We start from the raw sequence: 57,671 nt of genomic DNA on the forward strand, positions 1-57,671 counted from the left end.
ATTTGCTGTCTGCTTGGTGGCGTACTTTGCCCAGGAATAAGTGGCGTACTTTGGGAGGAATCGTGGCGTACTTTGGAGAGGAATATCCAAGCAACAATCACTAGTGCCTTTAAATCTTTACTAAGTTAGTAAAAATTAAGGCAATACACCTTACTATTTTATATAACGAATGCTGTAAAAACGGCTCCATTTTACAATTGACAACCATGAACATATTTTTAGCTAAGCTTGGACTATTGATTGCCCTTCCCGTCTTTCTGATTTTTCAAACAGATCTGCCCAAGCCCGGCCCGGCGGATGCTGAATATAATTTAGGTACGGGTAGCCAACCTGAAATCGCTATTGATCAGAAAGGAACAGTCCGGATTGTATATGGGGTCAAAAATGGCGATCGGAGGGACTTGTATTTTGTATCCTCAAATGATGGGGGGAAATCCTTTTCCAAGCCTTACCTGTTAGGCAACTTTTCAAAAATGGGCCTTGGTATGGGCCGCGGACCCCAAATTGTAACAACAGTAGCGTATACAGTTGTCACAGTTGGTGACCACAATGGCGATTTGTTTTCAATGCGGCTTACCAATGCAACTAATCAATGGTCTGCCCCTGTGAAGGTCACTGATATGGATTCCACTGCCAAAGAAGCGCTCTCTGGCCTGAGTGCAGGTAAGGGTGACGATGTATATACTGTTTGGCTAGACACGCGGCTGGGAAACAATAACCTGTATGGGTCACTTTCTAAGGATGGCGGATTGAGCTGGGAAAAAAATCAATTGATTTATAAAGGCGAGCAAAAAGGGATTTGTGACTGCTGTAAGCCTTCCGTTTCTTTTGATCAAAGCGGCAGTATGTATGTCATGTTCCGCAACAAGCTTGATGGGGCTCGCAACATGTACCTGATCAGCTCCAAGGACAATGGCAAGCATTTTGGCAAAGCCCAAAAACTTGGGACAGGGGATTTTATGATTGATGGCTGTCCTATGGATGGCGGCGACCTGGCAGCTGATGAAAATGGGAAAGTTACCACGGTCTGGCGGCGCCAACTGGAAGTTTATGTAGCCGAGCCCGAAAAGCCGGAAATAAAACTGGGTGTTGGCCGTACCCCTGTCATTTTGCAAACCGGCAAGGGGCCTGCAATTGCCTGGCAACAGGATGGGGCTATTCAATTTCGCCGCCCTAACGGGCAAAAGACCGTTTCGATAGGGAATGGCCAATATCCCAAGCTTGCCATGATGGCTGATAAAAAAACCTCAATTTGTGTTTTCGAACGTGATGGACAGATTTTGGTAAAACCTCTTGTATTGTAAATTTCGATTGCAAAGAATACAGTGGCATACTTATTGAACAGTATTTCATTACAAATTTTAACCACCGAGAACAATGAAAAAATTACTTGCCTTTGCGGTAGCAATTCTTTTATCCTTTAGTGTGTATGCACAGGATAAAGAAAAGAAAATGGACAAGATGCATGCATCTATGAAAGATTGTGTGATGATGCACGATGGAAAGATGATGGTCATGAAAGGCGGTAAGATGACTGCTATGACCGAGGATATGACGCTGAAAAACGGTACGATGATTATGAAAGATGGCACGGTAATGATGAAAGACGGTACTAATAAACCGCTTAAAGAAGGGGAAGGGGTCTATATGGATGGAACAATGGGTAAGATGGACATGGACATGAAAAAACACAAGGCAAAAAAATCGGGTACCAGGTAAAAACTAGTTTTTTTCCATACGTCTCCCCGTTATATACTTAGTCAACCGTATGTAACGGGGCTTTTTTTGCAATTTTGCCCATGATCTGGTGGCTATCACCGAATTTACAAATAGAGTCGCAGTGTTTTCTTAGATCGGAAAACAAAATGTATTTAAGTAAAACATTATTACTCTTAACAGAAGGGCGTGACAATTGAAGGCATACATCTTTTTCACGGTGGTCTGGTACAATTAAATAGAATGTTTCATCACCATTTGCTATGCTATAAGACAAATCTGTTAACCTTAGAATACCCGAATATATAGACGTACTTTTTTCAACTTCAAATGCTGCTAATACATTACTGGTCCCCTTTTCAAACCAGAGCACATCAATTAATTTAATAGTATTTCGCGCTTCTGCATCACATTTTATTTGAGGAAAGGTGGCCTGACATAAAAATGAGAATTTGTGGCCATCAAAACTTCTGGATTGATCATTAGTAGCCGGAAAAGCGTCGTAACCTAATGCTTGCCCAATTTTAAGGAGATGGTACTGCATTTCCGTATGCAAATTTTCATCCTGACGTTCTGCTTGAAGTTGAGATTGCCGTTTTTCTATCAGTTTTTCAAGTCTTTGACGTTCTTCGACTGATAAATATCCATCCATACCCAAGATCATTTTCTGGGTACCAATCTCAAATAATAATCCTGAAAATGCTCCTAAGTCCGTTGACAATTCATGACAGTGCTCCTTATTTGCTTTAAGTATAACCTCCCGGATTTTTAAATATTCAGACCAGGACCCGAGCTTCTTTTTGTCTTTATACAAATAATTAAACCCATTCAGGATGGCAGTATTAAAAGGAGGTATAAGTGTGGGGTGTAGAAAATACAAAATATTAGCAACAGAAGGACCCAATCCCTTGATTTTCAATTCATCTAACCGGATGATTTCTCTGATTAATTGTTCTTCTTTGCTTGCATTCAGGCAGTTTTCAAGAAACTGGCCAAAAGCCTTTTTATTGGATTGGTTTTCGTAAATGTCAGGTATCCTAAGTTTGGGCTTCCAATAAAAAGGATGCGCAGCACCTTCAAAGACTTGTTTTTGCTCGGTGATACAGTTTAATACAAATTCAAGAGAAGACCCCCGGAAATCATTTGGAAATTTGCCTTGTTTTATATCTGCCACAATTTGCTGTACGCCCCGTCGAATAGAGCGGAATGCCTTTAAACGTTCTTCATTATTAATAAACCAGGTTTGATACACTGATTCTGGATCAGACTTATACTGATTAATAATGTTGATCATATTTATTCCTGATACAGTTGGAGTGTTCACTCAAATTAAGAAAATATTCGTATAGCGATCAAGTTTCTCCGTAATGATCCAATTCCTTTGTGATATTTTAGGATCAGATAACCTAGTCTGTACAGAGCCTGTTTGAAAAATCGGATTGGGGGGATGGATGATAATTTATTTGACCCGCTCTCAAAGGATGGGAGCCTAAGCAGAAAAAAACTAATTTACTACAAGTTGAACAAAAGAATGTATGACTATTACAAACCTTTCGGTGCAATTGGTAAATGGTGTCCTGAATATTTTGTTCCGTATCAAGCTTAACAACGGTGCACGGAACATGTATGTGATCAAGCTCGAAGAACATTGGTGAGCATTTTGACGAGCGGAGAAAATGGGAAGTGGGGAATTTCTTGATTGATGGATACCACTTGATCGAATTTAGCTGATGTAAGTGGAAAGTTAATTACTGTTTGTTGACAACAGATGGACGTGTATGGCTGAACTCTCAAAAACTAGAAGTAAAAAGCAGGAATGGCCATACCCTGTAATTTTGCAAACCATCGAAGGTCCGGTGATAGGATGGAATCGGAAAATGGGTAATACAATTTTAAAGTCCGGATGGCGGGAAAAGAATCGCCAATTGTATTACTTGGTGCCTTTGCCAGCCTACCGAAAACAAAAAAGGTAGTAGGTAAGCTGGGCAAAGGGCTTAATTTTCTAACTAATCAATAGAAACAAAGTGTAGGAGGATAAGATTAAAAACGTTGAGAATCAGCGAAGATATCGTCTTACAGTTGCTTTCACAAGCTTACGATATTAAAGTTTTGTGAATAATAATAATGGGATTACGCATTGTTTGGTAGCTCAGATAAATGGCTTCTCGAAACAGTAGGCGATCGTCAGTCATCGCCCACTAGATAGATCAAGTACTGCACGTGCAATTGGGATCTTGATGGTTTTTGTAACCGCTTGTGAATGTCTAAATATTCGGTGGTTTTTCTGTACCGCAATCGTCTCGGAAGAGCATTTATAGGTTAGGGCGCCTAGTTATGTTAAGATATCGCTCGAAAACCTCTATAACTCACTTAAGAAATGCCTCCCTTTGTCGTTTAGCGAAATTGACCATCAGGATCAATACCGGCACTTCGATCAGCGGCCCGATCACCGCCGCAAATGCAGCTCCGGAATCAATGCCGAATACGGCAATAGCAACCGCAATGCCCAATTCAAAATTATTTCCGGCGGCCGTGAATGCCAGTGAGGTGGATTTTGAATAATCCGCGCCTGCCCGTTTCGAGAGATAAAAGGCAGAAAAGAACATGATGACAAAATAGATCGATAGGGGAATGGCGATGCGCAGAACGTCCAGCGGGATGCTTACAATCAGATTTCCTTTTAGGCTGAACATTACTACTATTGTAAACTGCAATGCGATCAGGGTAATGGGGCTGACGGCCGGTAAAAATTTCTTCTGATACCAGTCTTTACTAAACAACCTGGTCAGCACTTCCCGCGAAATAATCCCGGCCAGGAATGGGATGCCAAGATATATAAAGACACTCTGCGCTACTTCTCCAATGGTAATATTTACCTGGAACCCTTTTAGCCCAAACAATGGCGGTAGCAGCGTCACGAACACATAGGCATATACTGAATAAAACAACACCTGAAATATGCTGTTGAATGCAACCAGCCCGGCAGCATACACGCGGTCGCCGCCCGCAAGGTCATTCCAGACGATCACCATTGCAATACAACGTGCAATGCCGATCATAATCAATCCAGTCATGTACTCCGGTTTATCAGGCAGGAATAACACCGCGAGGCCGAACATGAGCAGCGGCCCCGCGATCCAATTTTGCAGCAGTGACAGGCCAAGAATGCGGGTGTTCCGGAATATCTGCGGAAGTTCAAAATAGCGCACCTTCGCTAGCGGCGGGTACATCATCAGGATCAGCCCAATGGCCAATGGCACATTGGTCGATCCGGAATTAAATTGATTGATAAAATCGGGTGTGCCTGGGAAAAAACATCCGATGGACACACCCAAAATCATGGCAAGGAAGATCCAAACCGTCAAATAACGGTCAAGAAATGAAAGCCGCTTTTCCTTCATAGAATGTTTGTGATTAATCATTGCCAACTGCGGAGCTGCGTCGTTCCAGCAGTATCACATCGCGCCAGATCCCATTGCGTTTTCCAAGCTTTTCACGGTAGCCGACTTTCCGGAAACCCTGCCGCTCGTGAAGTGCAATGCTCGCTTTATTTTCCGGGAATATCTGCGCTTGCAATGTCCAGAACCCCAGCTTTTCGCTTAATGGCACCAGTTCTGATAAAAGCGCCCGGCCGACACCGTGTCCGTGATATTCCGGGTGAATATAAATGCTTGTTTCAGCCACGCCGCCATACACGCACCGGCTGGAAACAGCAGATAGGAATGCCCATCCAATAACCTGACCGTTTTCATCGGCCACAAGCTGCGGTTCAGCAAGGAACTTCGCTTTCAGCCCATCAACTTCCGGCGCCCCGGTTTCGTAGGTCGCATCACCGGTATCAATGCCCAGCTGGTAAATCTGTTTTACCTGTGGCCAGTCCAATGCAATAAGTGGGCGAATGGTGAGAGCCATTATGCACGTAGTTTTTGATTGATAAATTCGCGGCTGTACTCTTTGATTTCATCCCGAACCCTACGGAATGAAGTTACCCGGTCTTCACCCGGCGTATGGCCTGGATCAGAAAAGCTATGGTGGATCAGCTCACCGGCAGAAGGGAAATAAGGGCACTGCTCGCGTGCATTATCGCAGACAGTGATCACATAGTCGAAGGCGATGCCGGTATATTCGTCGGCATGATTTGACGTGTGATGTGAAATATCAAGACCATCTTCTGCCATGACCTGAATGGCCACCGGGTTTACACCTTTGGGATCTACACCGGCGCTAAACACTTCCGCGCGGTCGCCTGCAAAATGCTGTAAATACCCTTGCGCCAATTGGCTGCGGGCTGAATTGCCCGTGCATAATACTAAAATTCGCTTCATAGTGGTAATTGATTTATAATTAGCAGCAGCCAGAACCTGGTTTGCAAGCGGCTGCATCGGCTGCAACAAGTTCCAATTCTTCTTTTTCAGGAGCCGGACCACAACATGATGCAGCCGCAGGACCTGTCCCGCATGCCTGATCACGCGTTAGTGCTTTGCACTGCGTAAAGTCTGGAACTAGATTGACAATGAAGCTATCACCTTCCGGCAAAAGCTCTCCGGGATACATTTGGCGCGTATCGAATTTTGAATTGCCAAACTCGATCTTCACAACCGCATTCGGATTAAGCGGTAACGACTTTTCGACCAGGTTCACGATTTTAAGTGCTTTGCCGACTAACATCGAGCGCTCGGTGTCAGTTATCGGGGGCTCCCAGAGCTGCAAGATTACCTCCGTCCAGCTATTCATTACGCCACCACAATCTACCGAAACTATCGGTGCCTGTTTGATCTCGGTGATGTGAAATGATCGGTCAACAAACTTGCCTGCTTCGTATTGGAATTGCAGGTGCAGATCCGGATTTTGTTCAAGCGTGCTTTTAAAAGCCTGCCAGGTCATTGGATTTAATTCATTCATCATAGCCTGTATTGTTATAATGTAATATTACGATTGATTTGATCAAAAAAACACCCGCTTAGTTACAGCAGGTCACTCCCTCAAAAGATTCCAGGATAGAGCCGAATGCTTGCCGCGCTTCTTCCCACACCGGGGGATTGATGCAGTAGCAGACACGGGGCGGGTTGATCTCTCCCTGAATAAGGCCGATCCGTTTCAACTCCTTCAAATGCTGAGAAACCGTCGCCTGGGCAAGTTCGAGTTCATCGACCAGGTCGCCGCAAACGCAGGCTTTACGTGCAATTAGCAGCTGCAAAATTGCTACCCTTGCCGGGTGCGCAAATGCTTTGGCCAAATCCGCAATGCGGTTCTGTTGCTCAGTGAATATCTCTGTTTTCGTAACTCCCATAATGCAAACATAATCGAAAAACATTACATCGCAATATTACGATTAAAAAATCACCAGATTAATTGATGTATAACCTGAGGTTATAGCCAGCAAACCCAAATTTATCCGGTCGTTTTTCTGTACACTGACACCTGACTGTGGCAGGACGATTTTTACATGTTAATTTCGAATATCTTTTGCAGTAATTGTTCACAGTTATTTTGCGGCCTTAGACCTCGCTGCACGCGTTAAAGATTTGATTGCCATCAAATTGCGCTGACAAAGCTAGGGTCATTTTTCAATAGTTTCCTAAGCCCCTCGTAGTCACAATGTTTGGGTGAATATGGAGCTAGGGGATCCTACTCAGTCCGGTTGTAGGTGTTGAACGCTTTATGTAAATTAAGGCATCAAAACTAGTAAGGATGCCCTGCCTCTCAAAGTTATCGGAAGCTTCTGCTCCCGTCTGACGCAGGTAGTTACGTTCAAATAACCACTTATTTTGCTTTTGAAGAGTGATGTTCTCTAAGTCGAGATATAAATTTTGCAGGCCCGAAGATTCAATCAAATACTCGTAGCTTCCTGGAACTGGTTTTTTGGCTGCGACATTGTTAATGGATTTTCCATACAGTGCTCGGTATGTGCCTGAACCTAATGCCATACCTACTGCCTTGTAAGTACTGCCATACGTTTGTTTAAGCCACCTTCCCATGGGCTTCGCCGGTTTGTTCTCTTTGCTAATATGGGTATTATGAGCCCAGAGAATGGTTTTCAACTTTGGACGCCCGCTTAAATTACGATGGATATTCTCGGCAAGACAGACATCCCTGTATGCGTTTGCATTTGCCGCATAACGTAATATAAAGTTTTGTTTTAGTAGTGACAGATACGTTTGGATAGACGAGTTCAGTTCAAGCGAGCCGACATCCTTCCAACCAATTTTCATGTCTTCGACATTATTCTCTAGTTTCATGACCAGGCCAAGTAAAGTATCTTTTTGAGATTGTTGTTTTGAGTGCTGGGCCGGTCTATTGATGGCAATGTTCCTGATCTTAGAAAGAATATTCAAAGCAGCCGAATCTGAAATCGACCTTCCAAGTGCATCTATAATAGTGTTTGCGTTTTGCATGTCAATGCCAGCAAAAACTACTTTGTCCTGGGGATTATTGGCATTAAACATCCGAATCCATTCTAGCAGGTCTTGCAGTTCCCTTGTTTGCCACGTCCAGTACGAAAGTTGGCGTAACACATCGCGGGAATCCCCCTTTCCGGATGTAAGGTAAGTGTTGACATTTTCTGCTGCTACTTGGTCTGCTTCCAGGATCAGTTGGCGAAACCCTAACTGCCCAATGCAGTAACGGATTATTTTGGCTTTCGTCTCAAATAATTCGTGAGAGCCATGTGTGACTTCTCCAAGACCCAATATACGGACATGTCGGAAGGCATTGGCAAGAGAATGTAGATCCTGATCAGTAGCACTTTCAATATTTATATCGAAGCTGTTTTCTTTGAGCCAAAGGGTCTCTTCCTCCGACAAGACGGTATCAAGCGTAGCGTTGAAAGGGGTTAAGACTTTGCCATCCGCAAGCAGCTCAATATCAGATATACATACGGCGGTGGATTCGCCACTCAGTATACCAAAAGATGCGGACTTCACGTAGCCAGTTATTGGAATATCTGTGTCCAGCATAAATGCTCCGCTTTGACTATTTTCTGGGTTTATTAAAAACTCCTGATATCGGTATCTTTCGCTATATACAGAAACGTCTTCGTAGGCTAGAAATGCAATGTAAAATTTCAATGGCTTTACAAAACCGTCTTGCCTGGTATATTTACCTTTAATCTTCAGCTTCTTACCCCATAAAGTGTCGATTGAAAAATGACTAAGAGTTATATCTCGGACGGATGACGAAACTTGGTTTTTAGCACCGAGTGCAATTGGGCTGTTAGCGACATATGTGGCGCTATCCAAGCAAATAGTTTGGCCAATGATATTGGGTTGATCCCCATCTGCTAGTGGAGCAGTTCCTGCAAGTGGAAGATCTTCATAAGCTTTATCATTGATCAATATCTTCATATCATCAATAAAAACATCCCCCGTCCCCTGCACGTACACCCCAACAGCAAATTTGTCAGCTAAACGGTTGACAGGGATTTTAGTCTCAACTTTTTTCCAGTCATTTTCGCGTTGGCTTGAATCAGTTTTTATTGAATAGCCCAGCCTTTCTCCCGTATCAGACAGCACAGACCCGTATAAACCCAGCTTTCCCTTAAATCCTTTGGTTTTTGTCCAGACACTCAACGTGATAATCTGGTCGCGAAAAAGCTCTATTGGAAAGGAACGTGTGTAGAAAAAGACCGACTCCTGGACGTTATTGTTTTTCATGTCAATCCGAACAGCGCTTTTCCCATTATGTCCCTCGGTGGAGTCTAGAAGGATCTTGAAATTGGGACTTTTCTTTATATTCCAAAAAAGGAAGGGATCTATGCCCTTTTCCGATTTTTCAAAAGAGAGATTTAACTTATTTTGACCTTCTGCCTCTATCAGGTTGAGTGTCATTATTAGCAGTGCTAAACAAAATCCATGGTTTATTCGCATGCGACAGGCTATTTATGAGCTGTTTGTAAGAATCCTTGCTAATAAAACAGGAACGTGATATTGCCAAAAAGAGTATTTGGCATATGAGCGTAAGTGTGGTTCCAGGATTTCAAGATTGAAAGGCAAAAATTACTTATGCCACTTTGCCGTATCTTCTAACACTGTTCTTTTTAATCCAGTTAGATAAAGTGGCCTCCGTCACGCGGTAACGGTTAGCAATGTACTTCTGACTCGAACCGCTGAGTAGCAGAGCTTCGATCTCGGGCCTGAACTGATCAAGTTTACTTTTACCTGGCCCTGTTGGTCGACCAAGCTTTATCCCTGAGAGCTTCTTCGCAGCTAGTGACTCCTTTGTCCGCTTACTGATCAGGTCTCTTTCGATCTCAGAGGCCATCGCAAAAACCATAGCCATCACTTTGCTCTGGATAGAGTCGTCCAGTTGCCACCCACCTTTGACTGTATAAATTCGAATACCCTTCTGCATAGCAATCGAGATAATCTCCATCACCTCAAGCATGGATCTGCCAAGTCGGGAAAATTCACTGAGTAAAATCACATCCCCTTTTTTAAGCTCGTCCAGGATCGGACCGATTTTACGGTTGCGCCAGGACACTTTCCCGGAAACCTTTTCCTGAACAAACTCGACCCGGCCTAAATTTTTCTCATTAGCCAGGTGCAGTATGTCGGCCTTGTTCTTTTCGAGGTCCTGATCTAGGGTAGAGACACGCAAATAGGCAATATTTCGGGGCATTTTTGACCAATTAGATAAAAACGTGATTGGATGATTTATTTTATAATTATAACGATATAATATTGAAACATTATTGCTAAATTATCCTTACCGTTTATATGAACGTTTATTTTATAACAAATAAACACTTTTTTGGGTCTAGGTATGGGAAAATTTTCCGCTCTCGAAAAATTTAGAATTCTCGACCTGAATCTTCACGATGGCGTTCCTCTTACCCGTGTCGCTGTCGAATGCGGAGTACCAATACGGACACTGCACCAATGGAAGAGAGAATTTATAAATGGTGGTCTGGATGATCTTGGATCCAAGAAGAGACGAGACAAAGGGCACCACCGCGTACTTCCCGACGAACTTAAAAATATTTGCAGGGCATATGCGCTTCGAAAGCCGGCACTGACCATTAGAGCGATATTTCGAAAAATGTGTGAGCATGCGATCGAACAAAGCCTTAAACCACCCTCGTATACCACATTATATAACTTCATTAAAGAAATCAATCCGGGCCTCATGACCCTGGCACACTTTGGTGTAAAGGCCTATCAGCAAAAATATGAACTGATATACCGGAGGGAATGCCAGGCTCCAAACCAGATATGGCAAGTGGATCATTCATTACTGGATATAAACTTGCTTGACGACAATGGTAGCGTTCGCAAGCCTTGGCTCACTATCGTGATCGACGATTATAGTAGGGCTGTCTGCGGTTATTTTCTGTCCTTCGATGCACCTTCTTCAATTAACACCGCTTTATGCCTCAGGCAGGCAATATGGAAAAAGAACAAATCTTCCTGGCCAATGTGTGGGATACCTCGAATCCTGTATACAGATCATGGGACCGATTTCATGTCTCTACATATAGAGCAGGTTTGTATTCGGTTAAAAATCCGAATGATCAATTCAATGGTGGGGAGACCACAAGGAAGGGGGAAAATCGAGCGCTTCTTTGAAACCGTTCAAGAATGCCTGTTACCTGATGTGCCCGGCTACGTTCATCATGGAAAGCAAATGTCCAATCCCAAACTAACTATTAGAGAACTTGATGAAGTCATCCAAGAGTTTATCGTGACAGACTATCATCAGCAACGGCATAGTGAGATAGATGAGGCTCCGTTACAAAAATGGAGTGCTAACTGCTTTCTACCACAGTTGCCAGAATCAATCGAAGATCTGGATCTGTTACTAATGACAGTGGACAAGACCAGGTGCGTTCAGCGAGATGGTGTCAGGTTCCAAGGCTTCCGGTATGTTTCAACTGTTTTAGCCGGGTTTGTCGGAGAGACAGTAATAGTTCGTTATGATCCGAGGGACCTGGCCGAGATCAAGATATATTTTAACGATAAATATCTATGCACCGGAATCTGCCAGGATATTGCGGAGAGAGTTATCAGCCTGAAAGATATTCAAAAAGCGCGAAAGGAGATAAAAAGTCAACTTTTTGATGAGATCCGGCAAGCCAAGCATATTCTGAAACACATTCAGAAGGGCAACAGCGAGCCTTTGGTAACCGAGAGCAAAAGAGTGCGACGGGAGCCAGCTACCACGAAGCTTAAACTTTACGAGAATGAATAGTGAGCCTCATTCCGCCAGCTACCACGGCATTGATTTTGTTGATACAAAAGAGTACAAGCGCTTCGTAGAATTTACCGAAGCATGTATGGAATACCGTTACATCGGTATCTGCTATGGAGAACCAGGAGTCGGAAAGTCTTTTGCCGCCGAGCATTATTTAAACTGGGATGACCAGATTGTTGTTAGCAGTTTTGTCGAACATTTGCCGTCGACAATTATCGAGAAAGTCGAGAACTGTCGTGGTGTTTTAATGATAGCGCCCGTAGTGAATTCACCCAAAATTGTACAGGACAGAATAAAAAGAGGTATTGAAGGATTTGGTGTTGCCCGTGACCGGATGCGCGGAGAGACGAATATTGTTACGCTTATTTATGATGCTCCAAAATTATGTCCCCTAGTTGTTGTCGATGAAGCAGATAGGCTGGATATCAAATCCTTAGAGCAGTTGCGCGGTATCCAACCTATTAAGTGCATATTTCTTAGCAGCGGCCACCTGATTACTTTTGGCAAAAACATAACCCATTATGGATCAGTCGGAAGAAATGTTCAATCTAGTAAGGCAATGGCGTAAAAGCGGCCTGAGCCAAAGTGAATTCTGCAAGCCGCACGGCATCACGGTAGCTAAATTCGGCTATTGGGTCGGAAAGGAAAAGTTGGTTGAAAAAGGTGCAGGATTCGTTCGTATATCCGCCCAGCGCTCAGCCACCGACAATGCTTATGAAGTCATTTATCCAAATGGCGTGAAGGTAAATTATCAGGGCTGTGATCTGACGGTGCTCTCTGAGTTGATCCGGCTTTACTGATGTTTAGCCTGGGTTCATCCCACCAATATTATCTGTACCGCGCAGATTGTGATATGCGCAAAGGTTTTGATGGACTCTGCGGCCTGGTAGATTCCGAGTTAGGTAGAGTAGCCACCAGTGGCGAAGTATTTGTCTTTCTTAACCGAAGACGGACCCATCTGAAAATGCTGCATTGGCAGCCGGGAGGCTTTGTGCTTTATCATAAAAGACTGGAAAGTGGCACCTTTCCCTCCCCTAAAAAGCACACAACCGGAAGTATCTCTTGGAGCGAGCTAGTACTGATGATCGAAGGAATCCAGGTACTGAAAAGCAGTCGTAGAAAGCGTTTTGTTTTACCGTAATAAGTGCGCTTCATTAGCTCAAAAGGCGGTTTTTTTGTACATTTAGGTATGCAAACGGCCCCGTTGGAAACGCTGGATAAAGACCAACTGCTCGCTCTTTTAGAAGAACGGGATCAGCAGATATCTGGTTTAACCCAGCAGAACGCATACCTGGAGTCCCAAGTAGAGATGTACAAACGGATGCAGTTTGGTCAGAAGCGGGAACGCTTCGAAGGCGACCCTGCCCAGATTGCGCTTCCCTTTGAAGCGACTACCGAACAGGCCGCTGCGCAAGAAGAAGTCTTGCAGGAAAAAATCAGCTATGTCCGTAAAAGGCCCAACCATAAAGGCCGTGCGGCACTGCCCTCGCATTTACCCGTCGAAGAAATCCATATCTACCCTACAGGTGATCTTTCTGAAATGATATGCATCGGCAAAGAGGTTACCGAGGAGCTCGATTATGAGCCTGCCCGCTTTTTGATCAAAAGATACATTCGCTATAAATACGCTGCCAAAAACGGAGAGGGTGTAAAGATTGGCCCGCTCCCGGAACGGGTTATCGATAAAGGAATACCTTCTGCCGGACTGCTGGCCAGCATTTTAACCGATAAATACCAAGACCACCTTCCACTTTACCGGCAAAAACAGCGGTTTGCCAGGGAAGATATCCAGATCGCATCTTCAACCCTTGAAGGATGGACCAAAGAAGCGCTGATCAAGCTGGAACCGCTTTATGAGCAACTGGTCTTTGATATGAAATCGAAGGGCTATTGGCAGGTGGATGAAAGTCCTATTAAAGTACTGGAAAGTGACAAGAAAGGCGCTTGCCATCAGGGATACTATTGGGTCTACCACAGTCCTTTGGATGGTGTCGTTCTCTTTGATTACCAACCGACAAGAGGCTCAGCAGGAGCGAAATCGATGTTGGAAAGCTTTAAGGGCTATCTACAGACGGACGGCTATGCAGTTTACGAAAAGCACGGAAAACGGAAAGATGTTATCCATCTTGCTTGCTGGGCGCATGCGCGTCGGGAATTTGAACGGGCCCTGGACAACGACAAAACCAGGGCGCAAAAAGCACTATTGATGATCCAGCAACTGTACGCTGTGGAGCGGAAAGCCCGCCAACTGATGCTGGATGCTGTTGAAATCAAAGAGCTGCGGCTAACAGAATCCCTTCCAGTTATCAACGAGCTGGGTAAATGGATCTTCGAACAAATTAAAAGTACGCTCCCAAAAAGCCAGATCGGAAAGGCGATGCAGTACAGTTACGGCCGTTGGGATGCACTCAGTGCCTACTTATACGACGGAAATCTGTTGATCGATAATAATCAAATCGAAAATTCTATACGCCCGTTGGCCCTGGGCCGGAAAAACTATTTATTCGCTGGCTCACACGAAGCAGCACAGCGGGCTGCTATGATCTACTCCTTCTTTGCTATCTGCAAAAAACACAACGTCAATCCCTACAATTGGCTAAAAAACACTCTACTAAGCATCTCCACAATCAATCATAAAAACATAACTGACCTGTATCCGCAACACTTTAACAAGGTTCACCAATTAACAAATATGTAGTTGATAGGCCGGATACGTTGCGCGACATGTATGATGAATACAAATTTGGGTTGGTTCTAATCGGTATGCCGGGAATTGAACGAAGGTTATCAAGATATCCGCAACTGTATTCACGAATCGGGTTTAGGCATGAATTCAAGCACCTAAGCCAAGATGAGATGAAATTCATTTTGGCCAAACTCTGGACAAAAATAGGGCTGACATGCTCTGAAGACAATTTCAATGATGTTGAAGCTGTTAACACCTTTATAAGGATCACCAACGGAAATTTCCGTTTGATTGACAGAATGTTCAGTCAAATCAGCCGGATTTTGAAAATCAACAACCTTAATTCCATTTCAAAAGAGGTAGTTGATGCTGCAAGAGAGTGCCTTGTAATAGGGTGAGATGGTAGGCAATGATGCTCGTTAAAACACTGCAAAACAATTCTAAAACTCACAATTTTTACATCTGATTGCGACCAAAAAGAGTTCATTTTAGTGGTACATGGAATCAAATTACAGTATATTTCGAGAATAGAGGTTAAACTGTAATTTTAAGATGATTTTTGGTTACGTACGAGTTTCAAAGAGTGAGCAGAACCAGGACCTGCAATTTGATGCACTCCGGAAGGCGGGTTGCGAAAAGATTTTTCATGAGAAGGTGTCCGGCGCATCCAAAGAGAGGCCGGAGTATGAAAGGATGGTTTCAGAATTACGGAGGGGGGATGTCATTGTGGTCTGGAGAATCGACCGTTTGGGACGAGCCACTTATGAGCTTATCAAACTGATGGTCGAGTGGAAGGAGATGGGCGTAGACTTTCGAAGCATTTCTGAGGGCATAGACACTTCGACTAAAATGGGAAGGCTTTGGTATATGCTCAGTTCCGTATTTGCCGAAAACGAAAGAGAAATCTTGATGGAGCGAACTTTAGCAGGAATGGAAGCCGCGCGTGCTAGGGGTAGGGTAGGAGGCAGACCCAAGGGCCTAACTAAGAAGTCTAAGAACCTTGCTAGTTTAGCAGCGACCTTGTATCAAAGCAAAAAATACACCACGAAACAGATTTGTGAACAGTTAAGCATCGGCAGTAAAGCAACTCTTTATAATTATTTGCGGCATGAAGGGATTGAAATTGAAGGTTGGCGGAGAGTGCGACATCTTCCTTCCACTGAAAGCTTACATTTCTCTATTGCTGATGTAAATTAATCTATCAATCGTGTAAATATTCATTTAGGCAAGACTATGACACATTCCACATGTCCCAGTTTTTCTATTGGGTTAGATTTTTATGAAATCATGGCTTTATCACAAGCTGACCTATCTCAGGTGCTCGCGCGGTCATCAAGGGAGGAGATCATTGATTGGCTGCAATGGAACGATCCTAACGGAGTTTATAGTGACGAGCAATCAAGAAAGGAATTTGGCGAGGTTTTATCTAAAGCCGCTGCGACCGAAATAATATTGAGGGTAATCAAAGACGTTTGACTACCCTCACTGAAACAAACCGCATAATAATTATCCTTGCCCTGGGAGTTGCCATTAACATTTGGCAGTTTTCTTATAAAGTTACGATACTCTTGAGTGTTACCAGATAGTTTGAACACGCTCTATGTTCCAACAAATATTTAGTCATGTGCTTCACTGGGTGATCCGGCCAACTTACGCTACTGCGGGAACCAAGTACTCTTTATTTGAAATGTACTCGTCAACATTGATTAAGAATGAACTCATGTATCGTTTCAGATCTCTCAGCATGAGATTCAATTGCGCACTGCTGTATTCCCGACCTACTTCATCAAACGATTTATTTCCATGGGCGAGGTCGTTTCGGTTGGTTTTAATTGGGAGAAGTTGAGAGCCATCGCCTCGGGGATTTTTGATACCGTAGTCTCTTGTTACTTCGCGTATTTTTTTCGCGTCGAGATTTCCAGAGAATAGTTCATTTTTGTCGAATGTTTTGACTACAATGTCAACAGAGATGCGAGAAAGAGCTGGTACTGCTTTATCAATGCTTGCCCGCTTCAAGTTTGTTAAGACTATTTTCCTGACCTCGCGTCTGCAAAGATCGAATTCTACTGTATTGGAACCAAGGTCGTCGAATATTGCCTGAATTGCATTTTTAGTAGTAGACTCAACAACATTGTACATCAAAAGAAAGCAGCTCGCTTTCAACGTTTTAATCCAAACATCTTTATCGATCGCAGGTAGATGCCCCGCGGCTGGCGCTGGAGATAATTCTATCGCTCCATCGTCTAACCGAGTGACATGTGCAAAATAATTTTCCACTTCTCTTATGCGGGTGTCGAAGTCGTTCAAGACATCAAGCATTGCGGCAGTTGGCATTCTTGGAATCGTTTTTATGTTTAATCTTACTGCCTAACCGGCAATTAATTTATCTCTTACAAACTCAATGCGACGAATTACTTTAGGACGTGAGTTACTCGCGTCAGATGTGACTAATTCTTTGAATTCTCTACTTGCAAGCCAATTTACAGATGCTGGATTAAGATTGGGATTCTCTCGAAGTGCAAGAGCTACTCCCACTGCTATTGCCTCAAATCGGATTCTAGGAGTTCTTGAATGCTTTGAACTTTTTACAAATCCATGAGGGAAGTAATTGCTGACAAATGTTAGCATTCGATTGAACTCATCTAGCATATTCTGTTTGAGAGTGTCATCAAATATTTTTTCAGTGTTTTTGATCCATTCGTTGAGAAAGTCTCGAACGGATCTTTCAAAAGTTTGATATCCATCCAAATAAGCGAAAAAACGAAGCACGAACTCCTCTCGTTCTCTTCTCTTTTCTGATGTTTCTGATAAAGGTGCAAGTCTCTTAAATAATGGAATTGAGGCACATTCTTCAAGGAGGTCGATTAACGGGCCGTCATTAACTCCGCGCCTTACCTCCATGTCTTTAAGTATATCGCTTCCTGTATTGATTCTTTCAAATATATCTCGTCGTACTTCTTCATCGGCCTTGTTTGTAAGCTCAATCATTCGCATTGTCCGTCGACCAAAGCGCCGCTGACGTGATAATAATAAATCGGAAAATGTGAAATCGTTCAGAGCTTGTAGCTTTTCTAAACCTACCAGTCTTAATTCGTCTTGTAAAAATGCGGCCAATGTTCGAATCCTTTGTGACCCATCAACTATTTCCAATCGACCATCACTTTTTTCGGTATCGGCGACAAAAATGTATGGAACCGGCAGACCAATCATAACAGACTCAATGAATTTGGATTGACGTTTCGAGTCCCATGAGAAATCGCGCTGATAGTCAGGTATATACAGTTCGTTTTCGTCAGTTTCAATGCCTGTCAAGTACTTTTGCACGACAATCTCAACTGGATATTCCTTTGTATTGTAGTCGACTACTCGCTCTTTCTCGATAATTTCTCGTTCGGCGAGTTCTTTTAATGCTATATCCTTGTCATTTGCCATTGTTTTCTACCTTTCTAGAAGATTTCAGTGTCTTTAAATGCATTATTATACTTTGACCGATTACTTCACCTAACTTTGGCGGAACAGCGTTTCCTATTATTCGGCCAATTGTCGAAAACCTGGCCTTTTCTGCGTCACGAGCAAGTTTGTATGATGGTGGGAACGATTGGAGAATGGCCCCTTCCCGTAGAGAGATTGCTCGATCCTGGTCGGGATGACCGAACCTCCCATTTCCAAAACCAAAATACTGTGTTGTAATGGTTGGTGATGGTTTGTCCCATTCCATACGCCCATACACGCTAACGTATGTTTGTCCACTTTTTTGGCGGTGGCAATCAGAAACCAAATCATCATCCCAGTCACGCCAAGTCCCTCCCGCTTTTGACGCCCTTATTCGTTTAAGATTTATATCTGATAGTTTCGAGCTTATATGAAATGGATCAATGCTTGATTTTTCACCAGCTTCAATGGGTGACAAAGAGCCGATCGCAGATCTGACAGTTGGGTATTCTTCTGGTTTAAACTGAGGCGGCATTAACTGAATGTCGCCAAAGCGGGACGCAAGCAAGACAAGTCTTTCTCTTTGCTGGGGGATTCCGTAAGCAGGGCAATAAACTTTTCTAAAACTAACATGATAGCCGACTCCGGTCAACTTCGCGACAAATTCGTTGAACACGGGGTGTGATGCAAGTTCTGGAACATTTTCCATGCTTACGATGTCTGGCCAAGTTTGCTCAATGATTTTCCCGAATGATCGTACGAGAGTCCATTTTTCATCACTTTTTTCACGGGCTGACCTTGCATACTTTGAAAAGTATTGGCACGGGGCGCAGCCGACGAGAATTTTGTAGCTGTTTGGCTCAAATAGTTTTTCTATATCTTCGATCGCTAAGTCGTTGATATCTTGTTCGAAAAACTGGGTGCCGGGATTATTTTCCTCATACACATATTTGCAATGAGGATCAATGTCAAAACCGGCAACAACTTTTAAGCCTGAAGACCTTAGACCGAAGGTTAGCCCTCCGGCACCGCAAAATAGGTCTATCGTGCTCGTATTCAAATCTTTATATTTCACTTAGTTGTAATCGTGTTACTAGACAATGTGTAAATTTAGTAAAACTTGAAGCGACAATATAGGGTGAGCGAATGATTGAAGATCAGATTTAATTTAATCATTCGGTTGACAACGCTGCTGAGACATCAGACTTGGCAGTATGATAAGACTCTTTTGTGTCGTAGTCCCTTTCTACGAATTTGTATTTGGTAGTGTAAGAGTTTAGTCGATAAGGTGATATGGACTTAGTTTATTTGAAAAAATAGGAGGACGTCATGTGGTTTCTCGACGACGCGAAAAAATATGCGTGAGGACATGGGGTGACGTCGATAATTGGGAGCCGCCGATATCCTTGTGACATCATGCCGTATGATAAGTAAACATTAGGTTGTGTACCCGTTAGTTAATCAGATTCACTTCCTGCGAGGACTTGCTGAATTAACTTTTCCCGCTGAACTATTGCCCAAATCAGGATACCATTTTTGATCATTATGACACGAACTTGATCGTCACTATACTTCGTGCGTGCTGAGGGGCTATGCAAACCACTCAGTACTGCATAATACTGGCAGAAGGAACTTACATGCAGCCCGCCAATTTCTTCCACGATGTCAAATTCAGTCTTCGTAAAAAATGCCTTCAATTTAAGCTTGATACCTGGCTCCTTGCTTATATCAAATTTGTTATCAGCATGTTGCTGAACGTCAAGCGCCGATATGTTCATAACTTTATTTGCTAGATATTCTATAATTGTGCGGATTGATATGAAGCAGTGCCTAACACGATCAGGATTGTTGGATGCTAGTGAGATGACTGCCCCTTCCCATAGAGGATACAGGTCGGAATCAAGGTGTATTCTCAAAGCATTTGAAACAACTTCAAGGTAGTTGGCAGAAAATTCTTCCTGGGGGCTAAAAAGCAGATTCCCATCAATTGGTAACTGCATGTTGGCTGTTTCCAGCTCACACAGCAACGACAAGTGAAAATGGTAGTTCTCTCGGTACCCTCGATCCACTTCTACCCAGTCAATATTTTTGAACGGTGCGACAGCGGCAGCAATTGACTCCTCCATTCTGCGCTGTATATCCTTGATTTGAGTGCGAAATGGCGTTGAGTCACCCATTGTTGACGATATAGCGTCTTGCACTCGTTGATAGGAATCCGCCACCTGCTTAGTAAACAAATTAGCATCACGCATAGAAATTTTAAATGCGGCAACCGCCTCATACATGGCCCTTTGGCCTGCGGTAATGCTATCGACGTCAAGCCGGTATTGACCAACTTTTGAACTTAGCTCTCTCGCTACCTGTGAATTAAGATTTAGCTGTCTAAATTTTTCCTGTAAAGCGAGCATTTGTTGGTACGGGTTCATTGCGACATTACTTTTGATGGACGTTAACGATGAAGCACAATTATTTGCTACTAGTGAGACCCTAGATTCCAGAGTCTTCCAAATTATCCATCGTCAGGGAGAAATTTTCCCTTAAAGTAGATCCAGCCCGCAGCCGACATTCGAGTTCTATAACTTTTCTTGAAGGAATTCAATTTATGGACTTTTTGCCTTCACCAGCTTTGCGATTTGAGTGGAAAGTTCTGAAAGGTCATGGGTCAGCCACCTTACTTCTTTGTTTGCGAGAGAAACCCGAATCCATACCCATCATTGCAAGCTGCCAACTTTGAAAAGTCACCAACGCTCCGTAGTATAGTGTTTCAGTATAAAAAACCTCCTTTATGGATTATTTATTTGATTTTCTAGGTGAGAACTGGTGGCAGGGTATCGGGGCAATACTGGCTGTCGCTGCTTTAATCGTAGCGATCCGGCAAAACAAAAAGAAAAGGCTTTCCTATCAGGTCCTATACTCGGAACCGTTGGTTGATATCGCCAATCAGGTGAAAAATGATTTAAAAATCACATACAAGGATCATGTGGTGGATCAACTCAATATTTTAACGATCAAGATAATCAACAATGGAGGTGTTTCAATTCGTCAAACTGATTTCGAAAATATGATAGAATTGAAAATCGAAAATGCTAAAACAATAATAAGTTATGGATTTTCAGACACTTATCCTTCAAATTTAAATACTTTGATAAATCACAACAACGGCCGGCTATTCATAGCGCCTTTGCTATTAAACGCGGGGGAATACTTTACGATTCAGACAATATTCGACGGGCTTGATAGAAAATTCACCTTAACTGCCAGGATTGAAGGAATAAGTGAGATCAAGGCATTGGTTAACCGGCCATTTCCCAAGTATACGGTCGGAATTATGGCGATCATGATGTTTCTTGTTATACTCACGCAAGCAATACTGGAAGCATTAAATGCCGCTATCAAACTGAATTGGTATCTTGATTATGTTTTTACGTTTTTGATCACAATTGCAGGCCTGCATCTGGCTCAGGAGTTTTTCTTCAGATGGAAAAATAAACTGAGGTAAGAACGCAACATGAAGACCTATAAATCTCGGAATCCAATTCCTAATGTTACAAATTCTATTTAACATAAGAAAAGTTATGTAACAATTTATAAATATGAATATATATAGTAAAATGGCTATTAACTATGGGTAATATTGTATTATTACTGGTTTGTATTAATACGATAACTATCGTATCTATGGGTGCTTAACTGATGCTATTCCGCGAAAGACGCAATTCTTGTTATCGACCGAACAATGTCAAATGCGAGCAGCATTGCCAACTGAATTTTCGGATGCATAACTACGATTTAGCCCGTAAACACCGAAATGGAATTCGATCGCAAGACCATGGACTTCACAAACCGGAATATTCAGGCGACTAGAATGTTGTGAGAGATAGTTCGAAGGTGTTTCACTCCCGGAGTAACGAAGTTGCGATTTAGAATTTAGTATCTTTAGACCAAAGTAGATATAAAGTATGCGATATCAGGATTTTATAACGTCCGATCACAACGTATTGCTGGGTAAGCCGATCATCAAAGGCACCAGGTTGACGGTTGAGCTAATACTCAGGAAACTTGGAGAAGGTGCGACGTATTCTGATCTGGCTGACATGTATCCTGGTCTGAGCACTGAGGCCATACTTGCCGTCTTACAGTATGCGGCAGATTTGGTTGCCAACGAAAAGGATTTAAGAGTAGCTCGATGATTTCGGCACCTAGTGGCTCGATTCAATTTATACCACTTACCGAGATAATCTTATTGAATGTAGTGTTCGGTCTAGCAACGGCAGAATAAACGTTGCTCATCTCACACTCTTCACCTCAGAAATCTTAACTTGTGCAAATCGAATTTAGCTCTTCGGAGCAGCCATAAGCTTTTTAAGGATCGAAATGAACTGTTCGCACACCTTTTTATCATCCAAGTCGATTGCCCAATAAGCCCTTCGAAAAGTCGAATCACCTGTCTTGGTTACGGCAGTTCCGTTTTGGAGGAAAAATTTCACCTGATATTTTCCCTGTTCTTTCTCACACCTTACAAGTGTGGTCTTCGCCAACGGGATTTGATAACCATTGATTTCGATCGCTTGGTTTTCCGCTGTCAGCCGAACAGATACCTGCTTATTGGTGCCGGCATACTCTAAAATGGTTTTAAGATCTTTGATTTCATCAGAATTCGTATGTTGCTGGGCGCATACGGTTTTGCATAATAAGGTGAAAATGAAGATGGCAAGCGTAATTGGCCTCATAAGATTCGATTAACTAAGTTTCAGATAAGATGTCAAATGTTGAAGTCAGGTTGCATCCAGTTCAGTTTAAGCATAATTAATTAGCGTATTGCAACGTGATGAACCGACCGTCATGCTTGTAAGGTTCGGTCAGGCCCACATTGCTAAGGCTAGGTACTTTAAATTTTAGCCGATGGTTTTTATTTAATATAATGTCATATCATCCTGGATGATTAATTCGGTTGGATGCTAAGCCTTTGTTGCGAATCGCTGGTCGGTGAACAGCTCGTTGCTGTGGCAACTGTCGCTTTTTTGCTTATGAAGTGCCATGCCCCCTATCTACTGGAAAACCTTGCCTGATTGATTTATTACGGACAGCCTTTCTTCTGGCCGGCTACAATGTTCATAACTTCGCATTATTTTTAAAAAGGTTTCGTTACTCTAACGAGTTTTACAATTCCGTCGGCTTGTTGTCCACCGGCAGCGCCGGGGTCGCCAGGAAATCCGTGTGGGTTACTATCATCGCCTCGATGACCGCCATCACCGCCAACCCCACCATTCCCACTTTTGCCTCTCTTAGCGTCGGCTGCGATGGCCTGCATTTTATTCAAGTCGACGGATGAGTTTACCGGCCAGTATTTGATGTCTAAATATCCGCCTGCACCACCAGTACCACCAGTGCCACCAGTGCCACCTTTGCCACCTCCAGCATGATGGCCGCCAATTTGGCCGTTTCCGCCACGGCCCCCATCTCCGCCGTTTCCGCCTTTTGAAGTTATAGATAAGGTACCAAACGAGAGAATACCTAGTTGAATTTTAACATTGGTTCCGTTAGTACCGTTATGTCCAGGCAGGCCCGTTATTCCTTGTGCTCCCGTTACTCGTGAGGGTGCCTGCCACCAGCCACCACTTTTTATCCAATTATCCTCCATATTTTGACCACCATTAGCACCATCTTTTCCCCCAGCAATTATTTCGCAATTTTTTCCGAATTTAAAATTATCAATAATCACTGTGCACGAATCCTGCCCATTATCGATTATGATTTTAGAATAATTGCCAATTTCGAGATGATTGAAGCCAATAGATCTGCTGGTAATATAAATTATAGAGCTGTCCGGGTATGTTGACGCATTTACCACATCAATATTGTTTTCTTTCAAATATGTTTCCAGCTTCGTTAGATTATTGGTAGAGTCGGGCGCTTCTTCTGATCCATCAATGCTTGTTACTACATCGTCATTATCTTGGTCCGGTTGATCAGCTGGTTTCTTTGAGCATCCGCAAAGCAAGGCCCCAAATAGAATTAGCGATAAAGAGAGGTTTTTTTTCCTTTTCATCTTGTTGCAAGATTATCGTTCAAATCAAAGTGATCAATGTAAACAATTGAATGGTAATGCCTTATGTCACACTTGATAAATTTAGTTTACGGTGTAATTCGGCTTGGCTCGCCGTTTTATCTACTATTAAAATGACTATGAAGGTCGCTGTGAGGCCTATGATGGGTTAAGACAAGTCGAATAAGATGCCATGAGGTATTTATGAAGGAATTCTTACTTTGGATGCACAGATATTATCTTTTAATAGATATGTAGAAATGACGGATTTTGATAGACCATGTGCAGCCAACTTCGTAAAGCAACGCATCCATGGTGGATTTTTATTGAACACGCTTCCATCAAATTCGGTATACCGTGGTTGATTTAAAGCATGTTGATCGGAAAGAATTGGGTGTTTGTAGCCGGAGTAGTTTCAAAAATTGGGTTCAATATGGATATGAGTATTGCCCAGATTTGGCAAGTTTCGGAGTAGTCGGTCTTGTAGTCGGTGCACCAAATTGCGGCCATAACGTACTGGAATATATCATTCACGATAGCATGAAGGTCAACATGATAAGTTAGACCGATCCTTCGAATCGAGCATTTTTCTGTGCCCACAATCCCCGGCTCTTGCAAAGACACGGCGCGGATCTCAAATTCTAATCCTGGTACAGATTCTGATTCAATATTTCTACCAACGCCAGCCAGAATATTCCATAGCATTTATAGAGAATAAGACCGGCTGCAAATATGAAACGCAATCATCAGCAGATTCATACTCTTACCTAAAATACACGCAATGCTTATACCAATGAATGCTGCGATTTAACTGATAGCCTACTTCCGATCGTGTATCGTATAGTGATTAGATGTTACATTATAGCATGCTATCGGTCATTTTACGAGATTTTTTCAGATAACGGACGTAGCCGTAGACACACCCAAGCGCTATGACTGTGATCCCGAATATGTAGATTTTAATGTAGCGATTTGACTCGAATACAGGATATTTAAACAGCAGTACGGTAGTAATGCCCACCAGCCATATGAACAGCGTGTTATACTCCTTCAAAATCCATCGCTTGTAGTTGAATTGCATCCCCCTTATTGTGTCTGATATTCCCGTGAAATCAATCATCCAGCGGTTAACCTGGCTGCAATACTCATCAAAATCAGCCCCAAATTTGTTCCGAAGAAAATTTTCTTCGGCCAGAACGATTGCTTGATAAATAAATAAGAAGAACGGGATTACTATGCCAACATAAATGGCCGAATTAGCCAATATGCCAACTCCAAGCAGCATGAGAATGTTGCCCACGTAAAGGGGGTTTCGGCAATGCCGGAAAATCCCTTCGGTTACCAGCTTTTCCGCATAAACTTTTTTGTCCTTGCCACCGCGGATAATGTAGGCAAGCCCGATGGTGATACCGCGTATAATTTCACCAGAAAACGTCACTAGCATGCCTGTGAGTATCGGATACAAGTAGTAGTTTGATCCAAATTGACCTTGCGAAAATATCGGCGGTGAAGGGAGCAGTATCAACAGGTATAACACGATAAAGAGGGTGTTCCTGTGTTTGAAGAAGAAGTTACCGAAATCTATCATGCTCTTTTATAGGCGATCAAGCCTGCAAAATTGTACCACTTGAAGAAGACCTCACAGTCTGCAAAGCCAGCTTCTTTGAGTAGGAGTATGTTTTCTGACAGTTTATACGGAATCAAGACATTTTCGAGCGCTTCCCGTTTTTGAGAAATTTCAAGTTCACTGTACTGGTTGCGACGTTTGTAATTGTAATAGTATTTTATGAAGTCACGGTTGAAAATGCTGCTTTCGGCCAACACCTTTTCTACCAACAGCAGCACTCCACCAGGGTTAAGTCCCTGATAAATATTCCGAAGTAGTCGCTCGCGATATAGTGGTCGCACGAACTGTAGAGTGAGGCAAAGAATTACAACAGAACCGTTAGAGATTGGAACTTGCTGATGCAAATCGCACGAGATGAGCTCATATGGTCTTTTAAAACCAACTTCTTTTAACTTTTTATCACATTTTTCTAGCATTTCGTTCGATTCATCGATACCAATGAATCGAACATCGGAATCGAGAAGTTTATCCACTTCAATCAGGGTCGTTCCCGTAGAACACCCCAGATCGTATATCAGCTGATCTTTTGTAGCATGATCGGCCGTAATTTCGGCCAGCATGCGTTGCATTTCCAAATAATATGGTACTGATCTTTCTACCATGTCATCGAAGACATTGACTACGGTGGGGCCAAATTTAAAGTCCGAGGCTTTGGTAAGCTGTCCCTTGAATACTTGGTCGGCATTGGTTTTTTCAGATATCTCCACTATTCTTTTTATGGGTTAAATTGATGTCAGAATCACATTGTTGATTCTCGGAGCGAAGTCGACAAATTGTTATACCTCAAAAGGCCTTTCCACTTCCCAGCCAGCGTGTACTGCTGCCGAGTATCTAAATTTTCTATGATGGCCTTGAATGAACAGATCACCTCATAGCCTTCAATCTGATGGCTAATCAAGATGAGGGATTTTGGAGGGATTTTTACCGAAATTGATTGGTTTTCGTAAGAACCGTAAGGTTTTACTTGGAGAGAGGGAGTAAGTGGAAATGTTTGAGGAAAGTAGTCAAATAACTTCCCTTTGATGAATCCCTGAGGTACCCGAACCTCGAGCTTAGCAAGATCTGGTTTGCCGGGTAAAAATGGGGTTGAATCGAAAGTAAATTGCGAGGTTTTTGTTAACTGATCCAAGACGATATCAACCTGTTGAGTTTTGAGCATACTAGTTGAATTTTGCAGACTAGCGCCGGTTAGTTGCAGAACAGCGGTGTCTACTCTATCATTTGGCCCTAAAAAGTACGATATATCGTTCACTCGATACTGAACTGGACTTTCAGGTTCAGGTGCGGTGGTTGAGCTATTCGAACAGGATGTTAACAGTGCTAAGAAAACTACACAAAAAGCGACTGCGCAATTATGCATGGATTTAAATGCTGTGGTTTGCATTGGTTCGATTAAATTGAATAGCATTGGATTAACGTACGGAAGTTAAGTACTTACCTCGAAAGTTGCTGCTCGACGTAGCGAAACGATACTTTGAGTATGTGATGATTCGTTTGTCCCCTGCGATATTGTTAAAGTAAGAATGCCATCTTATTTACAGGTTTCAATCACCGGTTATAAGCAAATTATGGCGATGACGTTCCACTTCCCAAACCAGCTACGAACAAAGTCCGTTTTGGGTGGGGTGGGTTCGTAAAAATAATTGATAACATTTCTGAGTTGAAGGGTCGAGTAGTGTAGAATGACATTTAGGGGCTGGAATGATTGCTCAATAAAGCTAAATCCGGTTTGAGATGGAGTTTGTTGCCCGTGCAGCCCATAGCACAAGAATGAATGATCTGATTCTCTTTCGCAAGTCGAAATACTTTTAAAAGGTAACTCATTCTGAGGTCGATAATATTAACTATCATACTTGAAGCGGATCACGTCCAGCCGTTTTACGAAGGTATTTTGCTTTTGCCTACCTGTTGCATCTTCCTATGTTGTAAATTTGCAGTATGAAGTTATCGCTGATCATATTTGCATTATATGTTACCGCACTGTCCTGCTTTCCCTGCCAGGACGTTCCGGTTCGTTTGGCATCTGAGATCAGTTCTTTGGCCGCTGTTTCGCACGAAGAGTCAAATCATAAGGACGTTCCTGGTGATTTTTGCTCGCCTTTTTGCATCTGTACTTGTTGTGCAACGGTAAATATGCCTCCGATCGTATTGGGGTTTGCTCTATCGACACCGCTACCAGTATCTGCGGAGAAAACCTTTGAATACAAATTTTCATTTAGCCAAATCAACGCAAATCTTATTTGGCAGCCGCCACGTTTGGTATAACCTGTCACGTTTTCAGTTTGGTCTTGACTCGTCCCTAAACGGGGAGTGTAGACTATTTCTGCACACTTTTCATGTTATTTTCAAATGCTGGATAGAATCATTCATTTTTCGATCCGCAATAAGCTTATCGTAGGTATTTTTACCCTCGGACTTATTGCGTGGGGCCTATGGAGCGCGTCACAGATCCCTGTGGACGCGGTGCCCGACATTACCAATAATCAAGTTCAAGTTATTACCCTCACCCCTACCCTAGCTGCACAGGAAACTGAGCAGTTGGTTACTTACCCCATTGAGCAAAGCCTGGCAAATCTGCCTGATCTTGTAGAAATGCGGTCAATATCTAGGTTTGGGTTATCGGTAATTACAGTCGTTTTTGAAGACGACATCGATATATATTTTGCCCGTCAGCTTATCACCGAAAAGCTGAAAGAGGCAGAGCAGAAAATCCCTAAAGGCCTCGGAACACCGGAACTTGCCCCGGTTAGTACAGGCCTTGGGGAGATTTATCAATATGTTATCCACCCCAAGAAAGGTTCCGAAAATAAATACACGGCCATGGACTTGCGAACGATGCAAGATTGGATCGTTGCACGTCAACTTTATGGAACCAAAGGGGTGGCAGAAGTAAACAGTTTCGGTGGTTTGCTTAAACAATATGAGGTCGCGGTCAACCCCCAGAAGCTAAAAGGGATGAACGTAACGATTGCGGATATCTTTAATGCGCTCGCTAAAAATAATGAAAATACAGGAGGAGCGTATATTGACAAGAAGCCAAATGCTTACTTTATCAGAGGTATTGGACTTGTTTCATCACTGGATGATATAAGCAAAATAGTCATCAAAAACGTTAACGGTGTTCCTGTACTAGTGCGCGACGTTGCCTTAGTACGTTTAGGCAATGCCGTTCGCTACGGATCAGTGACTTTTAATGGAGAGAAAGAGGTGGTAGGTGGCATTGTTATGATGCTCAAGGGCTCCAATAGCGCCGCGGTCGTCGAGCGGGTAAAAGCTAAAATGCAGACCATTAAAAAGTCATTGCCCGCAGATGTAGAGGTAGAGGCATATTTGGATAGGACGAATCTTGTTGACCGCGCGATCAACACTGTTAAAACGAACTTGATAGAAGGCGCACTGATCGTTGTGTTTGTTCTGGTGCTTTTCCTGGGCAACCTGCGCGCGGGATTAATCGTTGCTTCGGCCATACCGCTAGCCATGCTTTTTGCCTTGGGTATGATGAACACATTTGGTGTATCGGCTAATCTAATGAGTTTGGGAGCGATTGATTTCGGGTTAATTGTAGATGGGGCGGTAATTATCGTAGAGGCCGTGCTACATCATTTGGCGCTCCGAAAGACAACCGAAAAGCTTACCCAGGACGAAATGGACCAGGAAGTATTCGAATCTGCTTCAAAGATCCGTAGTAGTGCGGCCTTTGGCGAGATCATCATCATGATCGTATACATCCCAATTCTATCCCTTGTTGGTATTGAGGGCAAAATGTTCAGGCCCATGGCAGAGACAGTATCATTTGCCATCCTTGGTGCATTAATTCTGTCACTGACCTATATTCCAATGATGGCGGCGTTGGTATTGCCGAAATCTATTTCGCACAAAAAGACGCTTTCCGATAAAATGATGGACCGCATTCAGGCAGCTTATTTGCCTATACTTGCCTGGGCGATCCGCTTCCGCATTGCAATTGTAGCAGCAACTGTAAGCGTCTTCGCCATTGCTATTTTCTTTTTTTCAAGAATGGGCGGTGAATTCATCCCCCAACTCGAGGAAGGGGATTACGCATTCCACTGTATACTACCCCAGGGCACGTCGCTTTCTCAAAGCGTTGAGACATCGATGCAAGCCAGCAGGATCATTAAATCCTTTCCTGAGGTAAAAATGGTTGTAGGAAAAACTGGTAGCGCAGAAGTTCCGACCGACCCCATGCCTCCTGAAGCGACCGACATTATGGTTGTGCTTAAACCGAAGGATCAATGGACAACTACGGAAAGCTATACTGAGCTGGCAAGGATGATGCAAGAAAAGCTGGAAGCAATCCCAGGGGTATTCTTTGAATCCAACCAGCCTATCCAGATGCGTTTTAATGAGTTAATGACAGGTGTCAGACAAGATGTCGCCATCAAAATATTTGGTGAAAATATCGATACACTGGCTTCACTTGCTCCAAAAGTTGCCCAAGTAGTGCAATCTGTCCAAGGATCGACCAATCCCCAGATTGAGCGGACAACTGGGCTCCCCCAGATTACCATTCAATACGATCGAGCCAAAATCGCGGCATATGGTATGAATATTGAAGATATCAATCGGACGGTTAGAACTGCATTTGCCGGGGAGGCTGCGGGTGTAGTTTTTGAAAATGAACGTAAGTTTGATCTAGTGGTACGCCTCGATAGTGCTAACCGGGCTTCCATAGAGGATGTGAGTGATCTTTTCGTGGCGATGGACAATGGGACACAGATTCCGCTTTCCCAGGTAGCTTCAATATCCTTTAAGGAGGGTCCTGCTCAAATCAGCCGCGAAGACGGCAAGCGGCGAATAGTTGTCGGTTTCAATGTGCGTGGTCGTGATGTACAAAGCGTAGTGCAAGACATTCAAGGAAAGCTTTCAGCCGCTAATTTGCTGCCCACAGGGTACTATTATACTTATGGCGGTACATTTGAGAACTTGCAAAAAGCCAGTGCTAGATTACAAATTGCAGTTCCAATTGCTTTGGCTTTGATCTTCCTACTGCTCTACTTCACCTTTGGCTCTTTCAAAGAATCGCTATTGATCTATACGGCGATCCCGATGAGCGCGATCGGCGGGGTGTTTGCGCTGATGCTTAGAGGTATGCCATTTAGTATTTCGGCAGGTGTAGGTTTTATTGCACTCTTTGGAGTTGCTGTATTAAACGGAATAGTATTGATCAGTACTTTCAACCAGCTCGAAAAAAGTGGTTTTGATAAGCTCATACCTCGCGTTGTAGAGGGGACAAAAATGCGGCTCAGGCCTGTGCTTATGACTGCGACAGTGGCCTCACTTGGTTTTCTTCCGATGGCATTTTCGACAGGTGCCGGTGGTGAAGTTCAAAAGCCGCTGGCAACCGTGGTAATCGGTGGGCTAGTTACGGCTACGTTTCTGACGCTAGTTGTGCTGCCTTTGCTTTATATCCTATTTGAAAAGCCGAAGGGAAAGATATCGGGGGCGGCCGCAGCCATGCTTGCACTGTTCTTAATAACATCTGGAAACGCCAGTGCACAGGATAGTAGATCACCTGATCAACGCGTTCGGATCGAACAACTTTTGGATGCCAGTAAATCCAACCTCGAGCTGGAGGTGAACAGGAAGGCGGTTCGGCAAGGCGAATTTCAGGTCAAATCTGCCAGGCTAATTCCTAAAACTGGGATGTTTGCAGAAAACGAGGATCTCCGACCCTCAGATAGCCGTGGCATCTTAAAAATTGGCCTTTCTCAGACGCTTCCGTGGCCAGGGCTTTATAAAGCCCAGCGAAACCTTTACCAACAACAGCTTGAAGCCACCAAGGTTAACGGCGCGCTAATCGGGACTAACCTTAAAAGGGATATTCGCTCCGTTTATTACCAGCTATGGTATCTGCAAGACAGGGGTAAGCTCTTTCAAAGCTTAGATAGCATTTATACCGCGTTGAACCAGACAACTACGCTCAGGGTACGCACAGGCGATACGCCCGGGCTGGATAGCGTTGCCTCAAGTGCGCGTTCCCGTGAGTTGAAGGCCTTTATTGCCCAGACAACGAAAGATGTTCTAATTCAACAGAAGCTGTTGATGCAGTTATTAAATGTGCAGCAGCAGTATCTACCTGCTGACAGTGCGCTGCAGAAATTGCCGCTGCCTGAACCGATACAGCAATCCTCCCACCCGCTGATCGAGTTGCAAAAACAAAACGTCGCCATAGCTGATGCCAGCGTTTCTGTTGCCAGAAGTGAAAATAAGCCCGACTTTTCCGGCAGATTCTTTTCGCAGCGTTTATATGGTCTGAATAACCCGTTCAACGGATTTTCTGTGAGCGCAGCTTTCCCTATCCTGGGAGCGGGTGCGTACCGTAGCCGTGTGAAAGCGGCATCGGCCCAAGTTGACGTGCAGCAAAGCCAGCTTACATATACGCAGCAGGTTTTGCAGACGCAACTGGCCCAGACCCAACAAGAGGTCGAAAAAAACCTTTCTCTGTTGGCCTATTACGAAACTACTGGGCTTGCTCAAGCAGCTGAAATTATTAAATCGTCTACCCTTGCCTACCGGCAAGGGGAGATTAGTTTCGCCGAGTTGTCACAGTTTCTGACCCAGGCGATTGACATTCGTCGTAACTACCTGGATAGTCTGAACGCTTACAACCAGTCGGTTATTCAATTCAACTATTTTCTGAATCGATAAACAATGAAAAAGATATTAATTATAACCAGTCTGCTTATTTCCCTGTACTTTCTGGCGTCCTGTAAAAATGAAAAAACCGGGGAACAGAAGCAGGAGGGACAAACCGAGCAGGCTGCGGAAGAAGGTGAGCATGAAGAGCACGAGAACCCGAGTACAGCGAATTTGACTGCTGAACAAATTAAAAGCATTGGCGTGGAAATGGGCTCGATCGAAGAAAAGGAGCTAACTGCTGCACTCAAAGCAAACGGTACCCTGAAGGTCCCTAATCAAAACCGAGCTACCGTGAATACTTTGTACAGCGGGGTCATTCAAACTTTGAAAATTCAGCCAGGCGATAAGGTTAGAAAGGGCCAGGTTATTGCCACCCTTGCTAATCCAGATTTCATGCGTTTCCAGGAGGAATATGTGGCAGTAAGCGACCGCATTGCGCTGGCGGAGCTGGAATTTAACCGGCAGAAGGAGCTCTCGGCGGGGAATGCAGGCGCTTTGAAAAACTTTCAAACCGCTAATACGGATCTGAAAACGCTTCAAACCCGCCGAAATACGTTAGCTCAGCAAATCCGTCTAATGGGAATTGAGCCTTCACAGCTTAGCAGTGGAAAACTGGTTTCTGTTCTTTCAGTGAAAAGCCCCATTTCCGGCGTGGTGAGCAGCGTCAGTGCCCAAATTGGCAGTTATGTAGATTTGACTTCGCCCATCGCCGAAATCGTCGATAATAGTCAGCTTCATCTGGATCTGTTCGTATATGAAAAAGATCTCTCTAAGCTGCGTGAAAATCAAACCATCCACTTTACGCTTACTAATGCCCCAGGCCAGGAGTACGATGCCCAGATATTTTCATTGGGTTCCTCCTTTGAAGGAGAAAGTAAGGCTGTCTCGGTTCATGCGAAAGTCATGGGTAATAAATCTGGATTAATTGACGGCATGAACATTACGGCGGCAATTAGTCTTGAGAAAGCAAAAGTTCCTGCAGTTCCTACTGACGCAGTAGTTAACTATCAAGGTCAGGACTACATTTTTATCGTCACAGATCCGCACACAGAGGACGAGCATCACAAGGAATCTAGCAAGGATGCAGCATCAAGTCACCAAGAGGCAGAGCCACATGATCATAAGGCTGGTGAGTCGGGCGAGAAAGAGCCCGGAGTTACCTTTGAGAAGGTACCGGTTGCAAAAGGTACTTCCGATGTGGGCTATACAGAGATTACTTTGTTGAAGCCAATACCCCAAAATGCCAAAATAGTCGTCAAAGGAGCGTTTTTTGTTCTCGCTAAAATGACCAATGCTGGCGGCGAGCACGAGCATTAGTTGTAATTGGGCTGGCGGCCCTGTGTCGCCAGCTTTCAGCATATCACTATCACATTCTTAATTTAAAAAGCGGTTTCATATGGCAACTTCAAAAGAAACTTCCGAGGCAAGAAATCAGCATTCGAAAAAGGACCAGCATGACGAATCTGAGCATGGAGGAATATTCGGAAAAAATACAGAGCTAATTTTTAGTATAATTTGTGGTGTGTTACTCGCTACTGGTTACGGGCTCTCCTATACGGGTATGCAAGAAAATGTTTCCCTTGGCTTCTACATCGCAGCATATGTTTTTGGAGGTTTTTATACTTTGAAGGATGCCATTGAGGCCATTAGAGAACGAAAATTTGAAATTGACTCACTGATGCTGCTTGCAGCCATTGGGGCGGCAATTTTGGGGGAGTGGGCCGAAGGGGCTCTACTTCTGTTTTTGTTCAGCATGGGCCATGCATTGGAGCATTTCGCAATGGCAAAAGCGCGAAAGTCCATTGAGGACTTGACCAATCTAGCCCCTCCGGTTGCAACAGTTATCAGGGATGGAAAAGAAAGCGAAATAGGAATTGAGCAACTGGTCATTGGCGATCTGATCATTGTTAAACCCAACAGCAAGATACCTGCCGATGGTGTGGTTGTTAAAGGTCATGCTAGTGTGAACCAAGCCCCTATCACAGGAGAAAGTGTGCCGGTTGATAAGTCGCCGGTCGACGATCCTGAGAAAGACTATTCTAAGGATGCGTCTATTAAATCAGAGCACCGTGTTTTCGCGGGAACGATTAATGGAGCGGCGGCGCTGGAAATTAAGGTAATCAAAAAATCCAGTGATTCGACGATTTCACGACTTATCGAAATGGTCAATCAGGCAGAACAACAAAAGTCCCCGACCCAGCTTTTTACAGACCGCTTCGAGAAGTATTTTGTGCCATCGGTGGTCGTTCTAGTTGCAATATTGTGCTTCGCTTACGTTGTTATCGACGAACCTTTCAGCAAGAGCTTTTACAGGGCAATGTCAGTTTTGGTAGCAGCGAGCCCTTGCGCGCTGGCAATCTCCACACCCAGCGCAGTACTTAGCGGGGTAGCCAGGGCAGCTCGGGGCGGTGTGCTTATCAAGGGAGGAAGGCCATTGGAAGATTTGGGTAGGATTAGCTCAATTGCATTCGACAAGACAGGCACACTCACCGAAGGAAAGCCTGTCTTGACTAATGCTTTGCCATTAGGTGATGTCAGCGAAGAAGAGCTTTTAACTACTGCTATTGCTGTCGAAAAGCTAAGTGACCATCCATTGGCAGCGGCGATCGTGAAAGGTGCCAGTAAGAAGCTCGGCAATAATGACGTAAATGCTGCTGACAAAGTGCAAGCGGTTACCGGTAAGGGTGTAACAGCTGAGCTAAATGGTAGGAAAATCTCTATTGGCAATAAGGCTCTTTTTGAGCAGGATGGACATAACATCCCGGATCAAGCGCAAGAAATAGTAAAACGACTGGAAAAAGAGGGGCACACGTCAATGCTAGTCAAACGGGACGATGAATTTATTGGAATCATCTCGCTGATGGATGTACCCAGAAAGGAAGCCAAGGCAGTTCTTGATGCACTTTCAAGTATCGGTGTTAAAAAGATGATCATGCTCACCGGCGATAACCAGCAGGTAGCGGAAGCAGTAGCGAAACAGATCGGGATTACTGATGCTATGGGCAATTTGATGCCAGAAGATAAGGTGAAAGCTGTCAGTGAACTGGATAAGTCGGAAAATAGGGTCGCCATGGTTGGTGACGGGGTTAACGATGCGCCAGCTATGGCGAAAAGCACAGTTGGTATTGCTATGGGTGCGGCAGGGTCAGACGTTGCCTTGGAAACCGCTGACATTGCACTAATGGGTGATAAGCTGGAAAGTTTGCCCTTTGCGATCGGACTTAGCCGGAAATCACGGAAGATCATCCAGCAAAATCTTTGGTTTAGTCTCGGTGTGGTAGCGATCCTGATACCGTTGACCATTTCCGGTATTGCCAGTATTGGTCCAGCTGTCATGGCACACGAAGGCTCTACCCTCCTGGTCGTGTTTAATGCGTTGAGACTGTTGGCATATAAAAAGAAACCGTTCTCATGAAAATGGGACGTCACTGCTGGCTCCTACTATGTGTGCTATCATTAGTGGTCCATATTCCTGGTTTTGGTCAAATCTCTTGGTTTGTGCGAGATACATCAACGGTATTACTAAATGGCTCAAAATCGGCTAGTCTAGCATGGACAGGTGGGCTGAATGCTGCTCAATACCACAAAATGGATCTTGACGGCGACCAAACAGAGGATCTTGTAGTCTTTGACCGCACCAATGGCAAAATCAGTACTTTCGTAGCGGCCACTGACAACAAGGGTTTACAATTCTGGAAGTATGCACCGCAATTCGAGAGTCGATTTCCGGTCTTATATAACTGGATTTTTCTAGCAGATTATGATGGAGATGGCAGAAAGGATCTGTTTGCAAGCACCTCGTTAGGAGTTCAGCTTTACCGTAATGATCTTAGTCAAGGCAAATGGAACTGGAAACTAGTTAGAGATGCTCTGTATACCAAGGGCTATTCTGGCTTCCTGAATCTATTGATTTCTGGCTCTGATATTCCTGCTATCGTCGATCTGGACAATGACGGGGATCTGGACATCCTTGGATTTGATTATTCAGGAACTTTTATCGAGTTGCATCAGAATATGAGTATGGAGCGGTTTGGAGTGCCTGATTCGCTTGGTTCGGTGGCAAACCCGGTATTTGTGCGGAATGGGGATTGTTGGGGAGACTTCGCCAAGAATAGCGCACAGGATTATGTGTTGGGAATGGATTGCGGCGTCTCTCAAAACCCAGATAGCAGCGGCAGGGTCATGCATTCTGGAAACAGTATCCTGGTGGACGACCTGAATGGGGACGGCAAAAAAGACTTAATCGTCGGTCATATCAGTAGCACAGAATTGGGCATATTTTATAATGGAAGGCATGGTATTAATGCTGGGTTTACTTCATATCAAAAGACATTCCCCGATAAGAATCCGGTATCGATGCAGATTTTTCCAGCTGCATTTGTGGCAGACTTGGATTTTGATGGCATCAAAGACTTGGTAGTAAGTCCCAATCTCCCGTCTGGTGATGCTGGTCTGACAGATTTTGCTATTTCGAACTGGTTTTACCATAACGCAGCAAGCAACGATAGTGTAGATTTTAGGCTGGTGAGCAAGGCATTCCTGCAAGAGCAAATGCTGGATATTGGAGAAAATGCGGCACCCTCATTCTTTGATATTGACGGCGACTCCGATTTGGACCTAATCATTGGCACTGGGCCAATTGCGGGTGCGATTGGAATGCAAGGAAGTTTGTGGCTTTTTGAAAATATTGGAACCTCCAAAGCACCAATTTATCGAGCCATCCTGGATAACTATTTAGGAATCAACAATCTGATTAAGGGATACAACATTAGGCCTCAATGGGCGGATTTTGATGGCGATGGAACAGTTGATCTCGGTTTGGGTTTTTCAACTCCGCGAGGCTTGGGCTATGTATTTTTTCCCAACCGCTCCACACTTGGCGCAGCAGCGGACTTGCAGATGAGCAGAATGGTCACCTTATCGCTACCAGCTGATGCCAATAGCGGCGATTCTCCTTTTTTTGTTGATGCTGACCATGATGGGGATCTCGACCTTTTGTTGGGAAGTGTGCAGGGCAATCTTCGCTATTATAAGAACGACGGTACACCAATAAAGCCAGTATTTCGACTGCAAACTGAGAATTTGGCCGGAATTGCCCTGAGCTTCGAAAAAAGATATGTACACGCCCTGGCGGCAGATGTAGATTTGGATGGGGAGCTCGACTTGATCACCGTTGATTATTCGGGAAAGGTAAGAATCTACCACCAGGGCCCGTGGGGAGAATGGAAAAGAATAGATGAGCTAGTGTTAGATACGGGTAGCGGCGCGGTTGCTCCGGTGTTGGGGCGTATGCTTCAAGCAGCAGCTGCTGACTACAATGGTGATGGAAAGATTGACCTTGCTGTTGGAAGTAGTGCTGGTGGCCTGCAGCTCTTTGCCAACATCCTAGCAGTTCAACCACGGACTTCTGATCGGGACGCTTTGGTCGTATACCCCAATCCAGCCCGAGGCTATATCAGGGTCAATGTAAACATGAGTGGTAAATTAAAAATCCATAATGTTAAGGGACAGCAAGTCATACCCACGCAGGATGTTAGACAAAATGAACTTCGCCATATCAATGTGCCTAATTGGCCATCGGGTTTGTATGTAGTCAGTTTGGAAACCGAGCATGAGGTATTCTCCAAAAAAATAGCGCTTACGAATTAGGCTTGCATACAGTGTGACCAGCTCAGTTAGGGCAGGAAGAAATCACAATTTTTTTCAAACATCAATACGGCAACCGCATGCTGACAGGGAAGCTATATTCATGCGGTCGTAAAATCCAAAAGATGGTTATCACCCATTTTCAAATTCATAAACTGCCATTGCTCATGTCAATTTTCTTTCTGATCAGTTGGCAAAAGCGATTAAAAGCTCAACCCAACAAACGCCAAGAAGACAGCATAACTGTTGACAAAGCGAGCATTCAGAGACTGCGTTGGGTTCTGGCAGGTCAGGGGCTAGTCTACGGTGCGAGCACATACGGTCTCAGTAAATCTTGGTACAAGAACCCGCTAACAAATTTTCGTTTTCGGGACGATACAAGCGAGTGGCTTCAAATTGATAAGGTTGGCCATTTATACTCCTCATATCAGATTGCAAGACACAGCGAGGCGATTTATATCTCGACAGGAATTCCAAGAAAGAGAGCCATTTTGTATTCGGCACTCTCAGGAATCATGTTTCTGACTCCGATCGAGATTTTGGATGGATTCTCGCCTGAGTATGGATTTTCGCCCGGCGACATGATAGCTAACGTATTGGGTTCTTCTATATATGCTATTCAGATGTCCCTTTGGAACGAGCTCCGCGTAAACCCTAAATTTTCCTTTCATTACACTAGTCTCGCGGGGCTTAGGCCCGAGCTGTTAGGAAGCAGTTTATCGGATCGTTGGTTGAAAGATTACAATGGTCAGACGTACTGGCTATCTGCAAGTCCAGCCTCTTTTTTTGCCGGTAGCAAGTGGCCGGCTTGGCTGTGTGTTTCGCTTGGGTACGGGATCGGAAACACCATATCTGCAAATATTATCCAAAGTACTCAGATGGGGTACCTTCCGCATAGAGAATATTATCTGTCCCTCGATATCGACTTCGGGAAAATCAAATCTAAAAAAAAGTGGGTCAGGGTGGCATCTTTCCTTGCCAATTCAGTAAAAATCCCAGCTCCTACCCTATTTCTGTGCAAAAAATCATTTGGTGCACGTGCGCTGTATTTCTAATACGCTTGCTATCCTGCCAAGGCCCCGTCTGGGCATTACTCATTCGAAATAGTAATTGAAATGACAACATTTTTGACTTTAATGAAACGTACAAAGACAGAGGTAATATTGAGGCTCTTAATGACCACACTAATCGTGTTTAGCATCAGCTATGTTGGCTTTTGCCAGGATTCGACACGAATCGACAATCAGTACGCTATTGACTCAACGATTTTGAAGTCAGTCTATAAAAGGCGCTTGCAGCCATACATTCTTTCTGGATCACTCATTGCAGCGGGATCGATTACGTATGCGATTAAGCCGTTCAGAGAATTAGATTATGGGATACGGCACACAATTAATGATCTTCCCAAGTCCAGGCTGGAAATTGATGACTATACCCAATTTGTCCCGGCTGCGATGGTGTACGGCCTTAATCTCGTTGGATTGAAAGGTAAGCATGGTTTCTGGGACAGAACAGGGCTGTTGGCTTCTTCACAAATGATAACCGCAGCCTTTGTTTTACCTTCCAAGCGAATAATTGGGCGCACCAGACCAGATTACTCGGATAATTATTCGTTCCCGTCGGGACATGCCGCAGTGGCATTTACGTCGGCGCATTTTCTGTTCAAAGAGTATCGCGATACTAATTTTTGGCTAAGTGTGTCCGGATACCCCATTGCAATATTTACGAGCGTTTTCAGGGTGGTCGAAAGCAGACACTGGGTGAGTGATATTGTGACCGGTGCCGGTATAGGCATATTGTCAACCGAACTTGCTTATTTGCTTTATCCCAAGGCTATCAAATTGATAGGAAAGAAACAGAAGCATCGAGCTTTTTTCTCTCCCAGCATTGGTTCAAAAACTGTTGGATTTACCTTCTCAAAACAATTTTAACTTATCCACACATTTGAAGTGTAGATTGCTCCCCGTTCAAACAATAAACAATTGATGCTATGTTGATTAACAAAAAAATATCTATCAGCTACTTTCTGAACCTGATCAAATGGGATGTCCTGGCGATCACCTTCTATGCAAGTGTGATTGGGACACTTGATCATTTTTCTCTATTTAAAGAGTTTTCGATTCCATTGAATATTTCAGCATTAATTGGGACACTGGTCTCGTTGTTGCTTGCCTTTAGGACTGCCCAATCCTATGAGCGTTGGTGGGAAGCGCGTACAGTCTGGGGGGCGATCGTCAATGACAGTCGTACGTTAATCAGGCAGTTGATCCAGTTCTTGCCGCCAGACGAAAAAAAGCAAACTATACTTTCTGAATTCGCAGTCAGACAATCGATTTGGTGTTTTGCGTTGGCGGATAATTTGAGAAAAGTGTCACCTTCGCCGTTTGTGGCCGAATATCTGGATGCTAATAATCTACACGACAACCATCTCACTAATCAGCTACTGACCCGACACGCCGAAAGGCTGGGTGTGTTGGCAAACAAGTATAATTTGAATGCCATTAAGCAGGCTCAAATCGATAACACACTGGCCCGATTAACAGACTCGATGGGAAAATGCGAGCGTATCAAAAATACGGTGTTCCCGCGCGCCTATAGTCTATTAATTCATTTTTTGATTTACGTGCTGATGACAATCCTTCCTTTCGGGTTGGATGACAATCACGCTATCCTGGAAATTCTGATGGTGATTCTGGTTCCAGTGCTACTGATCGCGATTGAGAAAACTGCAATTGTCATGCAAGATCCGTTCGAAAATAGACCAACAGATACCCCTATGACAACTTTGTCAATAAATATTGAAAGAAATCTTTTGGAGATGGTATCGATGCCTGTTCCGCAAAGGGATAGTAAATCGGGGACTTATTACCTGCTTTGAGCCAATCCGTGGTTGTAGCTATAAGAGTGATGCATCGGCTTTGCTTTCTCTTGCCATTGCCGGGCACTAGTTTGCATATTATCTCTACTATCGGCGTATCGGTATGAGTTCAAAAAGCAGAAGGGTTATTCCCAATGAAAATAATCGGCACAAGCCAAGAAAATCACCGTATAGGGAATTTACAAAGATGCCAAAGCGACCAGCTGAGTCACTCTTGACCCGGCTGATGTATTTCATTTTAGCCATTGTGCTAGTCGGAGGAATACTGATCCTATTTAGGCACTTGATATTGCACTTCCTACTCTTCGAATGGCCAAAATAGTATCAAAAAACTACATTAGAGCATCATTCCCAAGATCATGAAGATTAGAAAGCCGGTAAAAAAGGATGTAGTAAACAGCGCGGTCTCCTTCTGCTGATGTGCTTCAACCAACAGTTCCTCGGTAACAAGGAACAGTAATGCCGCAGATCCAAAAGAAAGAATTAATTCAAGTACGTTCTCTGATGTATTGTGAAGTATTAGTAGTCCAGATATAGAGCCCAAAATAAAGATCGACGCTAGTCCAGAGAGTGTGAGATAGATTACTTTTCTCGAAGACGTCGATTCAAGGATCGATGTTACCGTAGCGATACCGAGCGATAGACACTCCAGGGCCAATGCCACCGCTAACAGTACTCCTTCTTTTTGTCCCGCTGCGAATCCGATACCCAATAGCATTCCGTCAATTAGCAAATCAATGCCGATCCCAATTATCACACCAATGGGGAATACTCGTCTGCTATCATTGTTTTTTCCAGACTCAATTTTTCCCGTCAAATTTTTGATTACTAGCATCGCAGCGACGCCACTCGAAAACCCAATAATGATCGATTTCGCATCGTGTATCTTGATCATATCAGGCAGCAGCTCAACGGCTACGACGGAAAACACTACGCCGGCCGCGAAGTGGAGGATAACGCTTTTTAAGGCGGTACTCGGTGGCTTAAGAAAGGCAATGACTCCGCCGATAAACCACAATAGTACGGGAATGAAAATAAAAATGATCTCCTTGTATGACATTTCTTACCGCTCAAATTTCAAGTACCTGTTACATACCAAGGCGAGCACGGCACTTAGCAAAATGCTAGAAATCATCGTTTGCGCCGATATGAATCCACCTTTCAGATGGTTGTCAATTATCATGCCGCTCCATATAAATAGGCATAATTTTAATGATATCAGGCGTTTTCCTAGATAGATACTGCAAAAGAAGGCTCCACTGAGGGCAAGCGTAATATGTCCAGAAAGGAAATGTTGTGAAATCTGGTTAATGATTACAACGACTAGTCCAGACATTGTCTCTACCATGAATAGGGAAGCGAAGATCCTGGTTAGTTCCAACCGATTGTATTTAATAATCAACAGGACGATGAAACAATATAATGGAATCCAAACATAAAAATTGCTTAAATAAGTCGGGATAAAGCCGATGTTCAGATGTTTGGGTGTGACAATGAACTGATGCAAATTTTGATCTATTACCATATGCCATATATGTAAATGGGCAGCAACACCTGGGCGGACTATGCCATTTCAGCCATTCCGGGCCGTGGGCGCATAGTCGAGCTAAGGTCTTAATGTTATGATTGACGTATTTAAAGCGGTAAGCAGTGCCAGTAGCAATCGGGCAACTCAGTTAAGGAAGATTTAGAGTCTTGGCGGTTGCCAGATGGAGGCTAATTCGGAGCTAGCCTCAAAGCGCAGGTAGTAGAAGGCGGAAACATGATCGAGTGTAAGTGCTCGATTCTGTTGCGTTGGCTCAACTCTCTGATGTAACAAAGTGCTTGCACAGCATACACAGTTACAGAATGGTGTACACAGATCGGGCAGATGATGATCCGATTTCCCTTCAGTTTCTATTTTTTTATTAAATGATGCTTGTGAAGGACCTGACACTTTATCTGTACATGGCGCGCAAGCAAGTACCACAGTATAGATTATCATTAATATGAGAGCAATCCGCATCATCTCGCAAATTTACACTAAGAACTCATGCAACAGGTAGGCAAATGAAAACAGTTGATTAACCTAAGATGCAGTTGTGAGTACGGTTGAAAAAACAATTGATGACTTAAAAGGTTAAATCATTGATGCGGGTTTGATTGCTAAAATTATACTGATATGTTGAAAAGCTAGAATCGGAAACCTGTTGAACTATACGATAGCCGCGATAAGGCGTACCCCAGCTACTGCCGAAATGTCCGTCAAACAAAATTGCCTGTTGACCTACCATTATACCTGTATCTTTTGAGTGGTCATGGCCATGAAAAATGGCACGTATATTCGAGTAACGGGAAATAACTTTTGGTATTTCAGGGCATTCCTGGGTGGTGTTAACTCGAAAGTACGGTATATGCATAAATAGGAACGTGGGATCACTTTTGCCAACACTCTGCATCATCTTCTCGATCCAAATTGGATTTCCACATAGCGTATCGCCAGCCTGGTTTGAAGTATCTACCAGTAACAGAGTAAAGTTTTTTCTGGAAATAATTTGATTAGGGGGATATCCCCAGACCGATTCCCAAACCTGGTCCGAGACCCTATCATGGTTACCTCTTGTAACAAAATATGGGCAAGGGAGCTTATCGAGATATGCTTTGGCTTCATCAAGTAAATTTGTTGCTGTTCTATGAACTATGTCGCCATTGATTACTGTGAAGTGGAGTGGGGAAGCTTTGTGTTCTTTTGTAAGTGCAGTTATCAGGTCTTCAAAGTTTTGTCTCCAAGGGGTGCCAGTTTCCCCATAATGCCCGTCAGATGCGACTGCGAAGCGAATTAAGTTTTCTAGGGGCACCGTTTTTGTTTCAGACCGGCATGCCAAGGTCAAACTCGAAAATGCGCCGGCAGAGAGAAGTTTGATAGTCTGCCGACGGTTCATCAAGTTCAGAATGGGCTCACCCATAGTTTTTCTTAATTTATCGAATAAAGTAACTGAATTTTAGCTCCAAGGGAAAGATCCTTTTTCTCATAATCTGCCGTTCTTAATCCGCAACCGAGTGTTGGGGTCACCCGGACATGTATCCGGTTCCAGGTCCTCTCAACTCCAGCCATAGCAGAAACTGAGTTCAAAACGGGCCCATCGACCGTTGAGCGGTGCACTTTCTTGCCCAGCGAGGTATTGAGCTTCTGAAATTCGTAATGAGTCTTTCCGGAAGAGTAAACATTGAATTTTGTTCCCGCGCCAACTATAAATGCCCAGTTTGACGTGATGCGATGGCGATATGTCAGTATTATTGGGACTCGCAGGATTTGGTAGCTTTGTTTGATGTTGAGAAGTTCTATCTCTTTATCCACGCTAGGCTCGTATAAGTTTCGGAAGTTTACACCTGTCTGCTGTGTGAATTGTTCTGCTGTATGGTATCGGGCGCCCTTAACGCGCGTCCAATTAAGGCCTGTTTGAACACTCCATTTTTTTCCTAAACTTATTTCAGCAATCAGTGAGGATCCAATTTGCTCTTTGATCGCATCCAAAGCAATTCCCACATTGATGTTGGGACTTGATACACGTTTTGATGGTTCAACAATTTCACCGTATCTGTCTGCCGGGGGTATCTCGCCTACTGTATTGGGCTCTGATGCAGGTGTGAATAGATCTTTGTTCTCTTCTATGTTTATACTATCAGACATGAATGAATGATTTGTCTGATCTCGATGGTATTGTTCTGAATCATATCCGGCCGGCACAGCCACTAGGTTTGACGGCTGTTGCCGAGCCGGTATGAAAGCTAGCATTAAGGCATTATGCTTTTGTGTATCAATGTTCGAATCATAACCGACGGGCAAGAATTCCCGATTAAGGGCCCATTGCCACGTCGGCACAAAGTTTATATTGGCGAAAGCCTCCTGGTAAGTGTGTGTGGGTGGACCGGAAACGTTGAGTAAAGAAAGTGCGATTGACTGTGGATTTCTGTGGGTAGTGTTGTTGAAGTGAATTCGTTTAGCTTCGATTACGGGAATCGAGGTGTTAGTAGCAACTGGTCCGGTCTGCAACGGAGAAATTTTAGTGCTGAAACCACTATTCGCTGAGACCAATCGTTGTCCATTCCTTTTCAAACGATTACTGCTTTTGCTCCTCTTTTCTTGTAGGTTTATAGTAAGTTTATCCTTTATATCACCTCTGTGGTATTTTATATATCCGATCGACGTAATGAGCATTGTTGCTACTAGACCATACACGAAAAGAAATGTTGCAGAACTCCTATTTGCGTCCTTCTCTACGCCGACCACGAAGCGAAAGATAGTGTCAACTTCACTTTCCTTAGCTTTTTGGAGACTCACATCCAGCAACTTGCCTCGAATCTCATCGTCAAATTCCTCAGTTTCCATTGGACCTTTTATTTGGACAGTTGTATAGTTGATACAAGTCTGGATGACAGGCCTTGATCATAGTCTGCAGTTTTTTTCTCGCATCTCGAAGGTTGGACTTGGAGGTTCCTTCTTGAATGCCAAGCATCCCGGCGATTTCCTTATGAGAATATCCATCGACAACAAATAGAGTAAAGACAACCCTGTAGGCCGGGGGGAGCCCTTGGATTAATTCAAGAATCTCTTCTGAAGTTATAGCACTAATGGTATCGATATTCACATCAGCTACATCAATATCACCAAGTTCTTCGGTATTAAGTTGCCATTGCAAATTTTTCCGATGGTAACTAATAGCCGTATTGATGATGATTTTTCGAAACCATGACTTGAAAGGAAAGCTTACATCGTACTGCTTCAGATTCAAAAAAACTTTCAGAAATGAATCGTTGATAATCTCTTCGGCTTCCTCTCGATTAGCTGAATACCTTACTGCCACGCTTTTTGCATATCCTGCGAAATGGCGGATCAGGCAGCGTTGCGCTTGTGGATTCCTGAGTTTACAGGCTTCAAGGACACTATTCAGGTCCTGTTCATCGAATTTAGACTTCCTTTTGAACAGCAAGGTCAATAAGTAACGGCAAGATCTGTTTGAATTAATTATCAAAGCCTAGTACGCAGTTTTATCCTGAAAGGTGGGGTCTTGTATTAATTTTTTCGCGGCGGACCCAGCATCGATATTATGAGGTAACTAAAGTGAGTTTTTTTGGTCTATAACCCCACCTTTCTATCCCGTTGAACGTAATTGCGTATAGTTATAAGGGCTATTGTTAGACAAGGATGGGCAAATTAGAAGAGTTTGATTATGACTTATCAAGAATTAGGAACATTTTGCAAGAACTATGTAGCCCAGCTGTACGCAGGCCGAACCGACAAGTTTCTCATATTTCATAATCTAGCTCACACTTGCCGGGTGGTAGAGCGGGCAGAGCAGATCCTTTCTTACTATCAACTCCCTGATCGTGAAAGATTTGTAGTCATCGCTGCTGCACTTTTCCATGATGTCGGTTATCTGTACAACGATTTAGTTGCCCATGAGGAAACAGGTGCTGCTGTAGCTAACAAGTTATTGCAAAGCCAGAACGTGGACGAAGAGGACATTTTGGAGGTTTTGGGTTGTATTTTGGCAACGAGCCTACCCCAGCATCCAACAGGGCTTTTGCAGTCGATAGTTTGTGATGCGGATCTTTTTCATCTTGGGACGTCAGAATTCTTTCCACGGGATGCATTAATGCTTGCGGAGACGGAAGTGAGGAAAGGAATCAAAATTGCGCCTCGAACATGGATTGAATCGACAATAGAATTGATGGAAAATCATCACTTTCATACGCAGTACTGCAAAATGTTGCTAGATGGGCCGAAGGGAACAAATTTGGAGAAATTGAAAATTAAATTGGAACAGATACCCGAATAGTCTTTTGTTCTGTGTTTATATTCATGGATATATGTTTTCCGACGATATATGCAGATTATTAGTTTTATCAACAAGTTAGACGCCCATTATAAACTTGCGATTTCGCTATTCGTAGCAATAATCGCAATTGTGATAACTTCCTTTTTTGTTGAAAGACCTTTAAACTGGATGTTCGCGTGGTTGGCTTACAGCGTCACTCATCTCGGACTTGCGTGGACAACTATACTAAGTTCTCATCCTTCGGATGTAAGGCATGAGGTGCACCAGCAGGATTCAAGCCGCGCAATAATTTTTTTATTTGTTGTAAGTGCATCATTTGTTAGCCTGTTAGCCGTATTGTTTTTGCTTCAAGATGCGAGAAAAAATGCATCGTGGTCGGAATTGACCGGCCATGTTCTTCTCACATTTGCTTGCATAATTTTTTCTTGGGTCTTGATCCACACCATATTTACGCTCAGATATGCCCATCTTTTTTACTGCAACATTGAGGATGATCAAGATGGGAGGAATCAGCAACCATCAGGGGTTGACTTCCCAAACGAAACTGAACCTGACTATTTGGATTTTACTTATTTTGCCTTCGTGATAGGAATGACCTTCCAGGTATCTGATGTCAGTATTACATCAAAGGAGATTAGACGGCTAGCTCTTATCCACGGTGTGTTGTCATTTGCTTTCAATACCTTGCTTGTTGCATTGACAATCAATATTATATCCGGACTGATACAGAGTAAAGGGTAGTCCCTGGCACCCCACCAAATCGGCAATATTTTCGTACTGAGATATGATAGGCCACATCTTTATAATCAGGCGATAGGCCCAAAATGATCAATTGTAAGAAATGTGCACCGACTCATACTCAGCAATGGATTTGACCTTGGATAGCGTTCGAAATTTCTTATTGATTAAATGCGGAATCTTGCCAGAGCGGATCTCGCTGCAAGCGAATTTCCACAAAGATTTGGGAATGACGTTTGATGAAATTGATTTGCTGCTCAATTTTGTCAGTGATGAGACATCCATATTCTTCTCCCGACAAGTCAAAGAAAATATGTCAGACTTTTTCGATCTATTGATGTATATAAAAATAAAGGAGATTGAAATTTCATACGAAAGCATATCTTATTCCGATCTCGAAATATCATTTGCCTCCCTTGAGGACGCGCTTGTTAAGTTCAACTGATTACCATCACTAATGAAAATTCACCATATGTTTCAGAGTTGCCAGAATTCTGAGAGCTTTTCTTGAGTACAAGTGCTCAGGGATCGGACAGATGGTAATGCATCGTAAGGCCGTTGTGAATGCGGTGGCATAAATTTCAAAGATCCCCAAATTCCACAATTTGCCGGGACGTGCGAATACCGGATTCAATCTTGCCTGACCCTATGCAGTCGGTAGTTTGGCAAAGTTCCAATGCCGTGAGTTCATCGGCGACCAGCCCGATTCCTAGTGCATATTGTTTAGTAGAGATGTAGCGATTAATGATTGAGGTGTCGTTTCGCTCTATGACCATTAAAACCTGTTTAAAGACTTTAGTATTGATTGTCGCAGGTTGATTGATCTGGTCATATGAGAAGGGTGCGGGGCCATTGGTATTAAAGCTATTGCCGTTCCAGGTAACTCCTTTGGAGATCGGATAAACCATTGAAATAACTGGACGATTGTCCACGTTTGTAACTATCATTTCGGGATACTTTTTTACGGTATATTCTTTGACCTTTTGCCAATAACCTTTCGATGTGGTACGGCTTGACCTGATAACCAAGTAAGTAGCAATTCCCGCTGAATCCGAAACTAAACGGCTAATTTCGTCTTTTTCTTCCCAATTAGATATGGACGGCGTCTGCTGAGCAGTAGCATATACTTCCTGGCTGACCTGGTAGATTATATAGCGGCCCACAGTTAACGGAAAGAAGTCACGACTATTGCTGATCGCTGAGACGTCTCCAACGCATGAAACTATGGCGGTAAACAGTCCTATAATAATCGCGACACGCTGCACGCGTGCTCTAGAATGCATGTCCATCTAAACTGGTCAAATTGAATCGCGTTGTTTGCTTTCCATACAACACTTGTTGATAAATTGGTTAATTTGTAATATTCAGTCTGCCAGTAATCGTTTTTGCAGAACCATCACCTTTGCTGACAACTGCTTTGTAGATGTAGCTTCCTGAGCGGAGTTTGTCCGTCCAATACCAATCTTGGACGGATGCGAGCGGACGAAGGCTTTTTTTCGCCTGGACGATACCTTTCACGTCATAGATCGTGTAATCGACCTGTATGATTTTTTTCTGTTCAATGCCAGTCAAGCGGAATCGGACGTAATCGGTAGCAGGATTCGGCGAACAAACCAAATTGATGTCATCGGCTACCTGGGTGATTTGAAATTTTATTTGATAGGGGTTCTCCGGTGAGTTCCCGGAAACATCCTTCGTATTAACCAACACTTCGTAAACCCCCGGCAATGACAGATTAGCCCCATATTCTACTGAAATTGACCGGTCTGAACTCTGTCTGACTTTCAAATCCCTATACGCTATACGTTGGAAGTCGCAATTATTGTCAGCACATGGCTTGACGAAAATCTCCATCAGATTAGTGTCAACGGACATCAATCTGTCATCAGATAGTTCAAATTGAATCTTTGGTAATGGTCCAATTGCCTCCATATCCTGGATCATCCTGTCGTTAAATGTGACATCCAACACGGGGTGTACCAAATCCTTAACTCTTTCAATTGGATATAGGTATTGTGCGCTGGCCTGTTCCCAGTCAATTAGAAGTTCTGCGATATTATTTGATTCACTGAGTTCTCTGATAGAATTTTCCTGGTCCAGCTTTACTTCAATTTGCTTTAATGCTCCTTTGATGGGGAACTCAATCTGAACTGTATCCTGATTAGGTATGGCCGGGACAGTTTGATATTTAACTTCACTTGTCCCATTTTGATAAACGTACTTTAACGCAACCGACAATTTCTCTCCCGCGAAATATTTTCCACTGTTTTTGATTACAACTGAAGCTCTTAATTTGGTTGAATTACCCAAAGTCTTCTCTACGGACTCAGAGTATATGGTGATGCTTTCGTAATTATCAACCTTGTAATCCGGTAAGGATATATAAGCCATTTTCAAAGCTGGGTCACCCTGCAAAAGTGCTTGATGAGCATTGGCCACATCGTATTCTTGATAGCCGTTGGCGAATATCCGCTTTGCGACCTCTATCTGTATCTTTCCGATTGACTGCCCCGAAGTGGTTGGATCTTCAAAAAGCACAGAATACAATTTTTCCAAATAATTCTTAGTCGGGCTCACATAGGTGCTAAAAGTGTTTGCCATAATCGCAACGGTACCATGCTTGGGCGCAAGTATCCAGTCCTGAGATAATGCAATTCTGTTCGACGAAGAAGGGTTCGTACCTGTACGTCCGCTGAATACGTTTCCCACGCCGCATCCATTGAAATACATCAGCGGATACTTACCTTGATTATTATATGCCCGTGTCACATCGGTTATATAACCAAAGTCAAGGTCGGTAATCGTAGGGGAACCATGCCCAAAGTACGTCAAAAGTCCTACCCCTGAGTTGATTTCTGGCGTGATGTTAACCGTTTCTACCTCGCTGATTCCCTGCTGTTTTACAAATGGCTTCACCTTCCCACCGATGTAGCCTTTTTCAGCAATGGGTGCAAGACCGGCTAGAATGTTTTTGAGCTGCGTTATCTCGGAAGAAGATTTTCCACCATTTAGGTGCAGAATATTCTTTTTCCAACTTTGGTCCGTTGCATTGCTCTGTTCGTATTCCTTTACCTTTTCTAAGTAGTCATATATGTTCTTATTGTTCAGCGCTGCAAGTCGTCCGATTGGGACCGCGGCGATCTCTCTACCAGCGCCAGCCAGCCCTTCAACGAGCAAAATATCAGAACCTGGGAAGCCGATAGTGGGTACTTCATTGGGTAGTTCACGTACCATCCGCTCGTTGAAGGTCGTCGAGCTGCCAATCAAAAAAAGATTCTTTTCACGGTTACCGTCCGAAAGCATGTAATCCACAAATCGTCGTATTGCTATTGGACTTGGCTCGCCGAAGTTGAATTGATTATAAACATCTGTGATTTTTACAACCAAGGGAGCGAACGAGCCTCCTTGAGCTGACTTCCGATATTCTGCGTATGCAACAGCGCCAGCATCAAGGGGTTGACTAGTTATGATGATGTAATCATATTTTTTAACTTCCGGGCTGACCATGTCCACATTTGAAATCTTGTCAGGTGCTATCTCGATAGGCTTGTTGGAAAGGTAAATTCTCAACGCGCTATTCTTAGTTCGCGAAATGCTCAGGTCTGTTCCTTTACCCTCCAGAATCCTTGGCGCAATTTGACTGGTAATATCATAGACCTTAGTTTCGGCAGTACCATCAGCTATTTTAAAGCGAGTATTTGCCTCTGAGGATTGGGGGAAATTTAACTCCTTACTACTTTGGCCGTTGAGAGCTATACGCTGATCATAAGTTATCGAATAGTAAGCAACTGAAAATCTTTCCAGCTTATCGGATGCCACAGACTTAAATACAAAAAGGCCGCTACCATCCGCATTCAGATCAGACTCTTCAAGAACAAATGAATATTTCGAAGCCGTGAAGTAGGCATTTGCTATTGCACCGACCTTGCGCACCGAATTCTCGTTCTTACCGGCATAAACTTCGATAGAGCGTGCATTGTTGCTTCGTCCGTGAACCATCACACTCACGAGCGGGCGACTACCAATAATTTTTCCTGTGAGTTTAAAGTTGTAACTAATTGATTTTCCGGCGAGGACGGTAACTCCTGTCTTGCTAGCCCCTTTTTCGAAAAAACTGTTGAAAAAGTTAGCTCTTATCGGGCTAAGTGTACTTAACGAATACTCGTTAGAAAATGCCTGCACATCAGTTTGTTGATGGAATTCAGTAATAGCACCATTTACAGGGCTTGACCCTACGATTTTTGCCCTAAGTCCATTTTCTTTTCCAACAGTTAGAAAATATGCACTTACATCCGAATACATGCTTACATAAGGATTCATACGGCTGTTCATAGGGCGATAAAGAAGGGAGTCTGTCGAACCATCGTTTGGTACTCCATAAAAGAGAATTTCATTATTAGCGACACTTAAAATAGCGACTTGGCTCCCACGATGCCATAACTGGAGCTTTTCAGGTCGATTAACTGAAAATTTTGCTGGTAGCGCCGAAAATGCCACTCTATGAATCCCCTTAGCTGAAACTTTCAGCTTCACATAGGGTTGGTCATCTGAAATCCATTGATTGGTATAGGGAGGTCTCGCTTGCCCGTATAAAGTAAGGGGTGCATATAAACCAAGAAATACTAGCAGTCGCAGATTAAGAAGGGCTCGGAATGACATAGCTGACCTGAGTTACAAGTAACAATTTTCATTTCACGATCCATCGATCAAATGGCCGTCGTGCATCTATACGACCAACAGGAAGGTTTGGTGGGGTCGCTCAATCCAAAAAAGTGTGAATGAAAGAGGCGCGTCCGAATTTCTATCAGATTGTTCGAAAGGATAGCGCGGGAAATCAGCGAGTTGACGATGGCAAAAGTTTGGCATGCTGCCAGCGGGCAAGATTTTGGCGAAGGCCTTTATGGTTAAAAGAAATGGTTGAAAATTAACGTTAATAGAAGATGATTAGAAAAAACCTATTCTCTGTCATAGGTGCGATTATTTTTTCTTTGACGGCGTTGTATTTAGGCTATACAGCTCTGGGCTTTTGGGCTATGCTCGTATTTACATTTGGTTACCTTGGAGGCTTTCTATTCTGGCTCGTTTTTTATAAAAAATTAGAAATTAGAGCAATACTGGCGCCCTATTTTTTAACGCTCGTTCTATTTATCATTCACAAAATAGAGGAGCGGCAGCAAGCCTTCTTTCCGGCATTATCCCAATTGACTGGCAAGCCGGTACCAGAAGCGGACTCGATGCCTGCAATTGGATTGTATGCCGTTGCAGTCGTCTGGTTAATGATTCCATTACTTGTTTGGAAGAAACAGGCTTTTGGCACTTATCTTACCTGGACCTTCTTTGCATCCATGGGAATTAGCGAGCTGGCGCATTTTATTTTCCCACTGTTTACAGATCATCCTTATGGTTATTTTCCAGGAATGTGGAGTGTGATCCCCCTGGCTCCGGCAGCCTGGTGGGGAATACTAAAAAGTATAAAAATTAATTCAGATTCAAGGTCTTCAGCTTAAAATAGTGAGGGCGGAGCAGACTGCGCTTTGCAATCCAGAATTTTTGCTTGCACACTTTCCTAACCTATATAAATCGGAATTATGAAAACGTAGTTACTCGGAATGTGTTTCAGAAATAGGTCGAAAATCCAAGTTGGATACCCCCGGTTCTAGTGGCTGGGTTTCCCAGAAAATCCGTTTGCCACTGATAGCGATAATTAGCCCGGATCACGGTTTGCGGCGCGGGGCGAAAGCTCAATGCAAGGGATGCACCATAAATATGGTCCGCTATCCTAGCATTATTTTCTGCGAAGCTGCCAATATTATAGTCAGCGTATTCCCCACGGCCGGCTACGTTAATGACGCTTTCGGACCATCCAAGTATCCGCCCTTTGATGATTGGTTGAACGATATCGATAAAACCTCCCTGTTGCCTATTTCCGAACTGCTGCGAATATGTTGAAGGGATGTCAACCCAGGCCCAAACCCATTCGCCATTGATAATGGTCTTCGATCGCAAGGTTGTGTTCACATCCAGTGCAAGGAAATTAAGATATCTCTTGTGATCAAGCCGGATCCCATCGTTTTGAAATTTATTGTAAACCCCGTTCATCCATGATACTCCCAACTCTGCTATCTTCCTGTGCCTGATCGCCATCTTGGCCGTTTTGAGTGGTGTACCATTAAAGCTTTCTTCGAACCGATCGGTATTCAGTTTTACGGCAGGAAACCAAGTTCTGTTTTCGGTATTGTCGATAATCTGGTCATTAAAACCATTACTCAGATATGCCTCGTAAGCCCATACCCAATTTTTGCGGGCTATCTTTCCGAACAAACCAAAACCAACATTACTCCAAGTGCTTGGAATGATCGTCGTAGATGAGATCGGCCTATCGACAAATTCCCATTTGGGGCCATCGTGATTTTGGTTGAAGGAGCCGATCGGATTCATAATAACGCCGCCGCGCAAATTTAATAGTGGGTGGAGCTCTATATCCAACGCCGCGAACTCTATATTGACCTCTTTTCCTCCTTCTTCAAATTCGATTTCTGTCATAAACTTAATGCGCTGCCGGATAGTGGCAGACATGAATACTGTCAAACGTGGAATTTGAAAAGACAGGCCGTCGCTAACACCGTCCGAGCTGAAATAGCTACTGTTTGCTTCGAGGTATCCGCCCAGGGCGACCGGCATTTTACCCATTTGCAGAAACGGCCGGTCATAAACCGCATCCATATTAAGTTTCAGCTTACTAGAATCCTGTTTGACACGCGAGAAGAAAAAACTTGTATCGCTTTGCGCATGCAGACAAACTGGGATATATAGCAGAAAAATTAAAAATAGAAAATGTCTCATGCCAGATCAATCAATATGTTAATGCCTTCCGCCCTGACAGTAAATTGTCGAAGAGCTTCTTTTGCGGGGCCCTTAATAACTTTTCCATATTTATCGTATTCACTTCCGTGGGCAGAGCATGAAAGCAAGTCGCCATGTACACTGACTTCGTTACCCTGATGGCTGCATTTTAGCCACAGTGCTGTGTAATGGTCATTGCCATTGTCGTACACGGCCACGGGGAATTTTAGGCCTTCCACATTGACCACTACTACCAGCCGCTCTAGCTTTTCTCCTGATTTTTTAATCTCGGTGAAAGCCTGTTTTGGAAACGATATCACATTTTTCGTCACAGTGCCCTGCACAGAGTAAACGCTCGCGCAGGCTGTTAGCCCCAATGCCAATGCTGCGAATCCGACACACGAAATTCCACAAGTTTTTATAAAGTCTTTTCTTTCCATTGTAGTTAAAGTGATTCTAGGAATTGGATGAGTTTATTCTGATCCGAGCTCGTAAGATTCTCAAAACGGTCTCTGCTGCGCTGGCCCTCGCCGCCGTGCATCAGGATTGCTGCACGGACACTGGTAGCCCTGCCGTCGTGCATAAGGAAGTATTTGCCGCCCTGTGAGCGCGGCGACAAGCCGAGTCCCCAAAGTGGAGGGGTTCGCCATTCTGCACTCGTTGCGCTGCCTTCGGTGTAACCATCATCAAGTTCTGGTCCGACATCATGTAACAGCAGGTCGGTATATGGGTGAAATGTCTGGTTAGATAGTGAGGCAATGGGGGAGTTACCGGTTTTCAAAGTTTGCCGGTGACACCCCTCACAACCTATATCTATAAACGTTTGTTTTCCCTGCTGCACTTGTGCATTCCCTGTGTTTCTCGGGGTTGGAGCTTTTAGGGTTTGCAAATAGAATACAACATCATAGATCGTTTGGCTTGAAATTTCGGGATCAATATCCTGACCATGATAAATGTCCTTTGGCGAAAAAACCGAACTTATCCCGATATCTTGACTATATGCATTTACCGTTTGGTGTAATAAATTATAGGCAGCAGCCTTTTTCCCAAACCGGTGAATGTATTTCCCATCCTTTTCAACCGCATTAGTGGCCGCTGTGATAAAGGCGGGCAACGTTCCATACGAGGGAACGCCCGAGACTCCGTCACCATTGCTATCCAACGGATCTGCCATGGAGAGAATTTCTTGATCTGATACAAGCTCCAGGAATCCAAGACCCGTATTTGCCGGTGGGGTAAACTTGGAAAAAGTAGCACCAGATGGGATTTTCTCAGGTAGATAGCCAGGTATCGCCCTGTTCTGCAGTTGAGGACCACCCAGGTGCAGATATTTATTGCCGGTTTGATCTTTTTGGCCAAAGCGAGTCAACGTAGAAAACGGTGTGCCCTTTCCATCACCTGCATGGCAGCTTCCGCAACTTGTCGAGACAAAAATGGGCCCTAGGCCTTTGCTTGCCGTAAACACGTCGTTGTTAAAAGCTGCGTCGCCCAATAAAAAGCGCTTTTGATTTTCCGGGGACAGACCATTCACGGGACCGTCTAAAACCTGATCTTCTGGTCGGGCGCCAGGCAACATGCTGTCGCACGAATAGATGGAAAGACACCCTAACACTACCGTCCAAAATAGTAACCACTGTTTCATTTAGCCCGTTATTTGAATAATATTTAGACAAACCTAAATAAATTAAATGAAATACCTAAAAAAAACTTTAGATGTAGTTTTTAAGAATGAGATTAGCCTCTATAAATTCAGCAATTGTGCGTCGACTGACTTATCGATTTTGTCTTTATGTTTGGGAATTTGCTCGCGCGAAGGCTTGTGCATTTACGACAGCTATCGCTTGTTGGGGGAGATGTAACCGATGGTAAATACCCTCTCGTTTACGATTATGGTATATATTCTTATCGATTTACTGCTGAAACAGCGGAGACGCATCATTTCAGAAAGTGATCGGGATAGCTATTCAAAAAAAGATGCTAAAGCCCAGAAACACTGGCGAAGGCTTGATCGGGATCCTTTACAATGGGCGATGCGTATGGACATTGGCCTCGAACCAAAATATGGGTTCAAGATATGCAATACCGAACTGACTAACAGGCAGTGGAATATCGGAGCATACGTAGCGGCAATTACGCTGGATGCTCCACGGCAATGGTAACGGTGACCAGACTCCACTCTTTAAGTATATCGTCACAGTAGCTGATTTTCATCAAGTGATCCATTGTCAGTTGTTCGCTCAAAAGTTGCGGCATAAGAGCTTCTTCTGGATACACCAGGTTGTTTTTTACCTTCCCCATATCAGCACCCCTGACGATGCATCGATTCTGGCTAGCGCATTAAAAGTCTTCTGGTATTCCATATCGTTGGCCCTTTGGTTGTATTTCAAGTCAAGCCGAATAACCCAATGATCTTATCTGATCAACAAGGGTAAATATATTGCCAATTGGTTCAAGCTCATCACCGTAATAGTGCTCGATACTACCGTCATGGGTAATATGAATGTGCCTGGTAGTCCCGCTTCCATATTTTTCCCACAGGGTTAAATAGCCGAGTTCAGAGTCTTCCACGTGCCCAAATTCAGTTGGTCCACAGCCTGTTGTTACCAGCTGGAAAATGGTTTTACATGCCTTCTGATCGTTAATCAGGTCTGCCAAAGATTTATACTCCATAGATGTCAGGTTTAGAAATCAACTACAATTTTGCGTATCAGCGCATACTCCTGGTGAGCCAAGATATCAATTTCACCGGAAGTAGCTGTATGCGACCTGGTCGCGGAAACGCTTTACACGCGATAGCATTGGCGAGATGATCGTGTTACTATGGCTTACGAAATCATTAAGGTCAGCTTCGCTAGCCGGTAACTTGTACCCGCGGGAGCTGCTTGCGATCAGCACGCCGGCGTCCCGCAGTTGGGCTATCACCTTTGTTTGAAAATAATGTAAAGAAACTTTCTTGCCTGTCCTTGCCCTGATGTGCTCCATTAGTTCAAAGCTGGTGATGTAACGCGTCGGATTGATATGCCTGAAATGGAAAAGTAAATACCCTAAACAGCTTACCTGGTCTTTCAGCTGCGGAACCGGACTTAGTGACTTGCGGTGTAGAAAGTCATTGGCCAGATTGGTACTCAAAGTGGCCAGTGTTTCATTGTAGTTTTCACAGGAATATGGCACTTGCACTATACTTGTACGGAAAGTGTCAGGGAAAAACTGGACCGAAAGTAGCTTGCGGCGAAGCAGTTCAATATATTCACCGCGCTGGTCAGTAATTACAGTCTCGTCATAACAACGTGCAAGTGTGCCAGCGATATAGCCCGCTGCCTGGACTAGTCCATCATTTTCAATTCCGGCAAAGCCAAAGGTGGACTCATTAAATAGATTGGAAATATGATTCT

At 43.7% G+C, this 57,671-nt stretch carries 51 protein-coding genes (1 of these 51 running past the window's edge); 22 read left to right on the forward strand and 29 right to left on the reverse strand.

Annotated features, from left to right (window positions below):
* The first annotated feature begins 206 nt into the window (after positions 1–206).
* Together ACQ4MZ_RS28835 and ACQ4MZ_RS28840 are read left to right on the forward strand one after the other, a co-directional pair.
* Complete coding sequence (locus tag ACQ4MZ_RS28835) at positions 207–1,304, forward strand: hypothetical protein (RefSeq protein ID WP_430851152.1); 1,098 nt, start codon at positions 207–209, stop codon at positions 1,302–1,304.
* Between the two features lie 73 nt (positions 1,305–1,377).
* The gene (locus ACQ4MZ_RS28840; protein ID WP_430851154.1) at positions 1,378–1,719 is read left to right on the forward strand and encodes a DUF6799 domain-containing protein; all 342 of its coding nucleotides are present in this window, start codon (positions 1,378–1,380) and stop codon (positions 1,717–1,719) included.
* 37 nt (positions 1,720–1,756) lie between these two features.
* Here the strand turns inward: ACQ4MZ_RS28840 and ACQ4MZ_RS28845 are convergent, their stop codons facing one another.
* The 8 genes from ACQ4MZ_RS28845 to ACQ4MZ_RS28880 form a co-directional block, all read right to left on the reverse strand.
* Positions 1,757–3,010 (reverse strand): hypothetical protein, encoded by a 1,254-nt coding sequence (locus ACQ4MZ_RS28845; protein WP_430851156.1) that lies wholly within the window; start codon positions 3,008–3,010, stop codon positions 1,757–1,759.
* 1,072 nt (positions 3,011–4,082) lie between these two features.
* Positions 4,083–5,117, reverse strand: coding sequence for an ACR3 family arsenite efflux transporter (arsB, locus tag ACQ4MZ_RS28850; protein ID WP_430851158.1), 1,035 nt, complete (start codon positions 5,115–5,117; stop codon positions 4,083–4,085).
* 13 nt (positions 5,118–5,130) lie between these two features.
* Complete coding sequence (locus ACQ4MZ_RS28855) at positions 5,131–5,628, reverse strand: GNAT family N-acetyltransferase (RefSeq protein ID WP_430851160.1); 498 nt, start codon at positions 5,626–5,628, stop codon at positions 5,131–5,133.
* Positions 5,628–6,041 (reverse strand): arsenate reductase ArsC, encoded by a 414-nt coding sequence (locus ACQ4MZ_RS28860; protein WP_430851162.1) that lies wholly within the window; start codon positions 6,039–6,041, stop codon positions 5,628–5,630. The genes ACQ4MZ_RS28855 and ACQ4MZ_RS28860 overlap by 1 nt, the downstream gene beginning before the upstream one ends.
* Before the next feature lie 19 nt (positions 6,042–6,060).
* On the reverse strand, positions 6,061–6,621 hold the full coding sequence (locus ACQ4MZ_RS28865) for a DUF6428 family protein (RefSeq protein ID WP_430851164.1): 561 nt from the start codon (positions 6,619–6,621) through the stop codon (positions 6,061–6,063).
* Positions 6,622–6,676: 55 nt separating this feature from the next.
* The gene (locus ACQ4MZ_RS28870; protein WP_430851166.1) at positions 6,677–7,006 is read right to left on the reverse strand and encodes an ArsR/SmtB family transcription factor; all 330 of its coding nucleotides are present in this window, start codon (positions 7,004–7,006) and stop codon (positions 6,677–6,679) included.
* Positions 7,007–7,334: 328 nt separating this feature from the next.
* The gene (locus tag ACQ4MZ_RS28875) at positions 7,335–9,542 is read right to left on the reverse strand and encodes an erythromycin esterase family protein (RefSeq protein WP_430851168.1); all 2,208 of its coding nucleotides are present in this window, start codon (positions 9,540–9,542) and stop codon (positions 7,335–7,337) included.
* Positions 9,543–9,714: 172 nt separating this feature from the next.
* The gene (locus tag ACQ4MZ_RS28880; RefSeq protein ID WP_430851170.1) at positions 9,715–10,332 is read right to left on the reverse strand and encodes a recombinase family protein; all 618 of its coding nucleotides are present in this window, start codon (positions 10,330–10,332) and stop codon (positions 9,715–9,717) included.
* Between the two features lie 144 nt (positions 10,333–10,476).
* Here ACQ4MZ_RS28880 and ACQ4MZ_RS28885 point away from each other — a divergent pair, with 144 nt between their 5' ends.
* The 7 genes from ACQ4MZ_RS28885 to ACQ4MZ_RS28915 all read left to right on the forward strand — a co-directional run bounded on the left by ACQ4MZ_RS28885 (position 10,477) and on the right by ACQ4MZ_RS28915 (position 15,787).
* Complete coding sequence (locus ACQ4MZ_RS28885) at positions 10,477–11,901, forward strand: Mu transposase C-terminal domain-containing protein (RefSeq protein WP_430851172.1); 1,425 nt, start codon at positions 10,477–10,479, stop codon at positions 11,899–11,901.
* Positions 11,894–12,472 carry an AAA family ATPase gene (locus ACQ4MZ_RS28890; RefSeq protein ID WP_430851174.1) on the forward strand — a complete coding sequence of 193 codons (579 nt, stop codon included), beginning with the start codon at positions 11,894–11,896 and terminating at the stop codon, positions 12,470–12,472. The genes ACQ4MZ_RS28885 and ACQ4MZ_RS28890 overlap by 8 nt, the downstream gene beginning before the upstream one ends.
* Entirely contained in the window at positions 12,426–12,704 is a 279-nt protein-coding gene (tnpA, locus tag ACQ4MZ_RS28895) for an IS66 family insertion sequence element accessory protein TnpA (RefSeq protein ID WP_430851176.1), read from the forward strand. Before ACQ4MZ_RS28890 ends, tnpA begins: the two co-directional genes overlap by 47 nt.
* On the forward strand, positions 12,704–13,045 hold the full coding sequence (gene tnpB / locus ACQ4MZ_RS28900) for an IS66 family insertion sequence element accessory protein TnpB (protein WP_430851178.1): 342 nt from the start codon (positions 12,704–12,706) through the stop codon (positions 13,043–13,045). Before tnpA ends, tnpB begins: the two co-directional genes overlap by 1 nt.
* Positions 13,046–13,093: 48 nt before the next feature.
* Complete coding sequence (gene tnpC, locus ACQ4MZ_RS28905) at positions 13,094–14,602, forward strand: IS66 family transposase (protein WP_430851305.1); 1,509 nt, start codon at positions 13,094–13,096, stop codon at positions 14,600–14,602.
* A gap of 26 nt (positions 14,603–14,628) precedes the next feature.
* Complete coding sequence (locus tag ACQ4MZ_RS28910) at positions 14,629–14,988, forward strand: hypothetical protein (protein ID WP_430851180.1); 360 nt, start codon at positions 14,629–14,631, stop codon at positions 14,986–14,988.
* Between the two features lie 154 nt (positions 14,989–15,142).
* Positions 15,143–15,787 carry a recombinase family protein gene (locus ACQ4MZ_RS28915; RefSeq protein WP_430851182.1) on the forward strand — a complete coding sequence of 215 codons (645 nt, stop codon included), beginning with the start codon at positions 15,143–15,145 and terminating at the stop codon, positions 15,785–15,787.
* A 453-nt stretch (positions 15,788–16,240) separates the two neighbouring features.
* Here the strand turns inward: ACQ4MZ_RS28915 and ACQ4MZ_RS28920 are convergent, their stop codons facing one another.
* From ACQ4MZ_RS28920 to ACQ4MZ_RS28935, 4 genes are all read right to left on the reverse strand, one after another.
* Positions 16,241–16,924, reverse strand: a complete 684-nt coding sequence (locus ACQ4MZ_RS28920) for an MAE_28990/MAE_18760 family HEPN-like nuclease (protein ID WP_090386004.1) — start codon at positions 16,922–16,924, stop codon at positions 16,241–16,243.
* A gap of 33 nt (positions 16,925–16,957) precedes the next feature.
* On the reverse strand, positions 16,958–18,022 hold the full coding sequence (locus tag ACQ4MZ_RS28925) for a DUF262 domain-containing protein (protein WP_430851185.1): 1,065 nt from the start codon (positions 18,020–18,022) through the stop codon (positions 16,958–16,960).
* The gene (locus tag ACQ4MZ_RS28930; RefSeq protein ID WP_430851187.1) at positions 18,012–19,097 is read right to left on the reverse strand and encodes a DNA cytosine methyltransferase; all 1,086 of its coding nucleotides are present in this window, start codon (positions 19,095–19,097) and stop codon (positions 18,012–18,014) included. The genes ACQ4MZ_RS28925 and ACQ4MZ_RS28930 overlap by 11 nt, the downstream gene beginning before the upstream one ends.
* A gap of 382 nt (positions 19,098–19,479) precedes the next feature.
* Positions 19,480–20,448: a hypothetical protein gene (locus tag ACQ4MZ_RS28935; protein WP_430851189.1), complete on the reverse strand. Its 969-nt coding sequence runs from the start codon at positions 20,446–20,448 to the stop codon at positions 19,480–19,482.
* A 359-nt stretch (positions 20,449–20,807) separates the two neighbouring features.
* Between ACQ4MZ_RS28935 and ACQ4MZ_RS28940 the strand changes: the two genes are divergently transcribed.
* Complete coding sequence (locus ACQ4MZ_RS28940; protein WP_430851191.1) at positions 20,808–21,521, forward strand: hypothetical protein; 714 nt, start codon at positions 20,808–20,810, stop codon at positions 21,519–21,521.
* Positions 21,522–21,981: 460 nt separating this feature from the next.
* Positions 21,982–22,212, forward strand: coding sequence for a DUF433 domain-containing protein (locus ACQ4MZ_RS28945; RefSeq protein ID WP_291036806.1), 231 nt, complete (start codon positions 21,982–21,984; stop codon positions 22,210–22,212).
* Between the two features lie 144 nt (positions 22,213–22,356).
* Here the strand turns inward: ACQ4MZ_RS28945 and ACQ4MZ_RS28950 are convergent, their stop codons facing one another.
* The 5 genes from ACQ4MZ_RS28950 to ACQ4MZ_RS28970 all read right to left on the reverse strand — a co-directional run bounded on the left by ACQ4MZ_RS28950 (position 22,357) and on the right by ACQ4MZ_RS28970 (position 27,079).
* Positions 22,357–22,752, reverse strand: a complete 396-nt coding sequence (locus ACQ4MZ_RS28950; protein WP_291036808.1) for a hypothetical protein — start codon at positions 22,750–22,752, stop codon at positions 22,357–22,359.
* A gap of 401 nt (positions 22,753–23,153) precedes the next feature.
* Positions 23,154–24,071: a hypothetical protein gene (locus ACQ4MZ_RS28955; RefSeq protein WP_291036810.1), complete on the reverse strand. Its 918-nt coding sequence runs from the start codon at positions 24,069–24,071 to the stop codon at positions 23,154–23,156.
* 856 nt (positions 24,072–24,927) lie between these two features.
* Positions 24,928–25,593 (reverse strand): methyltransferase family protein, encoded by a 666-nt coding sequence (locus ACQ4MZ_RS28960; protein ID WP_430851194.1) that lies wholly within the window; start codon positions 25,591–25,593, stop codon positions 24,928–24,930.
* A 59-nt stretch (positions 25,594–25,652) separates the two neighbouring features.
* Complete coding sequence (cmoA, locus tag ACQ4MZ_RS28965; RefSeq protein WP_291036814.1) at positions 25,653–26,402, reverse strand: carboxy-S-adenosyl-L-methionine synthase CmoA; 750 nt, start codon at positions 26,400–26,402, stop codon at positions 25,653–25,655.
* A 32-nt stretch (positions 26,403–26,434) separates the two neighbouring features.
* A complete protein-coding gene (locus tag ACQ4MZ_RS28970; RefSeq protein WP_291036816.1) occupies positions 26,435–27,079 on the reverse strand; it encodes a hypothetical protein in 645 nt (214 codons plus the stop codon).
* A 554-nt stretch (positions 27,080–27,633) separates the two neighbouring features.
* Between ACQ4MZ_RS28970 and ACQ4MZ_RS28975 the strand changes: the two genes are divergently transcribed.
* From ACQ4MZ_RS28975 to ACQ4MZ_RS29010, 8 genes are all read left to right on the forward strand, one after another.
* Positions 27,634–27,960, forward strand: coding sequence for a DUF6660 family protein (locus tag ACQ4MZ_RS28975; protein WP_409012433.1), 327 nt, complete (start codon positions 27,634–27,636; stop codon positions 27,958–27,960).
* Between the two features lie 84 nt (positions 27,961–28,044).
* Positions 28,045–32,364: a CusA/CzcA family heavy metal efflux RND transporter gene (locus ACQ4MZ_RS28980; RefSeq protein ID WP_291036818.1), complete on the forward strand. Its 4,320-nt coding sequence runs from the start codon at positions 28,045–28,047 to the stop codon at positions 32,362–32,364.
* A 3-nt stretch (positions 32,365–32,367) separates the two neighbouring features.
* The gene (locus tag ACQ4MZ_RS28985) at positions 32,368–33,672 is read left to right on the forward strand and encodes an efflux RND transporter periplasmic adaptor subunit (protein ID WP_291036820.1); all 1,305 of its coding nucleotides are present in this window, start codon (positions 32,368–32,370) and stop codon (positions 33,670–33,672) included.
* 79 nt (positions 33,673–33,751) lie between these two features.
* Positions 33,752–35,770: a heavy metal translocating P-type ATPase gene (locus ACQ4MZ_RS28990; protein WP_291036822.1), complete on the forward strand. Its 2,019-nt coding sequence runs from the start codon at positions 33,752–33,754 to the stop codon at positions 35,768–35,770.
* Positions 35,767–38,004 (forward strand): T9SS type A sorting domain-containing protein, encoded by a 2,238-nt coding sequence (locus ACQ4MZ_RS28995; RefSeq protein WP_298936343.1) that lies wholly within the window; start codon positions 35,767–35,769, stop codon positions 38,002–38,004. The genes ACQ4MZ_RS28990 and ACQ4MZ_RS28995 overlap by 4 nt, the downstream gene beginning before the upstream one ends.
* A gap of 164 nt (positions 38,005–38,168) precedes the next feature.
* Entirely contained in the window at positions 38,169–39,056 is an 888-nt protein-coding gene (locus ACQ4MZ_RS29000) for a DUF2279 domain-containing protein (protein ID WP_291036826.1), read from the forward strand.
* A gap of 120 nt (positions 39,057–39,176) precedes the next feature.
* Positions 39,177–39,932, forward strand: coding sequence for a phosphatase PAP2 family protein (locus ACQ4MZ_RS29005; protein WP_291036828.1), 756 nt, complete (start codon positions 39,177–39,179; stop codon positions 39,930–39,932).
* A 59-nt stretch (positions 39,933–39,991) separates the two neighbouring features.
* Entirely contained in the window at positions 39,992–40,879 is an 888-nt protein-coding gene (locus ACQ4MZ_RS29010) for a bestrophin family protein (RefSeq protein WP_291036830.1), read from the forward strand.
* Between the two features lie 337 nt (positions 40,880–41,216).
* Here ACQ4MZ_RS29010 and ACQ4MZ_RS29015 read toward each other — a convergent pair whose 3' ends face one another.
* The 5 genes from ACQ4MZ_RS29015 to ACQ4MZ_RS29035 form a co-directional block, all read right to left on the reverse strand.
* Positions 41,217–41,939 carry a ZIP family metal transporter gene (locus tag ACQ4MZ_RS29015; protein ID WP_291036832.1) on the reverse strand — a complete coding sequence of 241 codons (723 nt, stop codon included), beginning with the start codon at positions 41,937–41,939 and terminating at the stop codon, positions 41,217–41,219.
* A gap of 627 nt (positions 41,940–42,566) precedes the next feature.
* Entirely contained in the window at positions 42,567–42,887 is a 321-nt protein-coding gene (locus ACQ4MZ_RS29020) for a DUF6660 family protein (RefSeq protein WP_409012434.1), read from the reverse strand.
* Positions 42,888–42,990: 103 nt separating this feature from the next.
* The gene (locus ACQ4MZ_RS29025) at positions 42,991–43,824 is read right to left on the reverse strand and encodes a metallophosphoesterase family protein (RefSeq protein WP_291036835.1); all 834 of its coding nucleotides are present in this window, start codon (positions 43,822–43,824) and stop codon (positions 42,991–42,993) included.
* An 8-nt stretch (positions 43,825–43,832) separates the two neighbouring features.
* Entirely contained in the window at positions 43,833–45,248 is a 1,416-nt protein-coding gene (locus tag ACQ4MZ_RS29030; protein ID WP_291036837.1) for a hypothetical protein, read from the reverse strand.
* Positions 45,238–45,855 carry an RNA polymerase sigma factor gene (locus tag ACQ4MZ_RS29035; RefSeq protein WP_291036838.1) on the reverse strand — a complete coding sequence of 206 codons (618 nt, stop codon included), beginning with the start codon at positions 45,853–45,855 and terminating at the stop codon, positions 45,238–45,240. Before ACQ4MZ_RS29035 ends, ACQ4MZ_RS29030 begins: the two co-directional genes overlap by 11 nt.
* 234 nt (positions 45,856–46,089) lie before the next feature.
* Between ACQ4MZ_RS29035 and ACQ4MZ_RS29040 the strand changes: the two genes are divergently transcribed.
* Positions 46,090–46,698 carry an HD domain-containing protein gene (locus tag ACQ4MZ_RS29040; protein ID WP_291036840.1) on the forward strand — a complete coding sequence of 203 codons (609 nt, stop codon included), beginning with the start codon at positions 46,090–46,092 and terminating at the stop codon, positions 46,696–46,698.
* A gap of 48 nt (positions 46,699–46,746) precedes the next feature.
* Positions 46,747–47,439 (forward strand): DUF1345 domain-containing protein, encoded by a 693-nt coding sequence (locus ACQ4MZ_RS29045; RefSeq protein WP_291036842.1) that lies wholly within the window; start codon positions 46,747–46,749, stop codon positions 47,437–47,439.
* Between the two features lie 578 nt (positions 47,440–48,017).
* Here ACQ4MZ_RS29045 and ACQ4MZ_RS29050 read toward each other — a convergent pair.
* Both ACQ4MZ_RS29050 and ACQ4MZ_RS29055 read right to left on the reverse strand, forming a co-directional pair.
* A complete protein-coding gene (locus ACQ4MZ_RS29050) occupies positions 48,018–48,719 on the reverse strand; it encodes a hypothetical protein (RefSeq protein WP_291036844.1) in 702 nt (233 codons plus the stop codon).
* 67 nt (positions 48,720–48,786) lie between these two features.
* On the reverse strand, positions 48,787–52,095 hold the full coding sequence (locus ACQ4MZ_RS29055; RefSeq protein WP_291036846.1) for a C25 family cysteine peptidase: 3,309 nt from the start codon (positions 52,093–52,095) through the stop codon (positions 48,787–48,789).
* A 281-nt stretch (positions 52,096–52,376) separates the two neighbouring features.
* Here ACQ4MZ_RS29055 and ACQ4MZ_RS29060 point away from each other — a divergent pair, with 281 nt between their 5' ends.
* Positions 52,377–52,943, forward strand: a complete 567-nt coding sequence (locus ACQ4MZ_RS29060; protein WP_291036848.1) for a hypothetical protein — start codon at positions 52,377–52,379, stop codon at positions 52,941–52,943.
* A gap of 109 nt (positions 52,944–53,052) precedes the next feature.
* On the opposite strand, the gene ACQ4MZ_RS29065 is transcribed toward ACQ4MZ_RS29060, so the two are convergent.
* The 5 genes from ACQ4MZ_RS29065 to ACQ4MZ_RS29085 all read right to left on the reverse strand — a co-directional run.
* Entirely contained in the window at positions 53,053–54,279 is a 1,227-nt protein-coding gene (locus ACQ4MZ_RS29065) for a hypothetical protein (protein ID WP_291036850.1), read from the reverse strand.
* The gene (locus ACQ4MZ_RS29070) at positions 54,276–54,719 is read right to left on the reverse strand and encodes a ubiquinol-cytochrome c reductase iron-sulfur subunit (RefSeq protein WP_291036851.1); all 444 of its coding nucleotides are present in this window, start codon (positions 54,717–54,719) and stop codon (positions 54,276–54,278) included. Before ACQ4MZ_RS29070 ends, ACQ4MZ_RS29065 begins: the two co-directional genes overlap by 4 nt.
* Before the next feature lie 5 nt (positions 54,720–54,724).
* Positions 54,725–55,921 carry a di-heme oxidoredictase family protein gene (locus ACQ4MZ_RS29075; RefSeq protein ID WP_291036852.1) on the reverse strand — a complete coding sequence of 399 codons (1,197 nt, stop codon included), beginning with the start codon at positions 55,919–55,921 and terminating at the stop codon, positions 54,725–54,727.
* A 746-nt stretch (positions 55,922–56,667) separates the two neighbouring features.
* Positions 56,668–56,949 (reverse strand): hypothetical protein, encoded by a 282-nt coding sequence (locus ACQ4MZ_RS29080; RefSeq protein ID WP_291036854.1) that lies wholly within the window; start codon positions 56,947–56,949, stop codon positions 56,668–56,670.
* 72 nt (positions 56,950–57,021) lie between these two features.
* Positions 57,022–57,671 carry the 3' portion of a hypothetical protein gene (locus ACQ4MZ_RS29085; protein ID WP_430851205.1) on the reverse strand. 448 nt of this gene lie beyond the right edge of the window, so only the last 650 of its 1,098 coding nucleotides appear in the window; its start codon lies beyond the right edge, outside the window; its stop codon occupies positions 57,022–57,024.

Source organism: Dyadobacter sp. BHUBP1 (genome assembly GCF_050587785.1).
Lineage (GTDB): Bacteria > Bacteroidota > Bacteroidia > Cytophagales > Spirosomataceae > Dyadobacter.

What these genes read in the sequence shown, in the direction of transcription:
- ACQ4MZ_RS28835 (WP_430851152.1), top strand. Translation starts at nt 207, where the DNA reads ATGAACATATTTTTAGCTAAGCTTGGACTATTGATTGCCCTTCCCGTC.
- ACQ4MZ_RS28840 (WP_430851154.1), top strand. Translation starts at nt 1,378, where the DNA reads ATGAAAAAATTACTTGCCTTTGCGGTAGCAATTCTTTTATCCTTTAGT.
- ACQ4MZ_RS28845 (WP_430851156.1), bottom strand. Translation starts at nt 3,010, where the DNA reads ATGATCAACATTATTAATCAGTATAAGTCTGATCCAGAATCAGTGTAT.
- arsB (WP_430851158.1), bottom strand. Translation starts at nt 5,117, where the DNA reads ATGAAGGAAAAGCGGCTTTCATTTCTTGACCGTTATTTGACGGTTTGG.
- ACQ4MZ_RS28855 (WP_430851160.1), bottom strand. Translation starts at nt 5,628, where the DNA reads ATGGCTCTCACCATTCGCCCACTTATTGCATTGGACTGGCCACAGGTA.
- ACQ4MZ_RS28860 (WP_430851162.1), bottom strand. Translation starts at nt 6,041, where the DNA reads ATGAAGCGAATTTTAGTATTATGCACGGGCAATTCAGCCCGCAGCCAA.
- ACQ4MZ_RS28865 (WP_430851164.1), bottom strand. Translation starts at nt 6,621, where the DNA reads ATGATGAATGAATTAAATCCAATGACCTGGCAGGCTTTTAAAAGCACG.
- ACQ4MZ_RS28870 (WP_430851166.1), bottom strand. Translation starts at nt 7,006, where the DNA reads ATGGGAGTTACGAAAACAGAGATATTCACTGAGCAACAGAACCGCATT.
- ACQ4MZ_RS28875 (WP_430851168.1), bottom strand. Translation starts at nt 9,542, where the DNA reads ATGACACTCAACCTGATAGAGGCAGAAGGTCAAAATAAGTTAAATCTC.
- ACQ4MZ_RS28880 (WP_430851170.1), bottom strand. Translation starts at nt 10,332, where the DNA reads ATGCCCCGAAATATTGCCTATTTGCGTGTCTCTACCCTAGATCAGGAC.
- ACQ4MZ_RS28885 (WP_430851172.1), top strand. Translation starts at nt 10,477, where the DNA reads ATGGGAAAATTTTCCGCTCTCGAAAAATTTAGAATTCTCGACCTGAAT.
- ACQ4MZ_RS28890 (WP_430851174.1), top strand. Translation starts at nt 11,894, where the DNA reads ATGAATAGTGAGCCTCATTCCGCCAGCTACCACGGCATTGATTTTGTT.
- tnpA (WP_430851176.1), top strand. Translation starts at nt 12,426, where the DNA reads ATGGATCAGTCGGAAGAAATGTTCAATCTAGTAAGGCAATGGCGTAAA.
- tnpB (WP_430851178.1), top strand. Translation starts at nt 12,704, where the DNA reads ATGTTTAGCCTGGGTTCATCCCACCAATATTATCTGTACCGCGCAGAT.
- tnpC (WP_430851305.1), top strand. Translation starts at nt 13,094, where the DNA reads ATGCAAACGGCCCCGTTGGAAACGCTGGATAAAGACCAACTGCTCGCT.
- ACQ4MZ_RS28910 (WP_430851180.1), top strand. Translation starts at nt 14,629, where the DNA reads ATGTATGATGAATACAAATTTGGGTTGGTTCTAATCGGTATGCCGGGA.
- ACQ4MZ_RS28915 (WP_430851182.1), top strand. Translation starts at nt 15,143, where the DNA reads ATGATTTTTGGTTACGTACGAGTTTCAAAGAGTGAGCAGAACCAGGAC.
- ACQ4MZ_RS28920 (WP_090386004.1), bottom strand. Translation starts at nt 16,924, where the DNA reads ATGCCAACTGCCGCAATGCTTGATGTCTTGAACGACTTCGACACCCGC.
- ACQ4MZ_RS28925 (WP_430851185.1), bottom strand. Translation starts at nt 18,022, where the DNA reads ATGGCAAATGACAAGGATATAGCATTAAAAGAACTCGCCGAACGAGAA.
- ACQ4MZ_RS28935 (WP_430851189.1), bottom strand. Translation starts at nt 20,448, where the DNA reads ATGAACCCGTACCAACAAATGCTCGCTTTACAGGAAAAATTTAGACAG.
- ACQ4MZ_RS28940 (WP_430851191.1), top strand. Translation starts at nt 20,808, where the DNA reads ATGGATTATTTATTTGATTTTCTAGGTGAGAACTGGTGGCAGGGTATC.
- ACQ4MZ_RS28945 (WP_291036806.1), top strand. Translation starts at nt 21,982, where the DNA reads ATGCGATATCAGGATTTTATAACGTCCGATCACAACGTATTGCTGGGT.
- ACQ4MZ_RS28950 (WP_291036808.1), bottom strand. Translation starts at nt 22,752, where the DNA reads ATGAGGCCAATTACGCTTGCCATCTTCATTTTCACCTTATTATGCAAA.
- ACQ4MZ_RS28955 (WP_291036810.1), bottom strand. Translation starts at nt 24,071, where the DNA reads ATGAAAAGGAAAAAAAACCTCTCTTTATCGCTAATTCTATTTGGGGCC.
- ACQ4MZ_RS28970 (WP_291036816.1), bottom strand. Translation starts at nt 27,079, where the DNA reads ATGCAAACCACAGCATTTAAATCCATGCATAATTGCGCAGTCGCTTTT.
- ACQ4MZ_RS28975 (WP_409012433.1), top strand. Translation starts at nt 27,634, where the DNA reads ATGAAGTTATCGCTGATCATATTTGCATTATATGTTACCGCACTGTCC.
- ACQ4MZ_RS28980 (WP_291036818.1), top strand. Translation starts at nt 28,045, where the DNA reads ATGCTGGATAGAATCATTCATTTTTCGATCCGCAATAAGCTTATCGTA.
- ACQ4MZ_RS28985 (WP_291036820.1), top strand. Translation starts at nt 32,368, where the DNA reads ATGAAAAAGATATTAATTATAACCAGTCTGCTTATTTCCCTGTACTTT.
- ACQ4MZ_RS28990 (WP_291036822.1), top strand. Translation starts at nt 33,752, where the DNA reads ATGGCAACTTCAAAAGAAACTTCCGAGGCAAGAAATCAGCATTCGAAA.
- ACQ4MZ_RS28995 (WP_298936343.1), top strand. Translation starts at nt 35,767, where the DNA reads ATGAAAATGGGACGTCACTGCTGGCTCCTACTATGTGTGCTATCATTA.
- ACQ4MZ_RS29000 (WP_291036826.1), top strand. Translation starts at nt 38,169, where the DNA reads ATGTCAATTTTCTTTCTGATCAGTTGGCAAAAGCGATTAAAAGCTCAA.
- ACQ4MZ_RS29005 (WP_291036828.1), top strand. Translation starts at nt 39,177, where the DNA reads ATGACCACACTAATCGTGTTTAGCATCAGCTATGTTGGCTTTTGCCAG.
- ACQ4MZ_RS29010 (WP_291036830.1), top strand. Translation starts at nt 39,992, where the DNA reads ATGTTGATTAACAAAAAAATATCTATCAGCTACTTTCTGAACCTGATC.
- ACQ4MZ_RS29015 (WP_291036832.1), bottom strand. Translation starts at nt 41,939, where the DNA reads ATGTCATACAAGGAGATCATTTTTATTTTCATTCCCGTACTATTGTGG.
- ACQ4MZ_RS29020 (WP_409012434.1), bottom strand. Translation starts at nt 42,887, where the DNA reads ATGATGCGGATTGCTCTCATATTAATGATAATCTATACTGTGGTACTT.
- ACQ4MZ_RS29025 (WP_291036835.1), bottom strand. Translation starts at nt 43,824, where the DNA reads ATGGGTGAGCCCATTCTGAACTTGATGAACCGTCGGCAGACTATCAAA.
- ACQ4MZ_RS29030 (WP_291036837.1), bottom strand. Translation starts at nt 45,248, where the DNA reads ATGGAAACTGAGGAATTTGACGATGAGATTCGAGGCAAGTTGCTGGAT.
- ACQ4MZ_RS29040 (WP_291036840.1), top strand. Translation starts at nt 46,090, where the DNA reads ATGACTTATCAAGAATTAGGAACATTTTGCAAGAACTATGTAGCCCAG.
- ACQ4MZ_RS29045 (WP_291036842.1), top strand. Translation starts at nt 46,747, where the DNA reads ATGCAGATTATTAGTTTTATCAACAAGTTAGACGCCCATTATAAACTT.
- ACQ4MZ_RS29050 (WP_291036844.1), bottom strand. Translation starts at nt 48,719, where the DNA reads ATGCATTCTAGAGCACGCGTGCAGCGTGTCGCGATTATTATAGGACTG.
- ACQ4MZ_RS29055 (WP_291036846.1), bottom strand. Translation starts at nt 52,095, where the DNA reads ATGTCATTCCGAGCCCTTCTTAATCTGCGACTGCTAGTATTTCTTGGT.
- ACQ4MZ_RS29060 (WP_291036848.1), top strand. Translation starts at nt 52,377, where the DNA reads ATGATTAGAAAAAACCTATTCTCTGTCATAGGTGCGATTATTTTTTCT.
- ACQ4MZ_RS29065 (WP_291036850.1), bottom strand. Translation starts at nt 54,279, where the DNA reads ATGAGACATTTTCTATTTTTAATTTTTCTGCTATATATCCCAGTTTGT.
- ACQ4MZ_RS29070 (WP_291036851.1), bottom strand. Translation starts at nt 54,719, where the DNA reads ATGGAAAGAAAAGACTTTATAAAAACTTGTGGAATTTCGTGTGTCGGA.
- ACQ4MZ_RS29075 (WP_291036852.1), bottom strand. Translation starts at nt 55,921, where the DNA reads ATGAAACAGTGGTTACTATTTTGGACGGTAGTGTTAGGGTGTCTTTCC.
- ACQ4MZ_RS29080 (WP_291036854.1), bottom strand. Translation starts at nt 56,949, where the DNA reads ATGGAGTATAAATCTTTGGCAGACCTGATTAACGATCAGAAGGCATGT.